52 protein-coding genes, 1 tRNA gene, 2 pseudogenes and 1 riboswitch (1 of these 56 running past the window's edge) are annotated in these 55,766 nt (G+C 62.7%); of the genes and pseudogenes, 29 read left to right on the top strand and 26 right to left on the bottom strand.

Features of this window, described 5'->3' with window-relative positions:
- On the bottom strand, window positions 1-177 hold the 5' portion of the coding sequence (locus KHO33_RS31125; RefSeq protein WP_234480493.1) for a hypothetical protein. It extends 126 nt beyond the left edge of the window; the window shows 177 of its 303 coding nt (coding positions 1-177); its start codon is at window positions 175-177; the stop codon falls past the left edge of the window.
- A pseudogene (locus tag KHO33_RS42285) lies at window positions 68-316 on the bottom strand (hypothetical protein); the annotation flags it as partial. The gene KHO33_RS31125 and the pseudogene KHO33_RS42285, both read right to left, overlap by 110 nt.
- 320 nt (window positions 317-636) lie before the next feature.
- On the opposite strand from KHO33_RS42285, the gene KHO33_RS31120 reads away from it, so the two are divergent.
- The 5 genes from KHO33_RS31120 to KHO33_RS31100 all read left to right on the top strand — a co-directional run bounded on the left by KHO33_RS31120 (window position 637) and on the right by KHO33_RS31100 (window position 8,111).
- Window positions 637-3,444 carry a type VI secretion system Vgr family protein gene (locus KHO33_RS31120; RefSeq protein WP_200563760.1) on the top strand — a complete coding sequence of 936 codons (2,808 nt, stop codon included), beginning with the start codon at window positions 637-639 and terminating at the stop codon, window positions 3,442-3,444.
- Between the two features lie 22 nt (window positions 3,445-3,466).
- Window positions 3,467-5,647 (top strand): T6SS effector phospholipase Tle3 domain-containing protein, encoded by a 2,181-nt coding sequence (locus tag KHO33_RS31115; RefSeq protein ID WP_200563758.1) that lies wholly within the window; start codon window positions 3,467-3,469, stop codon window positions 5,645-5,647.
- 127 nt (window positions 5,648-5,774) lie between these two features.
- A complete protein-coding gene (locus tag KHO33_RS31110) occupies window positions 5,775-7,283 on the top strand; it encodes a type VI lipase adapter Tla3 domain-containing protein (RefSeq protein ID WP_200563756.1) in 1,509 nt (502 codons plus the stop codon).
- A 6-nt stretch (window positions 7,284-7,289) separates the two neighbouring features.
- Window positions 7,290-7,805 (top strand): hypothetical protein, encoded by a 516-nt coding sequence (locus KHO33_RS31105; RefSeq protein ID WP_200563754.1) that lies wholly within the window; start codon window positions 7,290-7,292, stop codon window positions 7,803-7,805.
- Window positions 7,806-7,850: 45 nt separating this feature from the next.
- Complete coding sequence (locus tag KHO33_RS31100; protein ID WP_200563752.1) at window positions 7,851-8,111, top strand: PAAR domain-containing protein; 261 nt, start codon at window positions 7,851-7,853, stop codon at window positions 8,109-8,111.
- A 44-nt stretch (window positions 8,112-8,155) separates the two neighbouring features.
- Here the strand turns inward: KHO33_RS31100 and KHO33_RS31095 are convergent, their stop codons facing one another.
- Window positions 8,156-9,613 (bottom strand): fatty acid desaturase, encoded by a 1,458-nt coding sequence (locus KHO33_RS31095; RefSeq protein ID WP_200563750.1) that lies wholly within the window; start codon window positions 9,611-9,613, stop codon window positions 8,156-8,158.
- A gap of 64 nt (window positions 9,614-9,677) precedes the next feature.
- Between KHO33_RS31095 and KHO33_RS31090 the strand changes: the two genes are divergently transcribed.
- Window positions 9,678-10,406 (top strand): hypothetical protein, encoded by a 729-nt coding sequence (locus tag KHO33_RS31090; protein WP_200563748.1) that lies wholly within the window; start codon window positions 9,678-9,680, stop codon window positions 10,404-10,406.
- 13 nt (window positions 10,407-10,419) lie between these two features.
- A complete protein-coding gene (locus KHO33_RS31085) occupies window positions 10,420-11,541 on the top strand; it encodes a hypothetical protein (RefSeq protein WP_200563746.1) in 1,122 nt (373 codons plus the stop codon).
- Here the strand turns inward: KHO33_RS31085 and KHO33_RS31080 are convergent.
- A complete protein-coding gene (locus KHO33_RS31080) occupies window positions 11,529-12,452 on the bottom strand; it encodes a lipase family protein (protein WP_200563744.1) in 924 nt (307 codons plus the stop codon). The genes KHO33_RS31085 and KHO33_RS31080 overlap by 13 nt on opposite strands.
- Window positions 12,449-12,580, bottom strand: coding sequence for a hypothetical protein (locus KHO33_RS42670; RefSeq protein WP_267914819.1), 132 nt, complete (start codon window positions 12,578-12,580; stop codon window positions 12,449-12,451). Before KHO33_RS42670 ends, KHO33_RS31080 begins: the two co-directional genes overlap by 4 nt.
- Window positions 12,581-12,620: 40 nt before the next feature.
- Here KHO33_RS42670 and KHO33_RS31075 point away from each other — a divergent pair, with 40 nt between their 5' ends.
- The 3 genes from KHO33_RS31075 to KHO33_RS31065 are packed head-to-tail and all read left to right on the top strand — an operon-like array spanning window position 12,621 to window position 16,325.
- Complete coding sequence (locus tag KHO33_RS31075; protein WP_200563742.1) at window positions 12,621-13,559, top strand: fatty acid desaturase family protein; 939 nt, start codon at window positions 12,621-12,623, stop codon at window positions 13,557-13,559.
- Entirely contained in the window at window positions 13,559-15,163 is a 1,605-nt protein-coding gene (locus KHO33_RS31070; protein WP_200563741.1) for a GH3 family domain-containing protein, read from the top strand. Before KHO33_RS31075 ends, KHO33_RS31070 begins: the two co-directional genes overlap by 1 nt.
- Window positions 15,156-16,325, top strand: coding sequence for an aromatic ring-hydroxylating oxygenase subunit alpha (locus KHO33_RS31065; RefSeq protein ID WP_234480469.1), 1,170 nt, complete (start codon window positions 15,156-15,158; stop codon window positions 16,323-16,325). Before KHO33_RS31070 ends, KHO33_RS31065 begins: the two co-directional genes overlap by 8 nt.
- 21 nt (window positions 16,326-16,346) lie before the next feature.
- Here the strand turns inward: KHO33_RS31065 and KHO33_RS31060 are convergent, their stop codons facing one another.
- On the bottom strand, window positions 16,347-17,282 hold the full coding sequence (locus KHO33_RS31060; protein ID WP_200563739.1) for a fatty acid desaturase family protein: 936 nt from the start codon (window positions 17,280-17,282) through the stop codon (window positions 16,347-16,349).
- Between the two features lie 803 nt (window positions 17,283-18,085).
- Between KHO33_RS31060 and KHO33_RS31055 the strand changes: the two genes are divergently transcribed.
- Window positions 18,086-18,916 (top strand): hypothetical protein, encoded by an 831-nt coding sequence (locus KHO33_RS31055; RefSeq protein ID WP_234480468.1) that lies wholly within the window; start codon window positions 18,086-18,088, stop codon window positions 18,914-18,916.
- Here the strand turns inward: KHO33_RS31055 and KHO33_RS31050 are convergent.
- From KHO33_RS31050 to ydfG, 10 genes are all read right to left on the bottom strand, one after another.
- Entirely contained in the window at window positions 18,873-19,355 is a 483-nt protein-coding gene (locus KHO33_RS31050; RefSeq protein WP_200563736.1) for a DUF488 domain-containing protein, read from the bottom strand. The genes KHO33_RS31055 and KHO33_RS31050 overlap by 44 nt on opposite strands.
- Window positions 19,356-19,601: 246 nt before the next feature.
- A tRNA-Lys gene (locus KHO33_RS31045) sits at window positions 19,602-19,677 on the bottom strand.
- Window positions 19,678-19,872: 195 nt separating this feature from the next.
- Entirely contained in the window at window positions 19,873-20,622 is a 750-nt protein-coding gene (gene ybgF / locus KHO33_RS31040) for a tol-pal system protein YbgF (protein WP_054040946.1), read from the bottom strand.
- Window positions 20,623-20,641: 19 nt separating this feature from the next.
- Entirely contained in the window at window positions 20,642-21,151 is a 510-nt protein-coding gene (gene pal, locus KHO33_RS31035) for a peptidoglycan-associated lipoprotein Pal (RefSeq protein ID WP_035552920.1), read from the bottom strand.
- 32 nt (window positions 21,152-21,183) lie between these two features.
- Complete coding sequence (gene tolB / locus KHO33_RS31030) at window positions 21,184-22,476, bottom strand: Tol-Pal system beta propeller repeat protein TolB (RefSeq protein WP_200563734.1); 1,293 nt, start codon at window positions 22,474-22,476, stop codon at window positions 21,184-21,186.
- Between the two features lie 139 nt (window positions 22,477-22,615).
- Entirely contained in the window at window positions 22,616-23,614 is a 999-nt protein-coding gene (gene tolA, locus KHO33_RS31025) for a cell envelope integrity protein TolA (RefSeq protein WP_200563732.1), read from the bottom strand.
- Window positions 23,611-24,054, bottom strand: coding sequence for a protein TolR (gene tolR, locus KHO33_RS31020; RefSeq protein WP_054040944.1), 444 nt, complete (start codon window positions 24,052-24,054; stop codon window positions 23,611-23,613). The genes tolA and tolR overlap by 4 nt, the downstream gene beginning before the upstream one ends.
- 10 nt (window positions 24,055-24,064) lie before the next feature.
- The gene (gene tolQ / locus KHO33_RS31015) at window positions 24,065-24,742 is read right to left on the bottom strand and encodes a protein TolQ (RefSeq protein WP_012431821.1); all 678 of its coding nucleotides are present in this window, start codon (window positions 24,740-24,742) and stop codon (window positions 24,065-24,067) included.
- Between the two features lie 156 nt (window positions 24,743-24,898).
- Window positions 24,899-25,378: a tol-pal system-associated acyl-CoA thioesterase gene (gene ybgC / locus KHO33_RS31010; protein ID WP_054040942.1), complete on the bottom strand. Its 480-nt coding sequence runs from the start codon at window positions 25,376-25,378 to the stop codon at window positions 24,899-24,901.
- 70 nt (window positions 25,379-25,448) lie between these two features.
- The gene (ydfG, locus tag KHO33_RS31005) at window positions 25,449-26,195 is read right to left on the bottom strand and encodes a bifunctional NADP-dependent 3-hydroxy acid dehydrogenase/3-hydroxypropionate dehydrogenase YdfG (protein WP_200563730.1); all 747 of its coding nucleotides are present in this window, start codon (window positions 26,193-26,195) and stop codon (window positions 25,449-25,451) included.
- Window positions 26,196-26,433: 238 nt separating this feature from the next.
- Window positions 26,434-26,542, top strand: a riboswitch (ZMP/ZTP riboswitch).
- A gap of 166 nt (window positions 26,543-26,708) precedes the next feature.
- Here ydfG and glyA point away from each other — a divergent pair.
- From glyA to KHO33_RS30970, 7 genes are all read left to right on the top strand, one after another.
- Complete coding sequence (gene glyA / locus KHO33_RS31000) at window positions 26,709-27,956, top strand: serine hydroxymethyltransferase (protein WP_054040940.1); 1,248 nt, start codon at window positions 26,709-26,711, stop codon at window positions 27,954-27,956.
- 6 nt (window positions 27,957-27,962) lie between these two features.
- A complete protein-coding gene (nrdR, locus tag KHO33_RS30995; RefSeq protein WP_027799387.1) occupies window positions 27,963-28,445 on the top strand; it encodes a transcriptional regulator NrdR in 483 nt (160 codons plus the stop codon).
- Window positions 28,446-28,644: 199 nt separating this feature from the next.
- Entirely contained in the window at window positions 28,645-29,211 is a 567-nt protein-coding gene (locus KHO33_RS30990; protein ID WP_407946205.1) for a GspH/FimT family pseudopilin, read from the top strand.
- Window positions 29,208-29,666 carry a type IV pilus modification PilV family protein gene (locus tag KHO33_RS30985; protein ID WP_268963358.1) on the top strand — a complete coding sequence of 153 codons (459 nt, stop codon included), beginning with the start codon at window positions 29,208-29,210 and terminating at the stop codon, window positions 29,664-29,666. The genes KHO33_RS30990 and KHO33_RS30985 overlap by 4 nt, the downstream gene beginning before the upstream one ends.
- Entirely contained in the window at window positions 29,663-30,472 is an 810-nt protein-coding gene (locus KHO33_RS30980; protein WP_234480467.1) for a PilW family protein, read from the top strand. The genes KHO33_RS30985 and KHO33_RS30980 overlap by 4 nt, the downstream gene beginning before the upstream one ends.
- A gap of 47 nt (window positions 30,473-30,519) precedes the next feature.
- Window positions 30,520-31,050: a pilus assembly PilX family protein gene (locus KHO33_RS30975; protein ID WP_200563729.1), complete on the top strand. Its 531-nt coding sequence runs from the start codon at window positions 30,520-30,522 to the stop codon at window positions 31,048-31,050.
- A gap of 10 nt (window positions 31,051-31,060) precedes the next feature.
- Window positions 31,061-31,492 carry a type IV pilin protein gene (locus tag KHO33_RS30970; protein ID WP_200563727.1) on the top strand — a complete coding sequence of 144 codons (432 nt, stop codon included), beginning with the start codon at window positions 31,061-31,063 and terminating at the stop codon, window positions 31,490-31,492.
- Window positions 31,493-31,605: 113 nt separating this feature from the next.
- Here KHO33_RS30970 and KHO33_RS30965 read toward each other — a convergent pair whose 3' ends face one another.
- The 3 genes from KHO33_RS30965 to KHO33_RS30955 all read right to left on the bottom strand — a co-directional run bounded on the left by KHO33_RS30965 (window position 31,606) and on the right by KHO33_RS30955 (window position 33,059).
- On the bottom strand, window positions 31,606-32,085 hold the full coding sequence (locus KHO33_RS30965) for a DUF3318 domain-containing protein (protein ID WP_200563725.1): 480 nt from the start codon (window positions 32,083-32,085) through the stop codon (window positions 31,606-31,608).
- A gap of 144 nt (window positions 32,086-32,229) precedes the next feature.
- A complete protein-coding gene (locus KHO33_RS30960) occupies window positions 32,230-32,616 on the bottom strand; it encodes a phage holin family protein (protein ID WP_093644691.1) in 387 nt (128 codons plus the stop codon).
- A 140-nt stretch (window positions 32,617-32,756) separates the two neighbouring features.
- Window positions 32,757-33,059 (bottom strand): DUF883 family protein, encoded by a 303-nt coding sequence (locus KHO33_RS30955; RefSeq protein ID WP_028198798.1) that lies wholly within the window; start codon window positions 33,057-33,059, stop codon window positions 32,757-32,759.
- Window positions 33,060-33,401: 342 nt separating this feature from the next.
- Between KHO33_RS30955 and KHO33_RS30950 the strand changes: the two genes are divergently transcribed.
- Window positions 33,402-34,040 carry a peroxiredoxin gene (locus tag KHO33_RS30950; protein ID WP_054040929.1) on the top strand — a complete coding sequence of 213 codons (639 nt, stop codon included), beginning with the start codon at window positions 33,402-33,404 and terminating at the stop codon, window positions 34,038-34,040.
- Window positions 34,041-34,197: 157 nt separating this feature from the next.
- Here the strand turns inward: KHO33_RS30950 and KHO33_RS30945 are convergent, their stop codons facing one another.
- Window positions 34,198-35,388: an acyl-CoA dehydrogenase gene (locus tag KHO33_RS30945; protein WP_054040928.1), complete on the bottom strand. Its 1,191-nt coding sequence runs from the start codon at window positions 35,386-35,388 to the stop codon at window positions 34,198-34,200.
- A 104-nt stretch (window positions 35,389-35,492) separates the two neighbouring features.
- Here KHO33_RS30945 and KHO33_RS30940 point away from each other — a divergent pair, with 104 nt between their 5' ends.
- On the top strand, window positions 35,493-36,278 hold the full coding sequence (locus KHO33_RS30940; RefSeq protein ID WP_054040926.1) for an IclR family transcriptional regulator: 786 nt from the start codon (window positions 35,493-35,495) through the stop codon (window positions 36,276-36,278).
- Between the two features lie 45 nt (window positions 36,279-36,323).
- Here the strand turns inward: KHO33_RS30940 and KHO33_RS30935 are convergent, their stop codons facing one another.
- A complete protein-coding gene (locus KHO33_RS30935) occupies window positions 36,324-37,157 on the bottom strand; it encodes an EAL domain-containing protein (RefSeq protein ID WP_054040989.1) in 834 nt (277 codons plus the stop codon).
- Between the two features lie 354 nt (window positions 37,158-37,511).
- Between KHO33_RS30935 and KHO33_RS30930 the strand changes: the two genes are divergently transcribed.
- Genes KHO33_RS30930 through fahA form a run of 3 tightly spaced genes read left to right on the top strand, consistent with a single transcriptional unit; the run spans window position 37,512 to window position 41,595 of the window.
- On the top strand, window positions 37,512-38,876 hold the full coding sequence (locus tag KHO33_RS30930; RefSeq protein WP_200563723.1) for an MFS transporter: 1,365 nt from the start codon (window positions 37,512-37,514) through the stop codon (window positions 38,874-38,876).
- Window positions 38,877-38,923: 47 nt separating this feature from the next.
- Window positions 38,924-40,270: a homogentisate 1,2-dioxygenase gene (hmgA, locus tag KHO33_RS30925; RefSeq protein ID WP_200563721.1), complete on the top strand. Its 1,347-nt coding sequence runs from the start codon at window positions 38,924-38,926 to the stop codon at window positions 40,268-40,270.
- Window positions 40,267-41,595, top strand: a complete 1,329-nt coding sequence (gene fahA / locus KHO33_RS30920) for a fumarylacetoacetase (RefSeq protein WP_200563719.1) — start codon at window positions 40,267-40,269, stop codon at window positions 41,593-41,595. Before hmgA ends, fahA begins: the two co-directional genes overlap by 4 nt.
- Before the next feature lie 139 nt (window positions 41,596-41,734).
- Here fahA and KHO33_RS30915 read toward each other — a convergent pair whose 3' ends face one another.
- The 3 genes from KHO33_RS30915 to KHO33_RS30905 form a co-directional block, all read right to left on the bottom strand.
- Window positions 41,735-42,895, bottom strand: a complete 1,161-nt coding sequence (locus KHO33_RS30915) for an MFS transporter (RefSeq protein WP_200563717.1) — start codon at window positions 42,893-42,895, stop codon at window positions 41,735-41,737.
- Between the two features lie 185 nt (window positions 42,896-43,080).
- Window positions 43,081-44,247 (bottom strand): MFS transporter, encoded by a 1,167-nt coding sequence (locus tag KHO33_RS30910; RefSeq protein WP_200564221.1) that lies wholly within the window; start codon window positions 44,245-44,247, stop codon window positions 43,081-43,083.
- Between the two features lie 234 nt (window positions 44,248-44,481).
- Complete coding sequence (locus tag KHO33_RS30905) at window positions 44,482-45,306, bottom strand: crotonase/enoyl-CoA hydratase family protein (RefSeq protein WP_200563716.1); 825 nt, start codon at window positions 45,304-45,306, stop codon at window positions 44,482-44,484.
- Between the two features lie 89 nt (window positions 45,307-45,395).
- On the opposite strand from KHO33_RS30905, the gene KHO33_RS30900 reads away from it, so the two are divergent.
- Entirely contained in the window at window positions 45,396-46,019 is a 624-nt protein-coding gene (locus KHO33_RS30900; RefSeq protein WP_054040986.1) for a plasmid fertility inhibition factor family protein, read from the top strand.
- On the opposite strand, the gene KHO33_RS30895 is transcribed toward KHO33_RS30900, so the two are convergent.
- Complete coding sequence (locus KHO33_RS30895; protein WP_200563714.1) at window positions 46,016-47,014, bottom strand: 2-hydroxyacid dehydrogenase; 999 nt, start codon at window positions 47,012-47,014, stop codon at window positions 46,016-46,018. The two genes, KHO33_RS30900 and KHO33_RS30895, sit on opposite strands and share 4 nt — an antisense overlap.
- 239 nt (window positions 47,015-47,253) lie before the next feature.
- Here KHO33_RS30895 and KHO33_RS30890 point away from each other — a divergent pair, with 239 nt between their 5' ends.
- From KHO33_RS30890 to KHO33_RS30870, 5 genes are all read left to right on the top strand, one after another.
- The gene (locus KHO33_RS30890; protein WP_054040913.1) at window positions 47,254-47,433 is read left to right on the top strand and encodes a hypothetical protein; all 180 of its coding nucleotides are present in this window, start codon (window positions 47,254-47,256) and stop codon (window positions 47,431-47,433) included.
- A gap of 135 nt (window positions 47,434-47,568) precedes the next feature.
- Complete coding sequence (gene aspT / locus KHO33_RS30885; RefSeq protein WP_200563712.1) at window positions 47,569-49,251, top strand: aspartate-alanine antiporter; 1,683 nt, start codon at window positions 47,569-47,571, stop codon at window positions 49,249-49,251.
- A gap of 119 nt (window positions 49,252-49,370) precedes the next feature.
- Window positions 49,371-51,053 carry an aspartate-alanine antiporter gene (gene aspT, locus KHO33_RS30880; RefSeq protein ID WP_200564219.1) on the top strand — a complete coding sequence of 561 codons (1,683 nt, stop codon included), beginning with the start codon at window positions 49,371-49,373 and terminating at the stop codon, window positions 51,051-51,053.
- A 102-nt stretch (window positions 51,054-51,155) separates the two neighbouring features.
- Window positions 51,156-52,820, top strand: a complete 1,665-nt coding sequence (locus tag KHO33_RS30875) for a bifunctional aspartate transaminase/aspartate 4-decarboxylase (protein ID WP_200563710.1) — start codon at window positions 51,156-51,158, stop codon at window positions 52,818-52,820.
- 113 nt (window positions 52,821-52,933) lie between these two features.
- Window positions 52,934-54,211 carry a pyridoxal-phosphate-dependent aminotransferase family protein gene (locus KHO33_RS30870; protein ID WP_200563708.1) on the top strand — a complete coding sequence of 426 codons (1,278 nt, stop codon included), beginning with the start codon at window positions 52,934-52,936 and terminating at the stop codon, window positions 54,209-54,211.
- Between the two features lie 123 nt (window positions 54,212-54,334).
- Here the strand turns inward: KHO33_RS30870 and KHO33_RS30865 are convergent.
- Window positions 54,335-55,479 (bottom strand): annotated as a pseudogene (locus KHO33_RS30865) (IS3 family transposase); the annotation flags it as partial.
- Between the last annotated feature and the right edge of the window lie 287 nt (window positions 55,480-55,766).

The following is a 55,766-nucleotide window of genomic DNA, read 5'->3' as shown; positions in this document are numbered from 1 at the left end:
CGTCGTCTGATACACCTGCGGTGTCCAGCCGGCCGGTGCGAGGAAGATCGACGTTGCACGCTTCTCGCTATAGGCGGAAGCGCCGTACGTCGAGATGTTCCAGAGCGTTTGCTGATACAGAAAACGCCATCGATAGTTGCGCGGCGACCCCGCAGAGGCGCATGCGCAGCAGGTCAAGGGGACGTCGGCGATAGTGTTTTTCGGCGATTGCCGACGGCTTATGCCCTTGGATTTGTGCGACGACGCCGACCGAGACCTCCACCCACTCCGACAGCGTGCCGAATGACCGGCGCAAGCCATGCAGCGAAATTCGCGGCCACCCTGTCGGTTCCAACGAGAGTTTTGAATTTAATCAATCGGCATAAATTGGCCGGTCTTTGACTGCAATCTGGATTTCGTGATGGTCGGTTGACGAAGTGGATTCCTTAAATTTGTTTAAATGCTGAAAATCAAGCGATCGTTTGGAGGGGGCTGTTAAATTTTGTATCGGAAAGGCCGCGCAATAAGGATTTTGCTAAAATCAGACGAATTACGTTTCTCCGATCGGTTAACTGACGAACCTGGGCGGCGTGGACGATCAATCAAAGGCTGGACGGCGATTAGGGTCGATCAGCAAAAGACTTCAAGAGACCAACTGTGAATTCTGCCGATCTGTTGCGGGCATTCGCTTCCGGTGTGCTCGACCAGAACAATCGACCTGTTCGCCTGCAGTGGGGACATGCTCAGAAAGCGCTTGAACAGGTGCTGGTAATCCAGCGCATCGACATCAAGGAAGGCTTGTGCGCTGGTATCGAAGGGCACCTGACATGTGTGTCAACACGTGCCGACCTGCCGCTCAAAGCCTTCATCGGATTACCAGTTTCTGTCCAGCTTGTAACCGATCGCGGAGAGATACACCAGATTTGTGGATTAGTAACGGACGCACGCGCAGGACAATCCGACGGATCGCTGGCGACGTATCAGCTCACTATTCGCGATGCCCTGTCTGTTCTGGAGAGGCGCGTCAATACCCGTATATTCCGCACAAAGAATGTGCCCGACGTCATTGAGATATTGCTTCGGGAATGGCAAAAGAAAAGCCCCGCATTGGCGAGCGCATTTGATTTCGATCTGTCTGGCATAAATCGCGGCCAGTATCCGGTGCGAGAGCTGATTTTCCAGTTTCACGAATCTGACGCCGACTTTATCCGGCGACTCTGTCGTCGTGACGGCATAGCGTGGTTCAGTGCAGCGGGCAAACGCGGACAGGCGCCGTCCGACAACAGCGGCGATATACCGGTGCACACGCTGGTGCTGTTCGACGATCCCATGAAACTGCCGGAATCAGCAGCCGGCACGATTCGCTACCACCGCGATGCCGCGACCGAAGAGCGCGATTCTGTCACGTTGTGGTCCGCTTCGCAGCAACTGGTGCCAGGCAGTGTGCAGCGCACGAGCTGGGACTACAAGGCGGGGACCATGGCGCAGGCGTCCGAGTCCAATATCGTCGATCAGGGCCCGGCGGGTAACGATCTGTCGCAACTTCTGTCGGATAGCGTTATCGACGTGCCGCATGCAGGAGACTCCTGGAGCGACTACGACAGGCTTGGCAAGGCGCGAATGCTCGCGCACGAATTGCGGGCCGTTAGCGTAGACGCAGCAAGCGGCGTGCGGGATCTCGCGGTTGGTCGCTGGTTCGAGCTGACAGGACATCCAGAAGTCGATACGCGTCCCGAAAGTGAGCGACAGTTTATCGTCACCGGCTTGCATCATCGGGCCGAGAATAACCTTCCGAAAGATCTGAACGAGCGGGCGCAAGCGCTATTCGACGCCAACCGCTGGCACTTTGACTCGTTGCCGACTGTCACGCAGTCGACGCAGGCGCTCTCGTCCGACGCGGTTGGGACGCGCTATGACAACACGTTCACCTGCGTGCGACGTGGCATAGCACTTACGCCAGCGTACGATCCGCGCGTGGATCTTCCGCATGTCTATCCGATCACCGCCCTGGTGGTTGGTCCTGAAGGCGAAGAAGTGCATTGCGACGAATTGGGGCGGATCAAGGTGCAGATTCAGGGCCTTGATCCAGACGACCATACACATGCCCAAGGTGTTGGGGCCAGCGGTACGGATCGGGATAGCGCCTATGTGCGAGTCAGCACGAGCCTGGCGGGCCAGAGCTTTGGCCACACTTCATTACCGCGGGTCGGAATGGAGGTTTCGCTGGATTTTCTGAACGGCGACCCGGACAAGATGTTTGTAACGGGCGTACTGCATAACGGACCCAACAAGCCTGCAGCGTTCAGCCACACGGGTTCACTGCCTGGCAATCGATATGTCACGGGGATCAAGACGAAGGAAATCAAAGCGGCGCGCTACAACCAGCTCAGGTTTGACGATACCCCCGGGCAGGTCAGCGGCCAGCTGGCGAGCGAACATGCTTATAGTCAATTGAACTTGGGGTATCTGACGCAGCCTCGTGACAACGGGCAAGGGCAGGATCGTGGCGAGGGAGCGGAACTGCGCACGGATGCGGCCGCCGCGCTGCGTGCCGCCAAGGGGATCCTGCTCACCACCTATGCGCGCACGCAGGCAAGCGGCGGTCAGCTCGATCGCGACGAGCTGATCACGCTGCTCGGCGAATGCTCAGAGTTGTTCAAGTCGCTCGGCGACTACGCGGGCCAGCACGGCAGCAGCCAGGCGCTCGACCCGACGGGCCAGGACGCGGTGGCCTCGGCGTTCCGTAACTGGTCGCCGGGCACTGGGGCCGCTGCCGGAGGCGCGGCCGGCAGCACCGGTGGCGGTGCTTCGCAGGCGTTGATGGCGATAGGCGCGCAAGCCGGGTCGCTGAACCTCACGCCCAAAACGCACCTTACCTACGCGGGAGAGAACATCGACCAGGTCGCGCAGCAGCACCTGCAACTGGCCAGCGGGCAGCGGCTCGCCGCGCATGCGGGCAAGGGACTGGAACTGTTCGCGGTGGCAGACGGCATCACTGCGATCGCAAACCAGGGCGATGTGACGTTGCAGGCGCAGGCGGGCGACGCGTTGGTGCAGGCCGAGAAGGACCTGCATCTGCAAGCGACGAAGGAGGTCTACATCTATGGCGACAAGATCCACCTGGTCGCCTCCGACGGCAGCTACCACACGATCGGCGGCGGCCACGAACTCGGCTCGAACGGCGCGCTGAACGTCAAAACCTCGGGCCATTCGTTCAACGGGCCGTCGACCGAATCGTCGTCGCCGGCGAGCTTCGGCAAGAGCGGCACGCAGCAGCGCTATCAACTGCATTTCCCCGACCACACCGACGACACACCGATGCATGCGGCCAACCAGGCATACAAGATCACGATGAGCGACGGACGCGTGGTGCAGGGGACGTCGGACGCTACCGGCATGACCGACCTGCTGCAGGACGACGTGATGCGTATTGCGAAGATCGACATTCTGAAACCCGAGCTCTGAGCCCCCGACAGGACGCATTGGCATGACGACCGCCCAACATGTGATCGCGCGCGGCAGCGCGGTCACCAATCCGAAATACAAGAACAAACCGCGTCATGTGAAAGTGCCCGCGGATCGCCCCGGCATCGTGATCTTCCTGCACGGCGTGAACGATCCGGGCGCGACCTACGAGAAGGTCGAGAGCGGTATTTGCCAGGGCCTGAACTGGCGCCTGAACCGCAAGGACCTGAAAGCGGGCGGCTACGGCGCGGCATGGAAAGATGCGCAGAAGACGCAGGCCGACGCCGCGAAAAGCGGCGCGAAGCTGCCGGATTCGGCCAAGACGGTGCTCAATGATCCCGATACGTATCTGTACAAGCGGCTCGAGGACACGATGACCAACAGCGTGTTCATCCCGTTCTACTGGGGTTACCGCGCGGCCGACGGCGAACTGGCGAAGAACAAGCAGGGGCAGCCGGTCAAGCTGCGTACCCAGCACCAGGACACGAAAGGCAACCGGCTTGACGCGCACTTCGCGAAGGAAGGCGGCTACTTCGACAACGCAACCAACAACATCCCCGACATGTACGGCGAGGGGTTCAAGGTCGGTGCGAAGGAGTGGGCCGCGGGCAAGCTAGCCGACAACTACACCTACATCGGCACCAGTCCGGAGCGGCTTTATTTCGTGCTGGCCGCGCACCGGCTCGCCACGCTGATCCGCGAGATTCGTTCGGCGAACCAGGGGCAGGGCACGGGCGACGACACGGTCACGGTGATCGGCCACAGCCAAGGCACCATCATCACGATGCTCGCGCAGGCGATTCTTGCCAAGGAAGGCTGTCGTCCCGCCGACGCAATTGTGATGGTCGACAGCCCGTACGCAGTGTGGGAGGCCGACAGCGAATCCCAGACCTCGCAGGCCAAGCTCAAGACGCTCGCCAACATCGTCGAGGCCGTGACGCGCGCGAAGCACACGACGCCGCCCCTCGCTGATCTCGTCTGCAGCCAGTCGAACCCGAAACACCACGGACGCACCGGCCCGAAGTGGTCACCGACGAAGGGCGTGCGGCCGCTGGGACCCGGCGGCGCCGACGCCGATTTTGCCGAACGCGACAATCGCGGCCGGGTTCACATGTACTTCTGCACCGACGACCAGGTGGTCGCGCTCGACAATATCAGGGGGATCGGCACCTACGGGCTGCCCGATTCGGTGACCACCACAGCGCTAGGTTCCGGCTCCTGGAGCAAATCGGTCGAGGTCCCGGCGATGGACGCGTTCCGGCGCGATCAGGCGCGCTTCGCGTTCTACCAGCGCTGGTGGACCAAACTCACGCGCGACGGCAAAATCGTGCCGGTCGGTCTGCCGCCGCAGACCATCACGATCCGCACCAAGGAAGAACCGCGTTATCCGGGCAGCGGCATAGCGGCTGCGGCGAGCCAGCACCCGTACCGCAAGCTGACCTCGAGCGCGCCACGCGACGGCAGCAACGAACGCTGGGTCAACGGCGAGGAAATCACGCCGCATTACGCGCCGAACCTGTTCGGCACCGAAACGCGCGGCAGTGACGGCAACCCGAGCGGCAAAGTGCCGGTGGACGCGGTGGGCGTCAACGTCGCGCTCGGCAACCCGAGGGCGGGTTTCGAACAGCAGGTGGTCACGGGCATTCCGGCTTCCGTTCAGGCCCAGATTGACAGCACCCCCGGCGGGGATGCGAAGGGAAACGTGGTCAAGCAGTGGTTCAACAACCAGAACCCGGACGAGAACGACCAGACCGCCAACGTGTTCACTCCTGACGGTGGGGTCAATTTTCTGCGCGACGAAACACCGAACGAGATTCGCAAGCGCCTGACCGGTATCGACGCGACCGACAACAACTATCACTCCGGCATCCTCAACGATTCGGCGAACATCCGCGCGGTGGCCGCGATGGACGTGGCGATCGGCCAGGCTCGGACGCTCGACGATCCGGCTTGGCGTGCGGCGCTCGCAGCGCTCGCCGACTGGCGTACCGACTGGTCGACAGTGCCCGCCAACGTCAATGCGATCTACACGAGCAAGTTTAGCGATCATGCGCGGCAGGTGGTCAATGCGACTTTCAAATACTATTCGGGCGGCGAGTTTCCTAGCGAAGCGGTGGTACCACGCCACTGGCCACCGCTCGTGGTGAGCCAGACCACGGACGAACGCTCGGATGGCAAGAACGACCCGGGGATCATCGGATGAGCGTGACTACACTGCCGCGCTGGCGTGGCGAGCTTGTGGGCCAAGGTGACGATGCGTCCGTCACGGCGCCGCGAATCGGAAGCGACCGGTGCGATGCCGGTCGGGAATGGAAATCGAGGTCATACGCATGAGCGGAACACTGTTATTGGGAATCGTGGTGGTCGCTTGCGTCGCGGTGCTGTCGTTCCTTGCGCTGAGATGGCGCTCGGCGAACGCGGCGACGCCGGTCTCCGGCGTCGCCGCCAGTGCAGATGTCGCCACTGCGGGCGGTTCGGCCAAGGCGGCTCGTGCAGAGGGGGCCGCCGCCGCAAGCGCCGATCCGCGCCCCGCCCGGCTCGAACTGCGCGGCGTCGGCCTGCGCATTGACATCTGGGCGCAGACTGACGTCTGGCAGTTGCTGAAGGAGCAGAAGGACGCCTATCGCAGCGTGCTGTCCACCAATCCCGCCGACTACCCGCGCGACGCGTCCCGGATCCAGGAGCAGGCGACGGGAGCACTTGGGTCTTCGTTCAGGTATTGCGCAGGCGAGGGCGTCGAGCGTTGGCCAATTCCGGTCGTGGTCTTCGGGCCGCCTAAGGCCGCTGATATAAACAACCCGATTGCCAACCTGATCACCACGAACCGGCAGCGTGCGAGCCTCCCGCTGCACATGTTCCTGACCGCTCAAGCCGCCAACGTCGCGAATCCGCAGGCGCAGATCGACTATCTGTTCGATTTTTTCGCCGCGAACCCGCGCGTGCCGGAATTACTCGTCTACGGAGTCGACGGCGAAGCGGTGCGCAGCTGGTTCGAACATGTGAGCGTGCCTGACGGACCACGCGTGCCGTCGCAGTTTGATGCGATGGCAGGGCTGCTGGTCGCGCGCTCGGATCGTGTGGACGCGTACGTCCGCCCGTTCGTCAACGGGGATCCGCACGGCGCCGGCCCCGACGACCGTCAGTACGACACCATCAAGGCAGCGAACTTCTACTGGAACGTCAACGCTGAGCCGAAGGAGGGCCTCGACGTCTCGCCGCCGACCGTCGCGCAATGGCAAGCAAAGGCGCCGCTACTAACGCCCGAGCTCAACAACTCGGGCCCCGGCTCGTTCGTGCCTGATGCGTCGCTGCCGTCGCGCTGGGCTCGCTGGCAGCTCGAGGAATTCGATGCCGCGCCGCTGCTCGGTTATCTGCATCGGCCGGTCGCTATCCGCCTGACGGACGGGAGCGGCCAGCCGCTCAAAGGCACCGCGCGTACCGTTGCAGTGCGTGATGGCTGGCAGGCCGTGCGCGCGCAGCTACCGGCTGGAGAAACGCTGGCCAGAGTGTTCTTCGACAGCTTGGCGCAGCCGGCCGTGCTACCGCTGCTGCATCTCCCCGGTATCGACGACGTGCCTGACCCGACCAGTCTCGGCGAGGGTTTTGATGTCGGTCGCCGCATCGGCGCGCTCGGAATCATGGGCCCGATGGTCGGCCTTGGTTTGTCTGCAATGGCGGGGTATGAGCTTGGTCACGGCAGCGTGACTGCGAACCTCGCGCCCGATGGCCAGTTGCACCTGATCCTCGTCACGCCGCCCGACGCGGCTGGCAAGGCGGCCAATGTGCAGGATCGCAAGCTGCCGGCCGATCCGTTCGTTCATCTTGTTCCAGGAGGTTGATTCATCATGTCGAGCCCATTGCGCGCGCTCGTGTTCGTTGCCCTCACGGCCGCCGCGTTCGCGGCGCCCGTCGCGCATGCCGCGGGGCTGGCGGGTACGTATGAAATCTGTCGCACCTCGGCCGACGAGCAGGGTTGGGATGCCGAGAAACGCGACCTGCGGATCCGCTTCACCGACCAAGGCGGCAAATACGCGGTCGAATTCCGCATCAAGGCGAATGGCCCCTGGAAACTCGATTCCGACGGCCCGTACGAGGCGCAGCCACCGTCGCGTTTCCGCGAGCTTTCCGGTGCACCCAACATGTCGCCCGAGTCGGGGGCGGTGCCGGACGGCGTGCGTCCGTCGAAGGACGTGCCGCTCGAAACCGTAGTCGTGCCGGGCACGGCCGTCTTCATGCTGATGGCCGCGGACTGGTTCCGCCGAAATCGCGAGGCCAACGTGCCCTACGACACCAACGTGATCGGAGTGTTCGTACCGAAGGAAGGGCGCGACGCGCGCCGGGTCCTGCTGTGCCGCGTCTGATGCGGAGCGTTTCGGGCCGCGTGGCCCACTATCACGAAGGTCGCTATGACACGTCCGTTCATCTGTATCGGCGATACGCATAGTCACGGTGGCGCTGTGACGACCGGCGCCACCGATTCCGACATCGGCGGTAAGCCGATCGCGCGTGTCGGCGACACCGCGATCTGCAGCGTGCATGGCTCCGTGGTGATCGTGTCGGGCGATTCGAACGTCACGATCGGCGGTCGGCCGGTCGCGCGCGATGGCGACAAGCTCAGTTGCGGCGCGGTGCTGATCGCCTCCCAGCGGCAGACCGACAGCGCCTGATTGCGATGCGCGGCACGCCCGCGTCCGTGCCTGAACCGTGCGCATCAACCGCGCTTGCGTCCCTCCCACAGCAGCGGCACCAACGCGCCAGCATCGAGCCGTACCTCGTCTCGTCCGATCTCGCTTGGCAGCGCATGCCAGGGAATCGCGGGGCTGCGATGGTGTTGCAGATGCAGGTTGATGTGATACGGCCACAGCAGAACGCGTCCGAGCCAGCCTACGCGCCATGAATAGGTCCAGTCGGCCCAACCCGGCGTCGCATGCGGGCCGCCGCTGTGCTCGGCCATGCTGCGGATCTTCTGGATCATCACCGACAGGGTGAGTAGAGGCCCGAACCAGAGCAACGCGACGATCGCGAGCGTATGCGCTGAACAGGCGGCGACCAGTGTCGCGACGATTGCGATCCAGACCGCCGCAGCGGCAAGAAACGGTCTTCTGAGGCGAATCGGTTGCGGATTCGAGCGGCGATAGGCGGCCATGTTGCGGACCATGTTCAGCACGAGCAGGTCACCGAGCAGTTGCCGCGCGAGTGCAAGTGCGCCGAGCGGCCGGAACCGCCATGGCTGGCCGTAATAGAGGAATTGGCGCTCGGGGTCGCGCGGCGTGCCGACTTCGCGATGATGGGCCAGATGCAGCGGACGATAGAACTCGACCGGCACAAGGCCGGGTACTCCGATCGCGGTATTGATCAGGAAGTCGTTGGCGCGGCGGCGGCGCGTCAGGTGGTAGTGCGTCGCGTCGTGATAGAGGATGAACAGCGCGTGCTGCCGCGTCGCGATCACGAGTGCGGCCAGCGCATAGAGGTAACCATCGCCGCATACGACGGCGAGCCGCAGCGTGATGACGATGCCGCTCCATTCGGCGAGCAGCGCGCTCATGGTCCGCAGGTCGATGTCGAGCCGCATCAGCACGAGCGTGGCCGCCGCCGCGCTCAGGCCCACCGCAATACCGTAGCCGACGTCAGCCACCATGTGCTGCCCGGTCGTCAATACCGTTACGGCGAGCAGCGCGCTCCAGGCGATGAACACCGCGCCGATGCGTTCACGCAGGCGGGCCAGCACCACTGCGATCGCGACGGGAAGCGCGACGTGCCCGCTTGGCGATGCTGCCAGCGGAGAATCGATCCGGTACAACCAGGCGAGCCATCCGTCGGCTGCGTCGGGCCGCACGACCTCGGTCGGATGAAACAGATGGCAGAACAGGCAGGCGATTGCCGCCAGCGCACCGGCTAAAAACGCGGGCAGCAGCCACGTGCGATCGCGCCCTACAGCGACGAGCGCCGGCATCACGAGCAGGTAGCTGAGGTAGAGCGGCACCGTGAGCGGCCAGTGCGGGATCGTGCGGTCGAGCGGGCCAGGCCCGATCGGCGCGACTGGGCCGAGAGGAAAGTGTGTGACGAAACCGTAGAACAGGCCCGTGACGACCAGGTAGATCGCGAGCACGAGCCAGGGCCGGGAAAGCGGTACGACGTTAGCGTTGGGGTGGAGTGAGGCAGGAACCATGTTCGGGGCCGGGCGCGAGCGAGCGGCTATCATAACAAGCTGTTCAAACTAGGAGAGATACGCGATGGATCTGCGCGCCACCGTCGTCGCGCGTGCGGCTTTGTGTTCCGACGAAGTCGAACGGATGTTCTCGCTCTACGCAGCCTCGTATCGCGACACGGTTCGCGCGCGCTTTCTCGACGATCTCGGCGACAAGACGCATTGCATCGTCCTGCGCGACGGTGACGGGACGATCCAGGGGTTCTCGACGCTCAAGCTGTACGAGACGCGCTGGCGCGAGATGGCGATCCGCGTGATGTTCTCGGGCGACACCATCATCGACCCCGCGCACTGGGGCACGCAACAACTAGCCTTCGCGTGGATCCGTCATGCGGGCGAAGTTCAGCGCGCCGCGCCCGCAGTGCCGCTCTACTGGTTCCTGATCTGTAAGGGACATCGCACCTACCGTTATCTCGGCGCGTTCGCTCGCCACTACCTGCCGCGAGCCGGCGCGCTGGCCGATGGGAACGATTCGGCCGATGCTGCTGCGCAGGATCTGCTCGACCATCTCGCGACCGAGCGTTATGGCCGTGCCTACGATCGCGTCGCGGGTATTCTGTCGTTCGACGTGCCGCAAGGGCGGCTTGCGCCCGAGCTTGCGAGCGTCCCCGACGCGCACCGGCGTATCGGCGACGTCGCGTATTTCCTGCAGCGCAACCCCGGTTATGCGTGCGGCGACGAGCTCGTCTGCATCTGCGAGTTGTCGGCGGCGAACCTGCGGCCGCTCGCGCGGCGACTGTTCGATGGTGCTTGAGCCGCAACCGCTCATGAGAATCCGCCAGGCGCTGCCGGACGACAATCCGCGCATCCTCGATTTCCAGGCGCGGCATGCGATGCGGGGCAGCCTGCCGATGCGCTTTGATCGCGCGCCCGACTATTTCGCACTGCACCGTTGTCATGGCCCGTTCCATGAAGTCTGGTGCGCTGAGGACGAACATGGCGCCTTGAAGGGGATCGCGAGCCTCGTCGTGCGCGACGGGTATCTCGAAGGCGCCGCGCGGCCGGTAGCCTACCTCGGTGATTTGCGCCTGATGCCTGACCGGCGCCTGTCGCGCGAATGGATGGGAGTGGTGCGCGATCGCCTGGCCACGCTTCGAAGCGAAGCTGGCGTCGAACATGCGTACTGCTGCATGATTCGCGACAACCGGCTGGCCGTGCAGTCGCTCGTGCAATCGCGACGCGCGAGTCGGCTGCGTTTCGCGCACTGGCGCGGCTACGAGAATATCTCCGTCTACGCGCGGCGTGGCCTGTGGGATGCGAACCGGGTACCCGCTGGCGTGCGCATCGTCGAGGCGCAGCCGCATCATGCCGACGTGCTGCGAGCGTTCCTCGACGCGCAGTCGCGCCGGCAGCCGTTCGGCTGCGTGTTCTCGGAGCAGGAGTTCGCACGCCGCCTCGACACATGGCCCGCGTTCGGCATCGGTTCGTTCCTGCTGGCGTTCGATGTGCGCGGCAGGCTCGTTGGCTGCGTCGCGCCCTGGGATGCTTCCGCGATCAAGCGCATCGTGCTCGAACGTCTGCCGCTGTCGCTGCGTGCCGTGCGCGCCGTGTTCAACGGCCTCGCACCGCTGTTGCGCAGGCCGCGCATCGCGGCGCCCGGCGAGCCGCTGGGTGACGTGTACCTAACGCATCTGCAGGTGCGCGAGCGCGACCCGGCGATCTTCGCGGCGTTGATCGACGCGGCTTGGGCTCGCCTGCGCCACCAGCATGCGCTGATACAGCTGTGCCTTTACGACGACGATCCGCTTTGGGCCGCGATGGGGCGTTACCGCCATGCGAGCACCCCCATGGATCTGTACACCTTGCCGACCGGGGATGCGGACGCCGAGGTGCCGGCCGATATTTCGCCGGCGGGCCCGATTCCCGGCTTCGAGATCTATCTGGTTTGAGGTCCGCGGGTGCTGCCGCGCGTGACGTACAGCAGGTCGGCAAGCGCAAGCCAGAAACGGCCCGCGTCGAAACCGAGGCCTCCGATCACGGGCTGACCATGATCGAGGCGCGGCAGGCAGATTTGCGGATGGCCCGGCAGCACCTGGTGCTCGAGGTAGAACTGGCCATCGTGAGCGCAGCCGGGGCGAAAGCCGTTCAGCCGCGCATGATGCGAATCGAAGCGTGTGGCCGCCGTGATCGACCAGCTGACCGCATGCACGAGATGGAGGTCGTCGGGAATTGCGGCCAGCATCGCACCGACACGCGGGTCGCGCCGGCTGCTGATGTCGCGCGTGCCGCCGGCCGCCCAGCGTGAGTTCAGCAGCCGGCGCGCGATACGTTCCGTCACCGGCGCGGTCATCACTGGCCCGGATTTGCCGACGGACTCACCAAAGATCGCATCGACGATCGCCGACGGACCCACGGGCGGCTGCACCAGCGCGATACCCGTGCAACGCGCGCGTAACGCCGGATCACCGGTCAGGGCGGCCAGCGTATCGATGCCCCCCTTACTGTGCGTGAGCGCGACGAAGTCTCCCGATACCGGCAGGCGCGCACGCAGGAACGCGGCGATATGCGCGCCCTGGTCGAACACGTCGCGCGCCGAGCGTACCGGCACCGTTAGCACGGGATAACCGGCTGCGCACAAGGTCCGGCGCGCGGCACGATGGCAGCCAGGCAACCATTCGGAATAGAGTCCCGCGATCAACACGATGGTGGTGGTGGCGGGCAGGCGCGCCGTGTTGTGTATCCAGCCTTCGATGAAGTGCGGCGTCAGGTCGAGGCCGGCTCCCGGGGGGCGGAAAGGCGTTGTCGGGTAGAACGTCCGCCAGTCGTCGAAACCGTCGGGCGCCCACGCGGCCGGCTTCAACGCGTCGGTTCCGCGACGGCCTGACCGGCCGCGCCGATCACTCGGGCGGCGATGCGGCGGCGCGTGGCGCGTAGCGTGAGGAACGGGATCGGGCATCGCGCGGGATACGTTTCCGGTTGTTCAGGCATCTGATGTATTCTCCGGGGCAATTCAACGCAATTTCGAATCATGAGCCTACCGACCGCCACTGCCGATGCGGCGCAGACCCGGCGCTACGATCGGGGGAACCTGCTGATCTGCGCGCTGCAGACCTGCGTCTGGGCCGGCACGCTGACGTGGCTTTCGCACACTGACGCGGGGCCGATCAAGTGGCTCGTGCTGGTGCCGTTCTGTCTCGTGATGCAGGGCGTGTTCTCGATGATGCACGAGTGCTTCCACGGCTCCGCGCATCGTCTGCCGGGCGTGAATTATACGATGATGATCTGGGCTTCGACGATGTTCGGCGCCGCCGCGACGCTGATCCACGTGAACCATCTCGGCCACCATGCCCGCAATCGCACCCGTGCCGAACGCGCCGACTTCGCGCTGCCTGAGGAGTCCCTGGCCCGCAAGTGCATCGAGTACTACCTCGCGATTCTCGGTGGCATCTGGCTGGGCGCGTGCGTCGGCAGCATCGTGCTTGCGTTGCTTCCCGCGTCGGTCACGGAGCGCTGGTTGATGCGCGGCGGCGACAACACCTATGCCACCGCATTCAGCGAATTCAGTGCAGCCGATTTCCGGTGCATCCGCTATGAGACGCTGGGCGGCATCGTCGTCTGGCTCGCGTTGGGCTGGCTGCTCGGGTGGTCGCCGATGGTCTTGCTGATCAGCTACGTGGCGTTTGCGTTCTCGTGGTCGTCGTTGCAATGGATCTATCACATGCGTACGCCGCTCGACGTGGTCGAAGGCACCTACAACCTGCGTGCACCGCGGCTCGTGCGGTGGCTGTTGCTCAACTTCAACTACAACCTCACGCACCACCGGCACCCTGCGTTGCGCTGGCAGCAGATGCATGCGGCGTCGGAGCCGCGCGAGACTCGGCCGCTCTGGTACGGCTGGCTCGGCATCTTCCTGCCGCCTCGCCGACTGCCCGACGACCTCTCGCAACTCGACAAGACCTACTTCTGATGAACGCCGTGATCTTCGAGCCGTCCGATGCTTGGGCCATGTTCGTCCGCGCGGCACAGCCCGACGTCGAACGCTGGCAGGCCGCACTCGACGCGCCGGACACGGCACAGGCGCGCAGGCTCGCACAATTGCTCGAAGCCGGCCGCGATACCGCGTTCGGGCGGCAGCACGGGTTCTCGGAGATTCGGTCCGCCGACCAGTTTCGTGACCGCGTGCCGATCCGCGATACTGCCGCGTTCCTGCCTTGGCTCGAACGCGCGGCGCAGGAACCGGAGCCGGTACTGACGCGCGAGTGGCCGGCGTTCTTCGAGCGCACGAGCGGAAGCACCGCGCGCAGTAAGCTGATTCCCTACACGCCCGCGTTCCTGCGCGAACTGCAGGCGGCGATGATCGTCTGGCTCGCCGACATGGCGCGTGAGCATCCGGACATTACGGCAGGCCGTGCGTACTGGTCGATGTCGCCAGCTTTGCAGGGTCCGGGCATGACGTCGAACGGCATTGCAATCGGTTCCGCTAGCGATCTCGATTATCTCGGCGGCGGCAGCAGCGCGGCGGCGCTCGCAGCCACGCTGCTGGTGCCGCCGCTCGACGGCGATCCCACTGTATGGCGGCGGCAGACGCTGCGCGCGCTGGTGGCCGATGAGACGCTGGCGTTGCTCAGCGTCTGGAGCCCGACGTTCCTGACGAGCCTGCTGCGCCCATTGTTTTCGCCTGGAGAACCCGATAGCACGCGTGATCTCGAATGGATCGAGGCAAACCTGCCGGCTGCGCGCGCGGCGGCGTTGCGGAAGGCGATCACGCGCGGCCGGTGCGATGCGTTGTGGCCGCAGCTGGCGGCAGTCAGCAGCTGGATGGACGGCCCAAGCCGTGTCTATGCCGAATCGCTGCGCACGCGGTTCCCGGCGGCCGTGCAGTGGCTGCCGAAAGGGCTGCTCGCCACCGAGGGCGTCGTCAGTATTCCGTTCGGTGACGGCGACGGCTGTCCACTCGCGATCGGCAGCCACTATCTCGAGTTCGTGTTCGACGATGGCCGTGTCTGCGATGTCTCGGGCCTCGCGCCTGGCGATGAGGCGGTTGTGCTACTGACGACGGGCGGCGGCCTTTATCGTTACGCGCTTGGCGATCGTGTACGCGTGACGCGGTTCACAGGGCGAACGCCGTGCATTGCGTTCATGGGCCGCGCGGGCGCGAGTTGTGACCTGGTCGGCGAGAAGCTCGACGAGCGCATGGTGGGCGATGCGCTCGCTCCCGTGTTCGCGAGCGGGGCGAGTGCCTGCCTCGTTCCCGATGCGCAGGCCGATGTCCCGCATTACGTGATGCTGCTAGCGGGTGTGCCGCGAGAAAGCGCGGAAATGCTGCGCGACGCCATCGAAACACGGCTCGACCGGATTTTTCACTATTCTCATGCGCGCCGCATCGGTCAGTTGGACCCGCTGCGTGTGCGCTGGCTGTCGGATGCTCCGGCGCGGCTCGGCGACTTGCTGCAGCATGCGGCGGAGCGCTCCGGCATCCGCGCTGGCGACGTCAAGCCGAGCCCGCTTGTCAATCGGTTACCGATGGCCGAACTTGTGCTAGGCACGAGCGAATGGTGGCAGCATGAATAAGCGGACGATCGCTGTGATGGCCGATGCGAAACAGGCGGAAGGCGCGGAGCCAGTCTGCGGGGCAGCCCACGCCTGCGCTCACGATCCCGACATGAGCGCGCAGATGCAAGCCGACGGCCTGCACGAACAATGGTTCGTCGCTTGCGCTGAGTCTGAACTGCGTCGCGACAAGCCGGTGCGCGCGAAGGTGCTCGGCATTGGCATCGTCGTGTTCCGTGAGCGCGACGGCAACGTGGCCGCGCTGATCGACCAGTGCGTACATCGTGGCACGCGGCTGTCGGCCGGTAAGGTCGACGGCGGCCAGCTCGTCTGCCCGTATCACGGCTGGCGCTACGATGGCAGCGGGCAGGTCTTGCGGGTACCGAGCATCGACGGCACGCGGCCGCTCGCGGCACCGCGCGACTATCCGTTCCGGCAACGCGCGTTGCCGGTGCAGGTGCTCGACGGTCTCGTCTGGGTTTATCCCGGCAACGGCGATGCGGCGGCGCGAGCGATCTTCCGGATGCCGCTGCGCGATACCGCGCCTTGGCAGTCGTATTACATGATCAACACGTTCGACGGCGACATCGGCATGCTCGCGCAGAATTTCATGGACGTGCCGCATACCGTGTTCGTGCACGATGGCATCTTCCGCAGCAGTCGCGGCAAGCCGATGGACACTACCGTGACGACACGGCCCGACAGCGTGCTCGTCACCTATCACGACGGCGACGATCGCATCGGCTTCTGTCTCGACTGGCTGACCAATCCCGACCGCGTGCCGCTGGTGCATACCGACCGGTTCATCGCGCCGAACGTGACGCGCTGCGAGTATCGCTGGGGCGAACGTTCCGGCTTCCTGATCGTCAGCCAGATCACGCCGATCGATGCACACAGTTCGCGCGTCTATACCTACATCGCCTATCGCTTCCGGCTGCCGCGCTGGCTGCTGCGGGCGCTGCGGCCTCTATTGCACATCTACACGCATCTGGTGATCCAGCAAGACGTGCGGATCATGCGTGCGCACCGCGAGGGGCTCGACAACGCGCCCGATTTCCGGCCGCACAACGTGCGTGCGGATACCGTGCACATGTCGATTGACCGGCTGCTCGATGCGGTGAAACGTGGCGAAACCTTACCCGACGAGCATTGCGGCGAGAAGCCGATGCGCTTCGAGTTGTAACGGGGAGGGTGCCGACGTGCGTCAGCGGGGCGGCGCTGACACCTCGGCCGGCGCCTGCGCCAGCAGATGGCGATGCACGGCCGGCAGATGCTCGAGCGCGAGCGCCGGATATGCGTGATGGACCTGATGGAAGCCGATATTGCGCGGATACAGCACGAGCTTGCCGATCCAGCCCAGCGTGAACGTGCGCGTCATGCGCCAGACCGTTTCCGGCGAGCGATCGGCGATCGTCTCATGATCATGTTCGAGTAGCACGCGGTTTGCGTTCATGATGCCGCCCAGGATCCACGGCAGTCCGTAATAGCCGAAGAACGGCAGGTCCCAATGGACGACCGCCGCGATCGCAAGCAGATACGCTGCGCAATGCGGTAGGTCGCGTTTCGCGCAGGCGATCACTTCCGGATGGTGACGCAGGTCGTCACGCGAACGGTCCTGCATGAAGCCGCGTGCGTAGAAAGGCCGATAAGTCGGAAACAGCAGCGCGAACGGAGAAGTGAGCGCGCGCAACGGCCACCAGACCGGCAGCAGCGCGCCGCGCAACATCATCGCGCGGCGAATCCAGCCGCCGCGCGCGGCGAGCCGGTGCAGATAGGGGTCTTGCGCCGTGCCGACCGCGCGGTGATGGCGCAGGTGGTGATAGCGCATCGCCGCGATCGACGAGCCGATCGGCCAGCCGGCCAGCGCATCGACAAGCGCGAGCGGCGGCATTATGCGGCGCATTGGCAGATGGCAGGCGTCGTGCAGGATCACGCCCAGCGCCTGCAGCCGCCCAGCAATCAGCACGATGCCGGCTGCATGGACCAGCGGGCTCGGCGTCGACGCCATCACGAGCCAGCAGGCGAGGATGCCGAGCCAGTCGACGCAGGCATAACGCACCAGCCGCCACGGCCGCGCGCTACCAACGAACGGCAGCGTTCGTGCGAGTTCGGCGGGTGTCGGCAGGGCGGTGACGGGCATTGAAGAGAGTTCGTTGATCGGCGACGGGAAGATGCGGCGCCAGGCTTATGCGAGCACGCCGCGCGGTTCCGGCGGAGGCGCCCGTTGCTTGACGAGAGGGGAATAAACGGAAGGTCCGCTGGTGTGTGTATTCGATAGCGATGAGATATTGTCTCAGTGCCGAGGCAGCTTTGCATCAGCAATTTCAGCATACGTTGGAAAACGAAGCAATGTGAACCTTTCAGAGTATAAAACCGGCGCTTATAGCGCTCTAAGAAACTATACAGCGGTAATCTCTTAACTCTCGCGGAAGACCGATAACGATAGCCTAGTTGGCTGTACACCGATTTCGCAGGGCGAGATGGCACATGCATGTAGCCGGACCGAGGTCACCCAAAATGCCGACACCGTGCGTACACGGAATCGAGACAGCAAAAAGCCCAGCCGTGTAGGCTGGGCTACGTGCGCGAATTTCTTTGGTAGGCGTGACGGATTCTAACTGTCGACCTTGGCGCTCGGGTGGGTTTAAAGGATGCCGACCGTGTCCAACTTCGCCCGCATTCGGTCATGCCGAAGATTCCCGTATTGCTTGTCGATTGTCTCGGTTGACTTGCCGGCCATACGCGCGACTTCGAAACTGTCGATGCCGTTCGGGATCTCGCGAATTGCCGTGTCTCGCAGAGGATACATTACGATCGTGAGTGGGAACTCGCTGCGGCCAGCGGCATGGAATATCGGCTTTTCGAGTCAACAAACGCGGATAACATCATTACCGAATCTTGATGTAGGCGCGTCTAGAGCGAACACGAACAAAGGAGAGGGCCATGGCACTGGGACGAATGGAACGCATCCTGATTTTGGCGAAGACGTACCCCTCACCCAGCGCGCAATACGTCGAGACCTCGTGCGTCGCGGGCGTTAACCAAGACGGTTTGATGCGCCGTCTCTACCCTGTGCCGTTCCGGATGATCGAGGAAGGCCAGCAATTCAAGAAGTGGCAGTGGATCGACGTCCGGGTTGAGAAAGCCAGCAAGGATCATCGGGCTGAAAGTCACAAGCTTTACGTCGACACGATTACCTGTGGGGAGGTGATCGACACGAAGAGAGATTGGGCGGCGCGCTGGGAATGGCTAGATAAAATTCCTACGTTTGACGGCTTCGATGCGATCGAAGCTGGACGCGTCAGCGATGGGCTGTCGATTGCGCTGCTACGCCCAAAAAGACTACTCAGCCTCGAAATCAGCAAGGCTCGAAATCAGGACTGGACCGAGGAAGAAAGGGAAAAGCTGATGCGCGAGCAAATGCAAGGCGATCTCTTCTCCGAAGCAGAGGCTACCCGGCAAGTGAAGGAGCTTCGCAAGGTGCCGTTCGACTTCTACTACCGGTACGTGTGCGAAACGCCTGAAGGCGAAAAGGAACACAAACACAAGATCGTGGATTGGGAGGCAGGCGCGCTGTTCTGGAATTGCCGCCGCGACCACGGCGCCGAGTGGGAAGCGCCGTTCCGCGCCAAGCTAGAAGCGCAACTCGGCGGCAAGGCCTTGATGTTCTTGATGGGCAACCAGCACCGATTTCAAGACCAGTGGTTGATTATCAGTCTGATCTATCCGCCTAAGCGAGAGCCAGTCGACACGAGGCAGAGCTCACTGTTCTAGCGCTTGCCGACTTGATGTGCTCGATGTTCGCGCCGCAGTAGTCGTGCACTGCATTCGCCACCATCGAGCGGTGACAAAAATTAAAGTCGGCTTCGTAGCAGAGGAGCGCACAGTTCGTAGAACTCGCCAGGTCGGAGAGTTCTGCGATGGCCGTCTCTTGCGTCCCCAGGTGCTTCAGGAATCCCTCTGTGTATCGCTTCCAGTTGCCGTCTTCGCGGTAGCGGTTGCGCACCGGCTTCGGGCAGCCCAGATCGGCCATGTGAACATACTCGAGGCCCGCGTGATTCAGCATGCCAGCTAGAGCTGTCTTTGAAAAGCCGCGCTTGCGTGAGAGTGGCAGTTCACGAATGTCCACGACGGTCTCGATTTTGTACTCTGCGAGCATCGACACGAAGGTGTCAATGTCCAGCCCTTCGTAGCCTATGGTAAAAACAGTCATCCGTGAGCCCCCAAAGGCGGTTGTGAATGCAGGAAGCGGGTGGTTGGCGAGGTCGGGCAACGTGGGCGAATCTGATGCAAGTCCGTTTTTCGGCGGCTCCTTGCACTTTTGCTGCCATGCATGTGACAGCATTTTGCCGGAAGGGCACAAGGATCGAAATGGATTTGTGTTGACCCGAAATGCCTACACGGTTCAGGAAAAGAAAAAGGGCTTGCGACGCTGACGCGTGCAAGCCCTTGAATCTTTTGGTAGGCCGTACGGGATTCGAACCTGTGACCAACGGATTAAAAGTCCGCTGCTCTACCAGCTGAGCTAACGACCCAAAAGAGAAGCGAGATTATAGCGATAGCGCCTGTGGGCTGTCAACCCATGGTGGTAAGTCGAGCTATCCGCACTTCAGAAGGTGAAAAGCCCGAGGTATCGCTACCCCGGGCTTTCCGGCGAGAGGCGCGCGTGGCCGTTAATTTGGAGACTGCGCAGCCACTGCGCGTTACATCAACTGCCAAACCTTGTACGACTACTTGATCTGCGACAGCTTGCTCTGAGCCGACTGCGCGACATCCGAGCCGCTATATTGCGCGACGATCTGCTCCAGCGTCTTCTTGGCCGCAGCCTTCTGACCTTGCTCGAGCTGATTGTTCGCAATCGCCAGCAACGCCTCCGGCGCACGCGGATGCTGCGGATACTTGGCCACCACACCTTGCCAGGTCGCCGTCGAGCCCTTGTAGTCACGCAGCGCATACAGCGCATTGCCGAGCCAGTACTGCGCGGTCGGCTGGTAAGGGCTGTTCGGAAACTTGGCGATGAAGCTGCGGAACGACGCCGCCGCATTCTTGAAGTCGCCGTTGCGGAACTGCTGTGAAGCCGCGTTGAACGAATCGGTTTCACCCGGCTGCACCTCACCCTGGACGCCGTCCACCGTCTGTTGCTGCGGCTCGAATTTCTTCAGCCGCGTGTCCAGATCGCTGTAGTAGTCCTTCTGCTGCTTTTGCAGCGTGGTGAGTTGGTTGCCCATATCTTCGTTCTGCCCACGCAGCGTCGCGACCTGCTGATTCAGCTGATCGAGGCGGTTGGACTGATCGAGGATCGTGCGTTGTGCGGCCGACAACTGGCTCGACAGGCTATCGGTCTTCGAGCGCAGATCGAGAATGGCCTGACGGGCCTGATCGTCGTCGAATATGCCCGCATGTGCGGGCACAGCCGCGAAGGCCGTGCCCACGACGCAGGCCGCTGCGGCAAACCGCAGCCAGGAGAAACGATGCGTCATTCGGCTCATCACCTGTTACTTACTGTTGGTACACGAGGTCGGCGCGGCGGTTTTGTGCCCACGACGATTCGTCATGACCGGTAGCTTGCGGCTTTTCCTTGCCGAGGCTCACGGCTTCCATTTGCGAGTCCGTCACGCCCATCAGCGACAGCGAACGGCGAACCGCTTCTGCACGCTTCTGGCCGAGTGCCAGGTTGTATTCGCTGGTGCCGCGTTCGTCGGTGTTGCCCTGGATCAGGACGTGACGTTGCGGATGGCTCTTCAGGTATTGCGCGTGTTGTTGCAGCAGCGATTGATAGTCGTCCTTGACCGAGTAGCTGTCGAAGTCGAAGTAGATGCTGCGCTTGGCGAGCGGGCTGTTCGGATCGTTCAGCGGATCGACGTTGACCTGAGCGACATCGGTCGGATTCGGTTGCGTCGAAACTGCACCACCCTTGTTAGCGTTTTCGTCGAGCTTGACGCCCGAGTGACATGCGGCCAGCGCACCGACCATCAATACGGCAAATGCGAAACGAAGTTTTGACATCATTTTGTGACTCTCCTTGTGTTGTTGCATGAACGTTACTGCATAAACGGGCCCCAGGATGGCTCGCGTACGCTGCCACCCTGAACGGACAGGACCTGCCGAGTGCGACCGTCGGTCGATACTGCGGCCAACACGCCACGGCCGTTCACCTCTGTGGCGTAAAGAATGTACTGACCGTTCGCCGCGAAGCTCGGCGATTCGTCATGTGTGGTGTCCGTCAGACCCGTTGCCGTGTTGCCTTGCAGGTCCTGGATATACAGCTTGAAGCCGCCGCCGACGCGCGAGATATAGGCGAGCTGCTTGCCGTCCGGGCTGACGCGCGGGCTGGTGTTGTAGCTGCCCGTGAAGGTCACGCGTTGCGCGGCGCCGGTGTTCTCGCCCTGGGCCGACATCTTGTAGATCTGCGGTTGACCACCACGGTCACTGGTGAAATAGATCGACTGGCCGTCAGGAGAGAAGCACGGTTCGGTGTCGATCGAACTGCCTTGCGTCAGGCGCCGCAGGCCGCTGCCGTCTGCATTGACGGCGAAAATCTGCGTGTTGCCGGTGCGTGAGAGCGCGACGGCCAGCGTGCGTCCATCCGGCGACCACGCCGGCGCACTGTTGTTACCCTTCTGGTCCGATACGACCACGCGACGGCCCGTAGGCAGGTCGTGGATATAGACGATCGGCTTCTTCTTTTCGAACGAAACGTAAGCGACCTTGGTGCCGTCAGGCGACCATGCCGGCGAGATGATCGGCTCGGGGCTCGACAGCGCGATGTGCGCGTCCTGGCCGTCCGAATCGGAGATCTGCAACTGATAACGGCCACCGGTCTTGATGACGTACGAGAGGCGCGTGGCGAACACGCCGCGGCCGCCCATCAGCTTCGCGTAGATGTAGTCCGCGACTTTGTGCGCGCTCATGCGCAAGCCGCTTTCCGGACTCACCAGCACGAGGCCACCCAGGCTTTCGCCCTTGACGGTGTCGTACAGCTTGAAGCGCACTTCGTACTGGCCGTTCGGCAAACGGTTCACGCTGCCCGAGACGAACGCATTGGCGCCCTTGGCCTTCCAGCTGCCGAGGTCGACGGAATCGGTTTCCGCGATCGGCGTGCTGCCCGCGTCGATATTCGTGAATTTGCCGCTGCGTTGCAGATCCTGACGCACGATCGTACTGACCTGCTGCGGCGAGTTCGCTTCATTGGCGAAATTCGCCGTTGCGATCGGAAACTGGGTGGACCCGACGCCTGTCACGAGGACGTTGAGTTGTGCGTGGGCGGCGCCGCCGACGGCGATCAAACACGATGCTACGAGTGTCCGCAGGCCTAGCTTGGTCATCAAACTCATGCTGAATGGTTTCCCCAAAAACGGTTTTACTAACACTTCATGACAGCAGAGAGACCCGAAAACAACTAATTCGTTCCCAGGCACGCCGCGCTGGGCGGGGCGCGGCGTCTGCTGTCAACGGACTGTCAAACTGTTGCAATCAACCTGCCGGGCGCAACGTAATCTTGAAGCTGGTCGGCGTTTTCCCGTCGATGTCCTGAGGCATCGGATTCGAACGCTGGACGGCCCGCAGTGCCGCATCGTCCCAGGCCGAATTGCCGCTGCTATGGGAGATCTGCGCGTCCAGCAGCGTGCCTGTCGGCGAGCAGCGCACGGAGATGACGGTCTCGAGACCTTCCGTTTCGCCACCCCACGAGATGTTCGGGCGCACCACACGACGCACCTTGTCCGCGTAACCCGGCGATGTCGCCGTGCCACCCGAGCCGCTACCCGTGCCGCTCTTCGCGAGACCATTGCCGGTCGAACCTGGCGCGCCTGCCGAACCTTGCATCTGGGCAAGCCGCGCACGACGTTCCGCATCCAGCTTCTTGGCTTGTGCCGCAGCATCGGCCTGCGCCTTGGCCTTCGCCGCTTTCTGCGCATCGGCCTTCTTCTGCGCTTCAGCGTCGGCCTGTTTCTGCTGTTCCTGCTGCTGCTGCTGCTTTTGCTGATCGGCCAATTGCTGTTGTTTCAGCTTGTCGGCTTGCTGCTGTTGCTGTTGTTGCAATTGTTTCTGCTTGGCAGCCGCGGCTTTTTGCGCAGCCTGATCGGCCGCCAGTTGCTGCTGGCGCTTCGCTTCGGCTTCCTGCTGGGCTTGCAGTTTCTGCTGACGCAGCTGCTCGGCCAGTTGCGCCTGACGGGCCGCTTCCTGCTGCTGGCGTTTCTTTTCCTGTAGCGCGATATCGGCCTGCTCATCCGGCAGCGGCGGGGCAGGGGCGACAGGCACGGGCGGCGGCGGGGGCAGGCGCGGAATCGCCGAGTCCGGCACCTCGGTCCACAGTTCTGCTTCCGCGCCTTCGGGCGTGCTGTTCTGCCATTGAATGCCGTGATACAGGAAGAACCCCAGCAGCGCGTGCATCACCAGGGCGAACACAAAGGCTCGCCAGGTGCCGCGTTCACGCGGCGGCTGAAGCGGGTATTCGGAATTCTTGCGGATCATTGTGATTTGACGAGCAATCCAACGCGCTTGACACCCTGAGCCTTCAACTCGGACATCACGTTCATTACGACTTCGTACTTCACGGTCTTGTCGGCGGCGATCACGACAGGCTGGTCAGGGTGCGACTGCGCGCGGTCCGAGATAAAGCCATGCAGATCGGCCTTGGTCATGTCTTCCTGCTGCTGCGCGCCCGCGTCGTCCTTGTATTTGACGCTCATATTGCCGTCTGCGCGAATATTGACGATCACCGGCGGGGTTTGCTGCTGAGGCGCGGCGCCGCCGACGGTCGGCAGATTGACGATCGACGGGGCGACGAGCGGCGCGGTCACCATGAAGATCACGAGTAGCACGAGCATCACGTCGATGTACGGCACGACGTTGATATCGGCCATCGCGCGGCGCTGACGGGAGCCGCGCATGCTGGAGGAAGAACCTGCCATCGTGGACTCCTTACTGTGCCTGACGCTGCAAAATGTTCGAGAACTCTTCGATGAAGGTCTCGAAGCGGATCGCCAGACGGTCGATGTCGTGTGCGTAGCGGTTGTAGGCGACCACGGCCGGAATCGCAGCGAACAGGCCGATTGCGGTGGCGGTCAGCGCTTCGGCAATGCCTGGCGCTACGTTCGCAAGCGTAGCCTGCTGCACGTTGGCGAGGCCGCGGAACGCGTTCATGATCCCCCAAACCGTGCCGAACAGACCGATATACGGGCTGACCGAGCCAACCGACGCGAGAAACGCCAGATTTGCCTCGAGCACGTCCATTTCACGCTGGAACGCGGCGCGCATGGCGCGGCGTGCGCCGTCGAGAATCGCGCCTGAATCGTTCAGGCGCTTTTCCTTGCCCTTCAGAAATTCGCGCATACCGGACTCGAAAATCCGTTCCAGTGCGCCGATCGTGTGGCGGTTGTTCGCGGCGCTCTGATAGAGCGCCTGCAGGTCGCCGCCCGACCAGAAGTCGCGTTCGAAGCGTTCAGTTTGCGCGCGCGCCCGGCGGATCGCAAACCACTTGCGGAAGATGAAAGTCCACGACAATAGCGACAGCAGAAGCAGCAGCGCCATGACGGCCTGCGCCAGCAGGCTCGCATTGAGTACGAGAGAAACGATCGACAGATCTTGTGTAGTGTTCATAAAGGTTCGTTTTAACGTCCCGGAAGGGGGCGTCCGGCTTGCAAGGCCACTCGAAGCTTGCCGTGAGCAAAACGGAAGCATCGGCGATATTGCAAGCCGAACCATGCTTTGTGTTGCTTGATCGATACGAGTTCACTGGCCCCGTAACAACGGGGTTCAGTCGTTGTCCGTTGACATGCCACCGTCGTTCACGCCCGGCCCGCGCCGCAATGCCGCGAGAACCGGTGGAGGAATCGCAGCCGGCCGCAGCGCAATGCGGTCGACGCAGCCGACCCGGATGGAACCGGTAGCAAGCAGCGTGCCGTCCCGCCACGCTTCCTGCGCAAAATCGACAGACGCGCGGCCAAGGCGTTCGATTCGGCTCACCACTTTAACGACATCGTCGAGCCGGGCCGGTGCCCGATAGTCGACTGCGGTGCTGCGCACGATGAAGATTGCACCCGCTTCTTCGGCGAGACGGTTCTGGTCGACGCCGCACGCGCGTAGCCATTCGGTGCGCGCACGTTCGAAAAACTTCAGATAATTCGCGTAAAACACGATGCCGCCGGCGTCGGTATCTTCGTAGTACACGCGGATTGGCCACGTGAAGCCGATTTCCGTGCCGGGCTGGCTGGTCGACATATTCATGCCGCGCATTTTACCGGAACGCACACCCTGAGGTCTGTTTCAAGATGTGCGCCCCGTCTGGCGGGCCTCAGCGGCAATTTCAGCCGCGATGAATCGTCAAACCGGCGAAAGATTGGGCTACCGGCATCAGTTCGATCGTGTTGATATTGACGTGCGCCGGACGCGTGGCGATCCAGTAGATCGAGTCGGCGATATCTTCCGCCGTCAGCGGTTGCACGTTCTGGTACACGTTGGCCGCTTTTTCGTCGTCCCCGCGGAAACGCACGTTCGAGAACTCCGTGCCGCCGCACAGGCCCGGCTCGATGTCGGTCACGCGCAGTGCGGTGCCGGCCAGATCGGCGCGCAGATTCAGGCTGAACTGACGCACGAACGCCTTGGTGGCGCCGTAGACGTTGCCACCCGCGTACGGCCAGCGGCCGGCCACCGAGCCCAGATTGAAAATGTGGCCGCGGTTGCGCTCCACCATGCCGGGCAGGAGTGCATGCGTGACCTGCACGAGGCCCGTGCAGTTGGTCTCGATCATGGTGTTCCATTCGTCCAGGCTTGCCTTTTGCGCCGGCTCGACGCCGAGCGCGAGGCCGGCGTTATTGACGAGCACGTCGAGTGCGGCGAAATCGGCGGGCAGCGAAGCCGGCACGGCCTCGACGGCGGCGCGGTCGCGCACGTCGAGCTCATACGGCAGAAGGGCGTCGCCGAGCTCGTCGGCGAGCGCCTGCAGGCGGTCCTTGCGGCGCGCGGTGGCGACGACACGATGGCCGCCCTTGACGAAAGCACGGGCGATAGCGGCGCCGAATCCTGCGGACGCTCCGGTGACGAACACGATCATTGCAGTTCCCTGGTCGGTAAGAGAGAAAGGCCCCAAGCCTACTTCCAATGCGGCGCTGCGGCAAGGATGAACCAGCCGGACCAGCGGCTGCCGCAGCGCCGCGGCGCGGGTTCCGCGCACGTTTTCATCAGACGTTTGTGCGCCGCTCGCAGCGGCGCCAGGACCGGCTTCGCGAGCGAACGCCGGCCCCACAGGAAGCCGGTTGCCTATTCGATCCTCTTCCAATAAACTAACGCGCTCATCCCTGCGTGACTGGCGATAGAACCGATTCGAGCAATCGGGTTCAAGGTGGAGCAACCCACCGTGAAGCGCAGGGAGCCGTTTTGCCGTTCGCCTGGGCAGCCGTGATCCGCGCGCATTGATCTGCGCTGACGGTGGCTGTCCTGCCTCGCGTGTGCGGCGACTCTCCATCCGCCACGTCAGGGCTGGCCCAGCCGCCAGCAGCGCTGCGTACCCTCTACGCAAGATTCGGCGCACGATCCGGTCAACCTGCACACACTCAACGGAATCCGTATGTTTGATAGAGCCCAAAGCACCATCGCCAACGTCGATCCTGAACTCTGGAAGGTCATCGAGCAGGAAAACCGCCGTCAGGAAGAGCACATCGAACTGATCGCGTCGGAAAACTACACGAGCCCGGCCGTGATGGCTGCGCAAGGCTCGCAACTCACCAACAAGTACGCCGAAGGGTATCCGGGCAAGCGTTACTACGGCGGTTGCGAATATGTCGACGTCGCCGAGCAACTGGCGATCGACCGCGTGAAGCAACTGTTCGGCGCCGAAGCCGCCAACGTGCAGCCGAACTCCGGTTCGCAGGCGAACCAGGGTGTGTTCTTCGCCATGCTCAAGCCGGGCGACACGATCATGGGCATGAGCCTCGCGCACGGCGGTCACCTCACGCACGGTTCGCCGGTCAACATGTCGGGCAAGTGGTTCAACGTGGTGAGCTATGGCCTCAACGAAGCCGAAGACATCGACTACGACGCTGCTGAGAAGCTGGCTCAGGAACACAAGCCGAAGCTGATCGTGGCCGGCGCGTCGGCGTTTTCGCTGCGCATCGATTTCGAACGGATGTCGAAGATCGCCAAGTCGGTCGGCGCGTATTTCATGGTCGACATGGCGCACTATGCCGGCCTCGTCGCCGCTGGCGTCTATCCGAACCCGGTGCCGCACGCCGATTTCGTCACCACCACCACGCACAAGAGCCTGCGCGGCCCGCGCGGCGGCGTGATCCTGATGAAGGCCGAGTTCGAAAAGCAGATCAATTCGGCAATTTTCCCGGGCATTCAAGGTGGTCCGCTGATGCACGTGATCGCCGGCAAGGCCGTCGCGTTCAAGGAAGCACTGTCGCCGGAGTTCAAGGTGTATCAGCAGCAGGTCGTCGAGAACGCGCGCGTGTTGGCTGAAACGCTGGTCAAGCGTGGCCTGCGTATCGTTTCGGGCCGCACTGAAAGCCACGTGATGCTGGTCGACCTGCGCGCGAAGAAGATCACCGGCAAGGCAGCGGAAGCGGCGCTCGGCGCGGCGCACATCACGGTCAACAAGAACGCGATTCCGAACGACCCGGAAAAGCCGTTCGTCACGAGCGGTGTGCGTCTCGGCTCGCCGGCCATGACCACGCGCGGCTTTGGCGTGAAGGAAGCGGAACAGGTAGGTAACCTGATTGCCGATGTGCTGGACAACCCGGAAGACGCTGCCACGATCGAACGTGTGCGCGCGCAAGTCGCCGAGCTGACCCAGCGCTTCCCGGTCTACCGCTAAGCCGCCATGCACTGCCCCTTCTGCCGTCACGCCGATACGCAAGTTGTGGATTCCCGCGTATCCGAAGACGGTGCGACGATCCGCCGGCGCCGCCGCTGCCCGGCCTGCGACAAACGTTTCACGACGTATGAGCGGGTCGAGCTGGCGTTGCCGTCGGTCGTCAAGAAGGATGGCAGCCGCACGGAATTCGATCGCCGCAAGATCGTCGCAAGCATGCAACTGGCGCTGCGCAAGCGCCCGGTGGCTGCGGACGCGATCGACGCCGCCGTCGCCCGCATCGAGTATCAACTGCTCGGCAGTGGCGAGCGCGAGGTGCGCAGCGAGCGCCTCGGCGAACTCGTGATGAACGAGTTGCGTGCGCTCGATACGATTGCCTATGTTCGTTTCGCCTCTGTCTACCGGCGCTTCGAAGACGTCTCCGAATTCGAGGACGTGATCGAAGAATTTCGCCGCGCCTCTTCTCCTCCCAAGCCGTCCCGCAAGCGCTGATTGCTGTCGCGCCTGAAGTTGCGCGCCAGGCTCTGTTTTCCGCTGCGTAGGTTCGCGCATCTGTATCTCCGCTCCCGTTATGGTTCGTCACGCGTGCATTTTTGCGCGGGATAGCGTCCGAGCGCCACCTGGCCATTCGGCCGATTGTTGACCCGCTTGTGAATCGCTAGATTGGCTGCATGCTTTGAAACGATCAGGGATGCAGATGAAATGGGATGCAGTCTGTTTGCGGCCGCGCCACGGCTTTACGCTTGTTGAAACACTGGCTGTTGTCGCGTTGCTGGCGATAATCACGGTCATGGCGACACCGTCATTCGTTGCGTGGCATCTGCGGGACCAGGTTGACGCACGTGCGAAAGCGCTTGTTTCCACGCTCGCCTATGCGCGCAGCGAGGCATTGCGCCGCGGTGCTCGCGTCACCGTGTGCCGGATCGACGCGGCACGGCATTGTCTTGCCGCAGGGCAAGCTTGTGGCAACGGCGTCACGGACTGGTCGTGTGGCTGGGCTGTATTGGCCGAACGGGGTGGCACGCTCTCACTACTGCGCGCACATCCTTTGCTCGCAGCAGTCAGCATCACCGGGACGCAGACAAATCTTACGTTTACGCCGCCGGCGGGGCAGCTGATCGGCACCTTTCGCAGCTTTGAGATCGCGCCACGCGTGCCGTCGAAAGCGACGCAAGGCGACAAGTGGCGGCGCTGCATCCGCATCGCGGCGGGCGGGCGCGCGCGGATTGTCGAGGGCGCGTGTGGAGCGGCATCGTGAGCCGGTATCCGTCGAATTCATGGGCACGCAACTGCGCAGCAACGCACCCAACGAGGCATAGGGGTAGTTCGCTGATCGAAGTGATGCTGGCCGTTGCCTTGATGGCAGTGACGGCGCTCGGGCTGATCGCCGGTCAATTGTGGACTGCGCGCGAAGCCCGCGCGATGGCAATGCGCGAGCACGCAGTATGGATAGCCGATTCCGTTGCCGAAGTAATGCGCGAGCCTTCGGCAGGCGATTCTGCGATCAGGCAATTGAGCGCGCGTGCAACGGTCTTGTTGCCGCATGGTGAGGCGTCGGTAGGGGAGCGCGGCGGTGTATCCGCCGCACGTGTCACGTGGACGGCCCTGCGTGATTCACCCCGTGCCGACGATGTCATCGACAAGCCCGAATCGTGCGGTAATGCGGATGTCCCCAAGGGCTCCTCATGCATTGTGCTGGCGTTCGCGAAATGAAGCAGCGTATGGTTATCGCGCGTGGGCAAACGCTCGTCGAGTTCGTGATCGCAATTGCGTTGGGGCTGGTGGTGACCGCCGGTACGGTCGCGCTTTATTCAACGCAGCGTAACGTGTTCGAGCGCGCGGGCGATGCGATGCGGATCCGCGAAGCCGGCCTCAGCGCGCTTACGCTGATGGGCCAGCAAATTCAAATGGCCGGCTTCGTGCCTGCGGACGTCGTGAGGTTCAATAGCCCGCCGCCGTTGTTCGGTTGTTCGGGTGGCCGCCCGACCGGCGCGGACGACAGCGTTGCTTGCGAGGCATTACAGGCTCGCTCGGACGGCATCGTCGTTCGTTATGTTGGGGACAACGTTTCGACGTGGCCGTCAGCGACCGGCCAAACGACCGACTGTCTCGGCCAGGCTGTAACGAACAGCAACGCGGCACTCGGCGGGCAGGGCGTGGTGGTGGTCAATCGATACTTCGCGAGAGTCAGCGGGTCGACGGGTGAGCCGGAGCTCTATTGCGAAGGCAACGGCAAGGTGGGGGCCGCGCAACCGTTGGTCGAAGGCGTCGAGCGCGTGCGATTCAGGTACTGGCTGGCCGGTGGGCTGGCCGCATTGGATGCATCGGCGGTGACGGACGGCCAATGGGCAAAGATCGTTGCGGTCGATCTCTGTGTGCTCGTCCGGGGAGCGCCGCAAGGACGGCGTGTGCGCTACGTCGATTGCGATGGCGCGAGCGCTCTAGGTGCCGACATGCGGCCGCGGCAGGCTTTCTGGCGGCGCGTGGCGATACGCAATCGCGCGGAGGATCTCCTATGACCATAGGACTTTGCAATCCAACGCACCGCCGCGCGTCGTCGAAACATATGACACGTCTTATCCGCACTGGGCGTCACTCACGCGTTCGCAATAGCGGCACCGTCCTGCCGATCGTCCTACTGATTTCCGCGATGATGTTGGCCACCTCCGCGGCCTGGTTCGAGACATCGCTTGCAGCGGCGCGCGGCGCGAACAACGTGCGCGACTATCTGCAGGCATTTCATGCCGCGGATTCGGCGCTGACCTTATGCGCCCGGAGCGTCGTCGCCGCGGCAGCTCTCGAGCCGCTGCCAGTGGCGTCGCTCTCACCCGGTGAGCCGACGCAATGGAAGCATGAAGCCGCCTTTGAAGCCGGGGCCGTCACACCCGTCGCGCAATGGCCCGGATCGCTGCGTGCGCCGCAATGTTTGATCGAAGGGTGGCGTCTGGATACACGCGGCGATGCCCGAGCTTATTTACTGACTGCGCGTGGCTTCGGCCGGACCAGAGAGTCGCAGGTGTGGTTGCAGATGGAGCTCGTGATCGCAGGCGAGCAGATCGAGCGCCATTGGCGTCGCGTTGCCGCACACCCATTTTGACGGGAGGTTTATGGCGAGACCGCGCACATCCGCATTCACGCTACTGGAACTGATGATCGTGCTGGCAATAGCCGCCACGCTGCTCGTGTTTGCCGTGCCATCGTATCGGAGCCATGTCGCGCGAACACATCGGGTCGACGCTGCGTCCGCGCTTTATCGCGCGGCGCAATTCGTCGAGGGATCGGCAAGCGACGGCCCAGCGACATTGCCGCCAGGTCTGGATCGGGCTCCGCAGTTCGGCACAACGATCTACCGGTTGCAAGTGCTACCGGCAGACGATGCAAACGGTGGTTATTCGGTAGAGGCCGTGCCGAGCGAAACCGGCCCTATGCGGGATGACGCCTGCGGCACCTTCACTCTGGATGCGACAGGGTTGCGAGGCAACAGAAGCGGCGCAAACGGTACAGCGCCGGCAAGTGGCGAGTGTTGGAATACGAGCTAGGGACCGCTACTGCAGAACGCGAGTTGGCGAGTTGAGGCGCGCTAGTGCCTTTGAGGCAGGCGACAAGCTACTGCTGCAAGGCGCACGCAGGGAGATCGATCGACGGTCCCCGCTCAGTACCCGCTGTCAACAGTCTCTTCCTTGTTGCCGGCAGACGCGGCGGAATCATTCTTTATCTGCTTCCAGATTCGATACGCTTCCCAGCCGGCAAGCGCAAGGCTGCCCCATTTGAGTGCGGGTTTTGCACCTGCTGCAATGGTCGCGCGCAGCGGCTTCGCCAACAGCAGCGAGGCGATCGAACTGACGAGCGGATACTGTTTGAGGAGCGCGCCGATGCTTCCTGCATTGAGGAAGCTCGCCTTCGATCCGCGGCCCACGCGCATGCCGCCGAAGCCCGGCAGAATGAATTTGAGCCAGCTGAAATGCGTGACGGCCTGCCGCAATTCGATGGTCGCCTGAGCGAGTTCCATGCGCTCGACATCCGCGCGTACCAGCAGCAGTTCCTTGCGTAGCGCTCGCAGGTGCGGCGCACTCAGATCTCTGACCTGGTGGCGTTTGTTGCGGAATGCGGTATCGGAATGGGTTTGGCTCATGGCGTGTCGGCGGCAGTGGAGGTGGGGCAGTAAAACTGTGCAGCAAATCGCTCGAGGTAGCTCGAGGTATTGGCGAAGTCACTTCGAAGGCGCCGGGCATTTGAGGTCCGCCCGTGAGCCCGTTATGCCTGTTGCGTCACGGCGTCACGGTTTGCGGAACACGTCGCGGTCTTTTTCGAACTCAGCAAGGGTGGCTTCGAACACCATGGGAGCATTGCGCAAACCGCTGCGCGCTTTCAGTGCACAGGCGATTCCCGCAACGGCATAAACCACCGTGATGCCGGCGAGCGCTTGCCACCGGTAGGTGTCCCAGAACGCGATGGCGACCAGTGCCGTCAATGCGATCAAGGCCATCGTGGCGAGCATCATGGCCGCGAGGCCGAGGAACAGTACGCCGAGCAGACGGTCTTTTTCTTCGGCGAGCTCAATGCCGACCAGTTCAAGCCGTGTTTGCAAAATGGCAAACACGGATCCAATGATACGGCGCAACGGACTATGTTCGCCGTGCTGCGATTGTGTTTCGATCGTCATGGCTTTGGGCGTTGCGCGTGAATACCTAACCGGCGCGTGAAAACGAGCGCGCCAAAAGAAGCGGACCGGCCAGACGTGCGCCGGTCAACTCGATTCGCTGATGTGCCGGATGCGGATTCGCCCCGGCAGCCTCACCAGTGTTACTTGCGGTTGATCAACAGCCCGAGCAGTACGCCGGCGCCCGCGGCGATGCCGATGGATGCCCACGGATGCTCATGCACGTAGTCGTCGGTGGCGCGTGCGGCCTTCTTGCCTTTTTCGACCACCACGACCTGCACGTCAGCCGCCTTTTCCTTAGCCTGCTTCAGGCGCGTAAGCGCCGTTTCACGCAGTTCCGAAGCGCGCTCGCCAGTAGCGCTCGCGGCCTGTTTCAGCAAATCTTCAGCGTCCGCGAGGACGGTTTTGATATCCGACATCAATCTCTCCTTGTTGACTTCCGACATTGACAGCTCCCTTCGTCTCACGCCACGCGTGAATCGTAACCAAAGAAACGGCCGCTGGCGAGCGCAGCGCTCGATTCATGAAAACAACCGCACGAACCGTTCCTGGTTGAAGCAAAGTCTTAAAAACTCCACCCTTGCGGCACAGTGCTGCAAAGTTTGCTTAAGATGGAGTTGATCTGTCCCGCAAAGTTTCCACTAAATCGGTGAAAATTACAAAAACGCATAAAGTAGTGACGCGATGTTGGTTAGTTGTTCACTGTCACTCCCGTATGCTGTATTTTTGCTGCGCGTCGCGGGCGAATGCTCGCGCGGAACGTCCGAATACAATCAAGGAGCTGCAATATGAGTCTACGTCTTGGCGATATCGCACCGGATTTCGAACAGGAGTCGAGTGTCGGCCGCATCAAGTTCCACGACTGGCTGGGCGATAGTTGGGGCGTGCTGTTCTCGCACCCCGCTGACTTCACGCCGGTCTGCACGACCGAGCTGGGTCTGACGGCGAACCTGGCCGGTGAATTCGAGAAGCGCAATGTGAAGACGATTGCCTTGTCGGTCGACAGCGCCGAGTCGCACAAGGAATGGATCAAGGACATCAACGAGACGCAAGCCGCCAACGTCGGCTTCCCGATTCTCGCCGACGGCGATCGCAAGGTCGCTGAGCTTTACGACATGATCCACCCGAACGCCAGTGAAACCTTCACGGTCCGGTCGCTGTTCGTGATCGATCCGAAAAAGAAAGTGCGTTTGACCATTACCTACCCGGCCAGCACCGGGCGCAACTTCGATGAAGTGCTGCGCGTGATCGACTCGCTGCAACTCACCGACAGCCACTCGGTCGCTACGCCCGGCAACTGGAAGCAGGGCGACGACGTGGTGATCGTGCCGTCGTTGAAAGACGAAGAAGTCATCAAGCAGAAATTCCCGAAGGGCTACAAGGCCCTGCGCCCGTACCTGCGTCTGACGCCGCAGCCGAACAAGTAAGCGGCTGATGCGTCACGAAGCGCCCCGCTAGCTGCGACGCGGCGGTGCAACGAAAAAAGGCCGGTTCAAAAAGAACCGGCCTTTCCTTTTCTACTTTTCGATTTTCCACTCAGCGGCCAGCACGAAACGCCGCCATCGAAGCACTCATCTCAGTGCATCAGAAAAACGCCTGAATCCCTGTCTGCGCGCGCCCGAGAATCAGCGCGTGAATGTCGTGCGTGCCTTCATACGTGTTCACGACTTCCAGATTGACCAGATGGCGCGCGATGCCGAACTCGTCCGAGATACCGTTGCCGCCGAGCATGTCGCGCGCGAGCCGTGCGATGTCCAGCGCCTTGCCGCACGAGTTGCGTTTCATGATCGACGTAATTTCGACGGCGGCCGTGCCTTCATCTTTCATACGGCCGAGACGCAGCACGCCTTGCAGGCCGAGCGTGATTTCGGTTTGCATGTCGGCGAGCTTTTTCTGGATCAACTGGTTCGCGGCGAGCGGCCGGCCGAACTGTTTGCGATCCAGCACGTACTGACGCGCCGTGTGCCAGCACGCTTCCGCCGCGCCGAGCGCACCCCAGGCAATACCGTAGCGCGCCGAGTTCAGGCAGGTGAACGGACCGCGCAAGCCACTGACTTCGGGGAAGCGGTTTTCTTCCGGCACGAACACTTCGTCGAGCACGATCTCGCCGGTGATCGACGCACGCAGGCCCACCTTGCTATGGATGGTCGGTGCGGACAGCCCTTTCCAGCCCTTCTCGAGAATGAAGCCGCGGATCGAATCCTTGCCGTCCTCTTCGAGCTTGGCCCACACGACGAACACGTCGGCGATCGGCGAATTGGTGATCCACATCTTCGCGCCGGACAGCAAATAGCCGCCGTCCACCTTCTTCGCACGCGTGATCATGCTGCCCGGATCGGAGCCGTGGTTCGGTTCGGTCAGGCCGAAGCAGCCGATCCATTCGCCGGTGGCGAGCTTCGGCAGGTACTTCTGCTTTTGCGCTTCCGAGCCGAATTCGTAGATCGGGACCATGACGAGCGACGACTGCACCGACATCATCGACCGGTAGCCGGAATCGACGCGCTCCACTTCACGCGCGATCAGACCGTACGCCACGTAGTTCAGACCGGGGCCGCCGTATTGCTCAGGAATCGTCGGGCCGAGCAGGCCGAGCTCGCCCATCTCGCGAAAGATCTCGATGTCGGTCTTCTCGTGACGGAACGCTTCGAGCACGCGCGGCTGCAGCTTGTCCTGCGAGTACGCGGCGGCGGCGTCGCGCACCATGCGTTCGTCTTCGGTGAGCTGCTGATCCAGCAGCAGCGGGTCTTCCCAGTGAAACTGCGCGGCCTCTGCCATGACGTATCTCCTGATTTCCTGCTTGACTTGAACGTGTTCGAGCTTGACTTAAGTTCCGCTATGCGAAACAATGTTTTGCAAACCACGCCCGAGTGTATCACCACATGACGCCCGTATCCACTCTCTCCGAACCGCTCGACGAGCGCAAATTTGTCGTCGCCCTCGCACGCGGGCTGGATTTGCTGCGCGCGTTCAAGCCGGGCGAAACGATGCTCGGCAATCGTGATTTCGTCGAACGCACGGGCTTGCCGAAGGCAACCGTCAACCGTCTGGCCTACACGCTGACCGTGCTCGGCTATCTGCGGCTCGACGAAACGCTGGGTAAATATGCGCTGGACGCCGGTGTGCTGTCGCTTGGTTTCGCGCTGCTCTCGGGCACCGACACGCTCGAACTCGCGCGTCCGCACATGCGCACTTTCGCGCGCGAAGTGGGCGCGGCGGTGTCGCTTGGATGCCGTGACGGCCTCGACATGATTTATCTCGAGACGATCCGCAGTGAAACCGCGCTGACGCTCGGACTCGCCTCGGGCTCGAAACTGTCGATGCTGACCAGTTCGATGGGGCGCGCGTATCTGGCGGTGCAGCCATTGGACGTGCGCGCCGCCTTGCTGGTCGAGCTTAAGAAGTTGGCGGGCAAAGAGGGCGCCGCGTTGCTGGCCGATGCCGAAAAGGAAATCGAAGCCTTCACCGAGGAGCGCTGCTGCTATTCGTTCCGCGCATGGCATGACGACGTGAACGCGGTTGCGGTGCCGTTTCGCGAGCCGCGCGAAGGCCGCTGGCTCGTGCTCAGTTGCAGCGGGCCGGCGTCGTCGATGGGAGAGGAGGTGTTCCGGGAGAGCGTCGCGCCGCGGCTGAAGGCGTTGGCGCGGCGATTAGGCGATACCGGCTGAAGTACCGGCCCGCGCTGCGCTGCGCAGCGTCAGCGCGATAAATACTCACACGGCCCGATCGTGATAATGCGCGGTGAATAACGGCCCTTGCACGAAGCGCACGTCGTACTGCTGCAGCGCGAGGAACTGCGGCTCATCCATCACCCGATTGAAGATCAGCGGAACCCGCAACCGGCTTGCGTAGCCGACTAGCGGCTTCACCATTGCGTCGCGCAACGCGACCGCCGCATCCATCTTGATGAAGTCGAGCCGCGCCGTTTCCGACACCGACAGAATCTGCCCCGCGTTCGAAAGATTCCCCGCCACCTTGAAGCCGTAGCGCTGATAGCTCGTGGTCAGATAGCCGAGGAATGTCTTATGCGCGACCGCGGCCGCCGGCAACTCGATCACCACCCGCGACGGGTTCAGCCCGAATGACAGCAGCACGCTCGAGAAATGCAGTCCATGGTCGTACTTGACGCTCTTGAGCAGACGCTCGTGCACGCGCAGAAAGAGCAGCCCGTGCCGTTGCGCGCCGAAGAAATTGATGGCGTGCAGCGCGCGTGACATACGGTCGAGCGCGACCAGTTCCTGATCGTCGGCGATATGGTCGAAGGGATCGAAGGCATCGAAGGGCGCACCGTCGAGACGCTGCGTGACCGCCTGGAACCCGAGCTCATCGCCGAAACGATCCACGCCCTCGGCGCCCGACGACAACGACTGCGCCAACGCATGCACGCTGATATCGAAGATCGGCTCATAGGCACTGGCGAGTTCGACGCCGCCGAATTGCGCCAGCGCGACATCGCTGTGCACGCCGGTTCCCATCACCAGATGTTCGCCGAGAAATGGGTGATCGGCGGCGCGTGCAATCAGGTTGGGGATGGTCGGCGGAATCATGTAGGCGAATGGATGGCGATAGGTGCGCACTCGGCGCTCGGCAACGCGACTCGGTTGCCGCATGCACTGATGGTAGCAGTCCGCGCCGCGCGCACTTGAACAAAATGCTCATAACGTTATCCGCCGAACGCTTGTCAGTACAGGCTGCTGCGGCTTTCGCGACAAGTTTCCAGGGTATACGTTAATTTCACTATACGTAATTCGTTTTACTATACGTAAATTGCAGCGCGGCTGCGATGGCGAGCGTGTTTGTGTCTCCTTTGCCGGAAAGGGCGTGGTTCCTGACCGCAGGCCGACCGAGCGCGCGCCGCGACCAAACCCAAACAAATCCAGTCAGGACGAGGGGACGACCCAATGAGCGCCAAACCGGCCGTGGCCGCCGCCAATGTGATCGAAGTCGAGCGCGTGCTCGGCGAAACGCATCACCCGGCATTCCAGTTGATGCTGCTCGCGCTATGCGGGCTGTGCCTCGTGATCGACGGCTTCGACGCGCAAGCGATGGGCTACGTCGCGCCGAGCGTGATCGGTGAATGGCATGTCTCGAAGGCGGCGCTCGGGCCCGTGTTCAGCGCCAGTCTGTTCGGCATGTTGCTGGGTGCGTTGGGCTTGTCGGTGCTGGCCGACCGCATTGGCCGGCGTCCGGTATTGATTGGCGCGACGTTTTTCTTCGCGCTATCGATGCTGGCCACGCCCTTCGTTGAGACGATCCCCGCATTGATCACGCTGCGCTTCATCACGGGTCTCGGGCTCGGCTGCATCATGCCGAATGCCATGGCGCTGGTCGGCGAATTCTCGACCCCCGCGCATCGCGTCAAGCGCATGATGCTGGTGTCGTGCGGCTTCACGCTGGGCGCGGCATTAGGTGGTTTCGTCAGCGCGGCGCTGATCCCCGCGTACGGCTGGCGTGCGGTGTTCTGGGTGGGCGGCGCTGTGCCCTTGCTGCTCGCGTTCGCGATGCTGGCGGCATTGCCGGAGTCGCTGCAGTTTCTGGTCCTCAAAGGGCGCAGCGATCGCGCGTTGCGCTGGCTCGCGAAGTTCAATCCGGCGCTGCCGATCGACGTAAATACACGTATCGTTGTGCGTGAGAAGGGCAACGGCGGCGCGCCGGTTGCCGAACTGTTCCGCTCGGGCCGTGGCCCGGTCACGCTGATTCTGTGGGCGATCAGCTTCATGAACCTGATCGATCTTTACTTCCTGTCGAACTGGCTGCCCACCGTCATGCGCGATGCCGGTTACTCGCCAGGCACGGCGGTGATCGTCGGCACCGTATTGCAGACGGGCGGCGTGGTGGGCACGTTGCTGCTCGGCTGGTTCATCGAGCGCTTTGGTTTTGTACGCGTGCTGTTCGTGTGTTTCGCGGGCGCGGCGCTGGCGGTCGGCACCATCGGAACGGTCGCGCATGCGCTACCGTGGCTGTTGCTTGTCGTATTCGCGGGCGGCTTCTGCGTGGTCGGCGGACAGCCGGCGGTCAACGCGCTGGCCGGCCATTTTTATCCGACCACGCTGCGTTCCACAGGGATCGGCTGGAGCCTCGGCATCGGGCGTATCGGTTCGGTGATCGGGCCGCTGGTCGGCGGACAACTGATCGCGCTGAACTGGTCGAATGAATCGCTGTTTCATGCAGCTGCTGTACCGGTGCTGTGCTCCGCGTTGCTGGTGATCGCGCTGGCCGCTGCCACGCGGCAACGCGGCAGCCCATCCGAGCCGCGGACGGCCTGAGACAGACAGCGCACGTCGACAGATCAAGTATCAACGGAGAACCTTGCATGGATACCCCAACACGCACGCCGAATACCGCCAGCTCGCGACTCGAAATCGAGCCGGGCTATCAGTCGGGATTCGCGAACGAATTCGCCACGGAGGCTTTGCCGGGAGCGCTGCCCGAAGGCCGCAACTCGCCGCAACGCGCGGCCTATGGCCTGTACGCCGAGCAACTGTCGGGCACCGCGTTCACCGCGCCGCGCGGCCATAACCGCCGTTCGTGGCTGTACCGGATTCGTCCGGCGGCCGTTCACAAGCCGTTCACGCTGCTGCCCTCGGAGCGGCTCGTCGCCAACTTCGCCGAGGTACCGCCTACGCCGCCTAACCAGTTGCGTTGGGACGCACTGCCGATGCCCACCGAGCCGACCGATTTCGTCGACGGCTGGATAACGATGGCGGGCAACGGCTCAGCCGAAGCGATGAACGGTTGCGCGATCCATCTGTACGCGGCGAACCGCTCGATGAAGGATCGCTTCTTCTACAACGCCGACGGCGAATTGCTGATCGTGCCGCAGGAAGGCCGCCTGCATATCGCCACCGAAATGGGCCGGCTCGATGTCGAGCCATTCGAGATCGCGGTGATCCCGCGCGGCGTGCGCTTCGCGGTGAACCTGCCGGACGGCGCCGCGCGCGGCTATATCTGCGAGAACTTCGGTGCGCTGCTGCGTCTGCCGGACCTCGGCCCGATCGGCTCGAACGGCCTCGCCAACCCGCGCGATTTCCTCACGCCGCATGCCGCGTATGAAGACCGCGAAGGCGACTTCGAACTCGTCGCCAAGATGAACGGCAACCTGTGGCGCGCGGACATCGGCCATTCACCGCTCGATGTGGTCGCGTGGCATGGCAATTACGCGCCGTACAAATACGATCTGCGCCGCTTCAACACGATTGGCTCGATCAGCTTCGACCATCCGGACCCGTCGATCTTTCTGGTGCTGCAATCGCAAAGCGATACGCCGGGCGTCGACACGATCGACTTCGTGATCTTCCCGCCGCGCTGGCTCGCGGCCGAAGATACGTTCCGCCCGCCCTGGTTCCATCGCAACGTCGCGAGCGAATTCATGGGCCTCGTGCATGGTGTGTACGACGCGAAGGCGGAGGGTTTCGTGCCGGGCGGCGCGAGTCTGCATAACTGCATGTCGGGTCATGGGCCGGACGCGGACACCTTCGAGAAAGCGTCGCATGGCGATACGTCCACACCGAAGAAAGTCGGCGACACGATGGCCTTCATGTTCGAAACGCGCACGCTGATCAAGCCGACCCGTTTCGCGCTCGAAACCGCGCAACTGCAGGCGAATTACTACGAGTGCTGGCAAGGTCTCAAGAAACACTTCAACCCGGAGCAACGATGAGCGCATTGAGCGATCTTCAGGCGACGCTCGATCCGTCGCGCAAGAGCTGGGTCGAGTCGGCTAACGATTCGACCAACGATTTTTCGATCCAGAATCTGCCGTTCGGTATTTTCAGCGATAAGAACAACGACGCGCGCCGCGTGGGTGTTGCGATTGGCGATGAGATTGTCGATCTGAGGGTTCTCCAGTCTGCCGGCTTGCTCAAGCTCCCGACTGCCTCGGCGGATCAATCGATTGCAACGAAGGACCGGGCGTTCGAGCAGGACACCCTCAACGATTTCATCTCGCTTGGCCGCGACGCATGGCGCAGTGTGCGCATCCAGTTGAGCAATCTGCTGGCGCGGGACAACTCGACCTTGCGCGACGACTCCGCCTTGCGTGCGAAAGCCCTGGTGCGTCAGTCCGATGCGGAACTGCATCTGCCGGTGCAGATCCCGGGGTACACGGATTTCTATTCGTCGAAAGAGCACGCGACGAATGTCGGTTCGATGTTCCGCGACCCGAAGAATGCGCTGTTGCCGAACTGGTCCGAAATGCCGATCGGCTACAACGGACGCGCATCGTCGGTAGTGGTGAGCGGCACGCCGGTGCGGCGTCCTAACGGCCAGTTGAAACTGCCGGATCAGGAACGTCCGGTGTTCGGCGCATGCCGCAAGCTGGATATCGAACTGGAGACGGGTTTCGTGATCGGTAGCGGCAATACACTGGGTGAGCCGATTGCCTGTGCCGATGCCGAAGCGCACATCTTCGGCATGGTGTTGCTGAACGACTGGAGCGCGCGCGATATCCAGCAATGGGAATACGTGCCGCTCGGTCCGTTCAACGCGAAGTCATTCGCGACCACGATCTCGCCGTGGATCGTGACGCTCGACGCGCTCGAACCGTTCCGTGTCGAGCAGCCGGTGCAGGAGCCGCAGCCGTTGACCTACTTGCGCCACGAGGGCAGGCACGCGTTCGACATCTCGCTGGAAGTGACGCTGCGGCCGCAGACGGCAAAGCAGGCCACCACGATCTCGCGGACCAACTTCAAGCACATGTACTGGACGATGGCGCAACAGCTCGCGCATCACACGGTATCGGGCTGCAACACGCGGGTTGGCGATCTGATGGGTTCGGGCACGATCAGCGGCCCGACCGCCGACTCATGCGGCAGCCTGCTCGAGTCCACCTGGAACGGCAAGAATCCGTTCGAGTTGAAGGAAGGTGGCACACGCGGGTTTATCGAAGACGGCGACGAACTGACGCTCGCCGGATGGTGCCAGGGTGATGGGTATCGTGTGGGCTTCGGCACGTGTGTTGGGGAGATTCTGCCGGCGCGGAAGTAGAGCAGAGGTAGCGTGGAAATCACGCGGAAGGAAGCGCCATGCAAAACGGGGAAGCCATTGAGGCTTCCCCGTTTTGCGTATCCGGAGGCGAGCATGGTTCGGCGGCCCAACGGCTCAACGGTTCACCGCAACCTCACCCTCACCCGATCGCCCGCGCTGGCGCACGCCGCTTTTCCCACCAAACCGCAGCAAGAAACGCAAGCGCAGCAACCAGCAGCACACCGACCATCGCATCGTTGCCAACCCCCTTCATCAACGCGCCAGCCACCAATGGCCCGCCGAAACTGGCCGCGCTCCACGACGCCCCCACCACCGAACTTGCCGACACCAGCGCGACACCGCGAAACCGCTCGCCGCACGCGACCAGCGACAGCGTATAGATCGCCCCAGCCGTCGCGCCGAGCACATAGAGCAACGGCCAGCACAGCCACGGCGAATGGATCGCCCAAGGCAGCAAGGGCAGCAACACCACGACAATCACGCCGCAGCCAATATGCACGCGTTCGCGGCCGAGCCGGTCGGCGAGCCAGCCGATCGGAAACTGCATTGTCGTGTCGCCGAGCAGCAGGGCCGACGCGAATAACACGGCCACCTCGCTCGTAATGCCGTGCGACATCGCGAAGAGCGGCAGCAGCGACAGCGCGATCGTATCGAACAACGCGAAAAACCCCGTACCGATCACGAGCGCCGGCATCTGCGGCAACACATGGCGCCAGCTGCCGTGCGTGGCGTGTTCATCCTTCGACGCTTGCGGCGTCTTGCGGATGCTGGCAAGCGCGGGCAAGGCCAGCAGGAAGATCGCGCCGCACATCAGGAAGCGCCAGTGCGTGAGGTCGGCGATCTGGCTCACCAGCACCGGCCCCGACATCTGGAATAGCGTGAAGTTGGTCGCATAGATCGCGATGACGCGGCCGCGGGTGGCGTCGTCAGCGAGCTGGTTGACCCATGCTTCGCTGATCGTGAAGAGCAGCATCAGCGCCGCGCCGCAGAGTACGCGCAACGCGGCCCAAAGCCAGAGGTTCGAGGTGAGTTGCATCAACGCGGTGGCGGCCCCAACCGTCAACACCGCGCCGACGATCACCTGGCGGCCGCCGCAGCGCGCCGCGATCCAGGCTGCGACCGGCACGACGATCAGGCCGCCGCCCGCTTGCGCGGCGGTGAGGAGACCGACCACGTCGGTGCCATAGCCGGCTTGCGTCAGCGCGAGGGCAGTGAGGGGAAGTGTGGCGCCGCTGCCGAGTCCGACGACGGCAACACTAAGGATCAGCGCGAGGAAATCGCGAGTGAAGATGACTTTCATCGGGCCAGATGCTACTACGGCCGGGAGTCATTCGCACCTGTGTGCGGATTGCATGAACGCGGTCGAGGGCCGCGTTCGCTTGCTATCGAGGGCTATCGAGGTGATGTCCGCCGCTCGCCGGCGGCGCCGATACGAAACCTGTCCTGGCTGAAGCCGTCCGCGCAGTCTGCGCGCGCGCGCCTCGGTTATCCGGCCACCGCCATCCGTTGCGCGCGCCGGTCGATCGACACCGACCACAGCGTCAGCGCCAGCGCGCCGATCGAGGTCGCCACGCCGACCCATGGCAACGTAGTAAGCGGCGCACCCGCGCCGATCGCCATGCCGCCGAGCCACGCGCCCGTTGCATTGCCGAGGTTGAACGCACCTTGGTTCAGCGTCGACGCCAGATTCGGCGCATGGCTCGCTCGGTCGACGATCAGCATTTGCAGCGGCGGCACGATCGCGAAGGCCAGAATGCCCCACACGAAGATCGTGATCATGGCCGGAATCTCGGCGTGCATCGTGCCGGCGAAGATCGTCAGAATGACGACGATCGCCAGCAGAAACGCGACCAACGAGGGCATCAGCCGCCAGTCCGCGAGCTTGCCGCCGAGCGTGCTGCCTACCGTCAAGCCGAGGCCGAACAGCAGCAGCACGAAGGTGACCGCATGCGGCGTGAAACCGCTCACGTCTTCGAGAATCGGCGTGATGTAGGTGAAGGTGGAAAACAGGCTGGCCGACGCGAGCACGCTGATGCCGAGCACCATCAGTACTTGCGGATTCTTCAACACGCTGAATTCGCGCACGAGGCTCGCCTTCTGCATTTCGATCCTGGCCGGCAGGCACACGGCGAGCGCGCCCGCGGCGAGAATGCCGATGCCGGTCACGGCCCAGAAGGTCGCGCGCCAGCCCACGGCCTGGCCGAGCGCGGTGCCGAGCGGCACGCCAAGCACGTTGGCGAGCGTCAAGCCGGTGAACATCAGTGCGATGGCCTGCGCGCGACGATTTGGTGCAACCAGACCGGCCGCGACCACTGAACCGATGCCGAAGAACGCGCCATGGCAAAACGCCGTGACGATGCGCGCGGCCATCAGCACCGCGTAGCCCGGCGCGATCGCGCACAGCAGATTACCGACGATGAAGACGCCGATCAGGCTCATCAACGCCTTCTTGCGTGGCATGTTGGCCACGGCGATCGCGACGATCGGCGCGCCGATGGTGACGCCGAGCGCATAAGCCGAAACCAGCATGCCGGCTGCGGGGATCGACACGGACAGATCGCGTGCGACATCGGGCAGCAGCCCCATGATCACGAATTCAGTGGTACCGATTCCAAAAGCGGCAATGGCAAGGGCGAGGAGAGGCAAAGGCAAAGGCATGGTGACGGAGCGTGAATCAGCGCGACGGGAAGCGTCGTGCGGCAGGCGCGCATTTTTCGGGGCGAGAACGCATGCGCCATGCGAGGGGAAAACAGTAGGGGATTCTACCTAAGTCAAAACACCCTTGCTGAGCGTCAAGCAGGCTGTTGTTTTTTGCTGAAAGCGCGCTTTGGAGGGGGCATTGGGAATGCACTCGACATGCTCGTTGCCTCGTGGAATGGGGCTGTTTTATGGCGTGTTTTCGTCTGACCTGAAAGTATTGCCGTGACGGCCTGCGCCTTCGGCAAAACGCGCGGCACCTGTAACGCCCTCGTCGAATACTGCCTGATAGCCGCCGGCGCCTTCGCGTTGCAGGGCGAGAGCGAGATCCTCGAGCGTGCTGTTTTCCAATGCGGAGCGGCGGTCCGCCAGCAGCGCCGCTTGCGGAAAGGCCGCGAGTTCAGCGGCCAACTGCTCTGCCGCGGCGCGTGCCTCGCCCTTGCGCACGACGCGGTTGGCGAGACCGATGCTGAGCGCTTCCTGCGCATTCACCGCGCGGCCGGTCAGGATCAGATCGAGTGCTCGCGACAGTCCGATGAGACGCGGCAAGCGGATTGTGCCGCCATCGATTAGCGGAATTCCGACACGCCGGCAGAACACACCGAGCACGGCATCTTCTTCGACCACGCGCAGATCGCACATCGCGGCCAGTTCGAGGCCACCCGCGACTGCATAGCCGGCAATCGCGGCAATCACCGGTTTGCTGAAGCTCATGCGCGTCGGCCCCATTGGACCGGGACCGCTGCCGTCGGCGTGCAGTTCATTGCGACGGGCTTCGTCGGCGAGCGCGGTGAGATCCGCGCCGGCGCAGAAGGTGCCGCCCGCGCCGAACAGCACGGCCGCGCGCCATGCCGGCTCCGCTTCGAAGCGGAGGAAGGCGGCACTGAGCGCTTCGGCAGTAGGACGGTCGACGGCATTGCGCCGCGCCGGCCGTGCGAGCACGATCGTGGCGACGCCGGTGTCCTCATTGGCTTCGATGCACACATGTTCATTTAGATTTTGCGTGGTTATCATCGTTGTGTCCGTAAAGGTTCGCGTCCGGCCACTCATGCCGGATCTTCATGCGCTGCGCTCATGCAGTGCGACTAATACCGTTGGTTGTCATGCATCTTTCACAATCGGCTCGTAGCGTTAGCGCTCTTTTAACGCGCTGGCGTTTTTTTGCCAGCTTATCGAGCCTGCCTTTGCCCTTGTCCAATTCATCCTCCGAAACCGCGCCGGCTTCTGCCGAGACGGTCTGGAACGTGCCTCTGCATGAACATGAACATCCATGGTACGACCATGTGCGCCTGAAACGCGTCTTCGTGACGGATGGCACGCGCCATCAGGTGGTCATGGTCGATGCGCGTAAGTTGCTGGAATGCGCGGATCGCGACAACACCGATTACGTGTTGAAGCCGGTCGCCGAATGGCATTCGGGCAAGGTGCGTGGCATTCGCGAGTTTCTCGATCCGGAGAATCCGCGCATTCCGCAGATGCCGTACGTGACGATCTCGACGCGTCGCGCGCCGGGTCTGCTGGGCTGGTTCGGTCTCGAGCGCGAAGGCGTGGTGGCGTTTCGCAACGGGCAGCATCGCGCGCGCTATCTGGCCGATGCGGGCGCGCGCTGGTTTCCGGTGGAAGTGCACGAACGCGAGGCGGCCTTGCTGCGTGAGATGTGTGGCGCAGCGGACGACGCCCGCACGGTAATCCGCCCAACTACCGTGGATGGCAGCGGCACGACCTAACTTCGCGCCTGCACGACGTTGCGCGGCGTGCCGGCCTGCCATGCCGCGACGTTCTCGAGCGTGGTCTGCGCGATCTCGTTCATCGCCTCGCGCGTGAAGAATGCCTGGTGTGCGGTGACGATCACGTTCGGAAACATCAACAGACGCGCCAGCACGTCGTCCTGCAACGGCAGGTTCGAGTGGTCCTCGAAAAAGAGGCCGCCTTCTTCTTCGTACACGTCGAGCCCGAGATGGCCAAGTTGGCCATCTTTCAACGCACCGATCAGCGCATTGCTTTCGACCAGGCCACCGCGCCCGGTATTGATCAGCATCGCCCCACGCTTCATCTTCGCGAGCGCAGGCCCGTCGATCAGGTGGTATGTGCCCGGCACTAGCGGACAATGCAGGCTCACAACGTCGCTTTCAGCGAGCAGCGTGTCGAGCGGCACGTAGCGCGCGCCGAGCGCGAGCAGATCCTCGGCCGGCGTGCCGGGGTCATGAGCAAGCACCTGCATCCCGAAGCCCGCCATGATGCGCCCGAACACGCGGCCGATCATGCCGGTGCCGATCACGCCCACAGTCTTGCCATGCAGGTCGAAGCCGAGCAGCCCATGCAGCGAGAAATCGCCTTCACGGGTGCGTGCGACCGCGCGCGGCAAGCGCCGGTTCAGCGCCAGAATCAGCCCGACCGCATGTTCGGCGACCGCGTGCGGCGAGTAGGCCGGCACCCGTGCAACCGTCATGCCAAGACGTTCGGCCGCGGCCAGGTCGACGTGATTGAAGCCCGCTGAGCGCAGCGCGATCATGCGCGTGCCGCCGGCATGGAGACGTTCCAGTACGGCGGCGTCGACGTTGTCGTTGACGAACGGGCAGACCACTTCATAGCCCTCGGCGAGGATCGCGGTCTCGACATCGAGGTGCGATTCCTGGAAGTGCAGTTCGTAGCGATGCGTACCGTTGGCCTCGCCGAACGTGTCGCTGTCGTATTGGCGGCTGCTGAACAGGATCATGCGCATGAGTGGCTCCGAAGGATAAGTGCCGGTGCGGCGAATGCCGATTCACGACGCGGCATGCAGGCAAGTCAGTATATCGGCACTTAATGGCAATGACTGCCGCTTACGATGCGCGGTGCGAAAACCATTCCGACCTTTACTAAAGATCATCTTTTGCGAAGCGAAAACGGTCGCAATTGAAAATCATATTGACAGCGATGCCGAACTACAATATTTATTAAAAAAAGCAGTCCCAAAAAAGCATGTTCAATCATGCAAGAGAGAACCGGCCGCCGGCAGAGCATGCCATTTTCAAGGCGTCGGACAAACTTCGCGAGGAAAGTGTGACTGTCGAACTTGCTGAAAACTATTTCACTATCGCTATCGTCGCTGCATTGCGGCATATCTTCTTTGGCGCCGAGAGCGTCATCTCATTGCCATAAACTTTCCATTCAATGGAATGCGGTCATGCCGGATGAGTAATTCCTGCGTTGGGGATGACTCGGATCGAATTCATTTCAAATTCCAGAGAGATTTTTTCATCTTTCTGCTAATAAACCGTAAATCGGCGAGCCAACATGATCGGTGAATTGCTGAGGTCTCAACCGGAGATCGCGCTGTTCGCAAGCCTTGCAATCGGATATTTCATTGGTTCGTTTCGCGTGGGGCCAATTCAACTGGGCGGCGTCTGCGGCACGTTGATCGTGGCCTTGGTGCTGGGGCAGACGGGCGCGCGGCTTGCCCCCGATCTGAAGAACATCGCCTTTGCGCTGTTCATCTTCGCGCTGGGTTTCACCGGTGGACCGCAATTCTTTGCCAACATTGGCCGAGGCTGGCGCTATGGCTTGCTGTCGCTAGTCGAGATCGTTTCGGTGCTGGTGCTGATCATGATCGCAGTTCTCGTGATGCGGCTCGATGCTGGTACGGCTGCTGGTTTGCTGGCGGGTGCGGCAACGGAGTCGGCCGTGATCGGCACGGCTTCGGAGGCGATTGCCAAGCTCGGCTTCAGCGACGCTGAGACGCTGCGCCTGCAGGCCAACATCGTGACCGCGTACAGCGTGAGCTACCTGTTCGGCCTGGTCACCATCGTCCTGTTCACGAGCCAGTTCGCGCCCCTCCTGCTGCGCGCCAATCTGCGCGAAGAAGCCGAGCGCGTGTGGCACAAGCTCGGCGGCGACGGCGCCTTCGGCGGGGGGCAACGGGCCGCGGCCCCGGCGCTCGTGGGCCGCGCGTTCCGGGTCGGTGCGGCGGCCGGCGCGACGATCCAGGCGCTCGAACAGAAGCACGGCTTCAACCTGACCATCGAGCAGGTTCGGCGCAACGGAGCCGACGTGCCGGTCGAGCCGCAACTGACCTTGGCCTCCGGGGACCTGATTCTCGTGGGCGGGCGGCGCGAAGCGGTGGTGGCCGCGGCGGCCAGCCTCGGCGAAGAAGTGGCGGACGCCGGCTTCGGCCAGATCATTGCGGAGAAACTCGACGTCGTGCTGACGCGCAGCGACGCGCATGGTCTGACGGTCGCGCAACTGCGCGAACGGGCCAAGCCGGAGGAAGGGCGCGGCATCTACATCGCGGCAGTCACGCGGCTTGAAACCACGGTGCCCGCGCTGCCCGGCACCGAGCTCAATCGTGGCGACGTGCTGACGCTGGTGGGCGCGAAAGCCGACGTCGAGCGTGGTGCGCGGAATCTGGGCTACGTGCTCACCGCGACCCAGAAAACCGACTTCGTCTATCTCGGCCTGGGCGTGCTGCTCGGCATGGCGATCGGGCATATCGGCGGACGCATCGGCGGTGTGTCGATCGCGCTCGGTACGGGCGGCGGCTGCCTGCTCTCGGGCTTGCTGTTCGGCTGGATCCGTTCGCGCCATCCGTTAGTCGGCTCGCTGCCTTCAGCCGCCGCGCAAATTCTCAAGGACTTCGGCCTTGCCACGTTCATTGCCGCCGTCGGACTGTCGGCGGGGCCCGATGCCATCAAGCTGGTGCGCGAATACGGCCTGGCGCTGCCTGTCGCCGGCATCCTGATGGTGCTCGTGCCCGGTCTGTTGTCGCTCTGGATCGGCCGCGCGTTTCTCAAGCTCGAAGCGCCCATGCTGCTCGGCGCCATTGCCGGTCAGCAATGCAGCACGCCGGCGATCAGCGCGCTGGTCGGCGTAACCGGCAATTCGACGCCCGTGATCGGCTACACGATCACCTATGCACTCTCGAACATTCTGCTGCCGTTGATGGGGCCGGTCGTGGTCGGCCTCGCCGGGAAGTTCGGCTAGGCGGAGCAGATGGACTGCGCGCGGCGTGGCGCGCAGTCGACCGCATACGGATGCCGTGAGGTTCGTATGCACATGCAGCACCCAGTACTCAGTATCGCAAACTATCCAGCGAGGGCATGATGGACTGGCTACATCACATTTTTCAGAAATCACCCGAGATTGCGCTGTTTCTGTCACTTGCAGCCGGCTATTTCATCGGGCAGATCAACTTCGGCAAATTCCAGTTAGGCGGCGTGGGCGGTTCATTGCTCGCCGCAGTTTTGATCAGTCAGGCGGGCGTGACGATCGACAACGGCGTGAAATCGGTGATGTTCGCCGTATTCATTTACGCGGTCGGCTACGACTCCGGGCCGGGCTTCTTCAACTCGCTGAACCGCAAGACGCTGCGTGAGATCGCGATGGCGATATTTCTCGCCGTCACCGCACTGATCACCGTGGTGATCTGCGCGAAGCTGTTCCATCTGAACAAGGGTCTCGCAGCCGGACTCGCGGGCGGCGCGCTGACGCAGTCGGCAATCATCGGCACGGCCGGTGACGCCATCGCGCGTCTCGGTCTGCCCGCCGATCAGGTGAAGTCGCTGCAGTCCGACGTGGCGATTGCCTATGCGGTGACCTACGTGTTCGGCTCGCTCGGCGCGATCATTGTCTGCGTGAACATCCTGCCGAAGTTCATGGGGCAGAGTCTGCGCGACGCCTCGATCGAAGCGGAGCGTGAACTGTCCGCAGGTTCGTCCTCACTCGGCGCGGGGCAGATTCGTGCATTGCCCGAACTTGTGGGGCGTGCGTACAAGATCGATGTCAGCGCCGGGAAAACGGTCAAGGCAGTCGAGACCCTGCATCAGGACATGTTGACGATCGAGAAGATCCGGCGTGATGGCCAGCCACTCGACCCGGCGCCCGATCTTGTGTTGAAACCCGATGACGTGGTGCTGGTGGTCGGTCGCCGCGAGGCTGTGGTCGAATTTGGCGCGAGTGGAGGCGAGGTTGCTACCGCCGAGGACGTCGGCGTCGTCATGCAATCGCGGGAAGGCGTGTTCACGCGCAAAGGCATGAACCACACCACGATCGCCGCTGCGCGCGAAGTCGTGGATCGCGACATGCGCCACGGCGTCTATCTCCAGAGCGTTTCGCGTGCCGGTCAGCCAGTGCCGGTTCTACCCGAAACCAAACTCGAACACGGCGACGTGATCACCTTCTACGGTTCGCCGAAAGACACCAAGCGTGCTGTCGATGCAGCCGGCTACGAGCTGCCGTACAGCAACAAGACCGACTTCATCTATATGGGTGTCGGCATCGTGCTGGGTCTGCTGATCGGTCTGATCGTCATCGACGTGGGCGGCGTTCCGCTCACGCTCGGTTCCGGCGGCGGCTGTCTGCTGGCCGGCCTGCTGTTCGGCTGGATGCGCGGCAAGCATCCGATGTACGGCGCAATGCCGTCCGCGGCCTCGCAGTTGCTGAAGGACTTCGGCCTCGCGGCGTTCGTCGCGGTGGTCGGTTTGAATTCGGGCTTGCAGGCCGTGGTGACCGTCAAGCAGAGCGGTATGACGATCTTCCTGCTCGGTGTGGTTGTCACCGTGCTGCCGCTGATACTGACGATGCTGTTCGGCCGCTACGTGCTGCGCTACAACAACGCGGCAATCCTGGCCGGCGCGCTGACAGGTTCACGCAGTGCCAATCCGGCATTCGGCGGTGTGCTCGACAAGGCGGAAAGCGCGGTACCCACCGTGCCGTTCGCGATCACCTACGCGATTGCGAACGTCGCATTGACCTTGCTCGGACCGCTCGTGGTCGGGCTGGTTTAGCCCGGTTTAGCGTACGCATCTATCGATCTCTCTTACGCCGGCGGCAACTGAACGATTACTCGCGACGCCGGCGTCATTCACTTGCACATTGGAGAACGCATCATGGCAAAAGAGAAAAGCGGCAAGAAACAAGGCGACATGGCTCAAGCCGGCTTTGCGGCGCTCAGCCCGTTCGAACTTAAGGACGAACTGATCAAGGCCGCCGGCGGCGGCGCGGTAGAGCGTGCTGCCAACGCATCGATGCTCAACGCCGGCCGCGGCAATCCGAACTTCCTCGCGACGATTCCGCGCCACGGCTTCTGGCAGCTTGGCCTGTTTGCGATGCGCGAGTCGGAGCGTTCGTTTGCGTTCATGCCGGAAGGCGTTGGCGGCTTCCCGCGCCGCGAAGGGCTCACGGAGCGCTTCGATCTGTTCCTGCGCGAAAACAAGGGCGTGCCCGGCATCGACTTTCTGCGCGGCGCGGTGTCGTATGTGCGCGATCAGCTCGGATACTCCGCGGGCGACTTTCTCTATGAAATGTGCGAAGGCATTCTCGCGTCCAACTATCCGGTGCCGGATCGGATGCTCAAGTTGTCCGAACTGATTGTCGGCCAGTATCTGCGTAAGGAGATGATCGGCAATCATCCGTTCGTCGGCGAGTTCGACGTGTTCGCGGTGGAAGGCGGCACGGCGGCAATGACGTACATCTTCAACACGATGCGCGAGAATCACCTGATCAAGGCGGGTGACACGATTGCGCTTGGCTTGCCGATCTTCACGCCGTACATCGAAATTCCGCGCCTGAACGACTATCAGCTGAACGTCGTCAATGTCGAAGCCACGGTGGAAAGCGGCTGGCAGTATTCCAAGAAGGAACTCGACAAGCTGCGCGATCCGAAGGTGAAGGCGTTCTTCCTCGTGAACCCGAGCAACCCGCCTTCGGTGAAGATGGACGACGAGAGCCTTCAATACATCGCGGACATCGTCAAGGAACGCCCTGATCTGATCCTGTTGACCGACGACGTGTACGGCACCTTCGCCGACGACTTCGTCTCGCTGTTCGCGCTCGCGCCGAAGAACACCATCCTCGTGTACTCGTACTCGAAGTATTTCGGCGCGACCGGCTGGCGTCTCGGCGCGATTGCGACGCATCGCGACAACGTGCTCGACAAGCTGATCGCCGAGTTGCCGAAGGACACGAAGAAGCAGTTGCACGAGCGTTATGAATCGATCACGACCGAACCGGACAAGCTAAAGTTCATCGATCGGCTGGTCGCCGACAGCCGCACCGTCGCGCTGAATCACACAGCGGGTTTGTCGACGCCGCAGCAGGTGCAGATGGTGTTGTTCTCGTTGTTCGCGCTGATGGACACGCCCGACGCGTACAAGAATGCGTTGAAACGCCTGATCCGCAAGCGCAAGCAGGCGCTGTACGAAGAGGTCGGCATTTCGTTCGACGACGACGATCCGAACCAGGTCGATTACTACACGATTCTCGACATCGAGTTCCTCGGCGAGAAGATGTTCGGGCGTGAATTCGTCGAATGGTTGCTGAAGAACACCGAGCCGTCCGAATTGCTGTTCCGCCTCGCGCGTGAAGCACGCGTGGTGCTGTTGCCGGGACGCGGCTTCGGTACGCAGCATCCGTCGGGACGGGTGTCGCTGGCTAATCTGAACGAGTCGGACTATCGGCAGATCGGCCGCGCGATGCGCAAGCTGATCGAGGAGTACGTGGAGCGGTATAACGCGGCAACCGGCAAGAAGCTGGATAAGACCACGGTGAAGTGACAAACCCCTTGCGCATTTGCGCGGATCAGTGAATGATCGGTTAAGCGGCCCCGCCAGTGTCATTGCTGGCGGGGCCGCTTGTCCCTTTGCACTCTGACATTCACGTACCGATCATGCCGACTTCATCCACCTCTGCCGCACCGGTTTCCTACGCTGTGCCTTGCCCGGTTGTCGAATCGCTCGACGCCATTCTTCCTGAAGAGCCGTTGCTGATGATGGGCGCCGGCCCTGTGCCGATTCCCGCGGCGGTGGCCAAGGCCAATACGGTGGTGATCAATCACCTGGGCAGCACGATGGTGAAGGTGATCGGCCAGGTGAAGACCATGGCGCGCTACGTGTTCCAGACGAATTCGAAGTGGGTGCTGGGCGTAGCCGGTCCGGGTTCCGCCGCGATGGAAATGGCGATCTCCAACCTTGCGTGGGAAGGCACGAAAGTGCTCAGCATCAAGAACGGCTTTTTCAGCGAACGGATGGCGGAGATGGGCCGGCGCGTCGGCGCGGAAGTTGCGATACTCGACGTCGAGGACGGTACCGTGGCGAGTCTCGAAACGGTGGCTGAGGCGATCCGCCGCGAGCGTCCCGAGATTGTGACGATCGTGCAGGGCGAAACGTCCAACACTGTATGGAACCATCAATTGAAGGAGATTGCGGCGCTCGCGAAAGCGGCCGGTGCGTTGGTCATCGTCGACGCGGTGTGTACGTTGAGCACGATGCCCCTGGAGATGGACGCGTGGGGTATCGATGCGGTCATTACAGGCGGGCAGAAGGGCTTGTCGTCGATCCCGGGGGTTTCGCTAATCGCGTTTTCGGATGAGGCATGGGCGCGGGTGAAGGGGCGCACGGCGCCGAACGCGCATTGGTGTCTTGACGCTTCGCTTGCGGAGAACTTCTGGCACAACGCGGGGTATCACTATACGGCGCCTGTGTCGGGCGTGCTGGCTTTACACGAGGCGTTGCGGCTCGTGTGTGCGGAGACGCTTGAGAAGCGGTTTGCGCGGCATTTGAAGTGCTCGGTGGCGCTGCAGGCGGGGATTACTGCGTTGGGTTTGCAGTTGTATGCGCCGGCGCCTTGTCGTTTGAATTCGGTTGTTGGCATTGTTGTGCCGGAGCGCTTGAGTCCTGCTGATATCTGCGGTCATATCTCGCGGCATCATCAGGTGGAAATCTCGGGGTCGTTTGGTTTGCCGATTGTGCGTATTGGGCAGATGGGTGAGCAGTGTCGGGAACATAACCTGTTCAGGACTTTGCATGCGCTTGGGAGGACTATGGTGGATCTTGGGGTTAAGGTTGAGTTGCCGGCTGGGGTGGCGGCGCTTGAGCGTGGGTTATCCGAAGGGAAGTGTGAGATTGACCCGGTTCAACGGACAGATTTGCAGTTGGGTTTAGTGTGATGTTGAACCTCCGGGGAGTGTTGAGTCGCGGGTTGTCCACGGCCGGGCGGCGGGTCGCCTGTCACGACCATGGCGCTGCCCGGCGGTGGGCAACCCGCGCGGCGATGACATTTGATCCTGCGAATGCAGCTTTTCGAATTCGAGCGGCGAGCAATAGCCGATACTGCTATGCAGGCGGCGTATGTTGTACCAGCCCTCCAGAAACCAGAAGATGCGTGCGCGGGCCTGCTCGTGGGTCGCGAAGTGTTCTCGCATCAACAGCTCCGTCTCGAGCGTGCCGAAGAATGATTCGCACATGGCGTTGTCATAGGCGTCGCCGGCCGTCCCCATTGACGGCTGCACGCCAGCCTCGCGGCAACGCCTCCCGAAGGCAATGGACGTGTATTGACAGCCCTGGTCCGAATGATGGATCACCCCCTTGGGACGCCGCTGCAGCAACGCCATGTCCAGTGCACGCAGCATCAGTTCGGTGTACAGATGGGTTGACATTGCCCAGCCGACGACGCGGCGGCTGAATACATCGAGCACCACCGCCAGATACAGGAACCCTTCAGCGGTCGGCACGTATGTGGCGTCTGCTACCCACAGCACATCGCGGGCGTCGGCGCTGAAGTGCCGGCGCACCAGGTCGGGGGCACGGCGTGCCCCTGCGCGTTGCCGCGTGGTGTGCGGCCAGCGCCGCCGGCTCGCGCCACGCAGGCCAGCTATGCGCATCAGGCGCGCCACCCGCTTACGTCCCACGTGCATGCCTTCGCGTGCCAGCTGCGCATGAATACGTGGTGCACCGTATGTGCCCCGCGAGCTCGCATGCAGCGTACGGATGCGCGCGAGCAACTGTGCGTCACCGCATGCGTGTGCCGAAGGCTCCCGTACCAGCCACGCGTAATAGCCGCTCGTGGAGACCCTGAGCAGCCGCGCCATCGTGGCGATGGGCCAGCGGGCCCGGTTCGCTCTCATGAATCCGTATCCTTCGGCGATACGGCTCCCGTCTCCCGGGCAAACCAGGCCGCTGCGTGAGAGAGTATGTCGCGCTCCATCTTCAACTGCCGGTTCTCGCGGCGCAGCTTCGTGAGTTCCTGCCGCTCGGCCGTGGTCAGCCCGTCATGGCGCACGCCCGCATCGCGACCAGCCTGTGCCACCCAGTTGTAGATCGTCTGCGCGGTCGGCTCGAACTCCTTTTCCAGTTCCTCCGGCCTGCGCCCGGCCTTCACCAGCTCAACCATTTGCGCCCGGAATTCCGCCGGGTACGGGGTACGATGCTTGCCCATTTCGGCACCTCCTCTTCAAAAGGATAGGCGTCCGTTTTCGCGGGTCAACTTCAGTGAAGGTTTTTTTGCCTTTTGCGGCGGCATTGTCAGTGTTCTTATGGCTTTGGCCTTTCCTTGATCTGGATTTGGTGCCTTGCCTTGTTTTGTTAGTGGTCTATTAGCGTTCCCCCTGTGCGGGGGGGCACCTACTTTTCTTTGCCGCCGCAAAGAAAAGCAACCGTATTGGAAGTCAAGCGGCGAACAACGGCTCAAGGTGGAAACTGCTAGCGTCCGGGAGCATTTTGCGC

It is taken from the genome of Paraburkholderia nemoris (assembly GCF_905221015.1).
Classification (GTDB): domain Bacteria; phylum Pseudomonadota; class Gammaproteobacteria; order Burkholderiales; family Burkholderiaceae; genus Paraburkholderia; species Paraburkholderia nemoris.
This window is presented reverse-complemented; position numbering and strand designations above follow the sequence as displayed.

Bases quoted from the DNA above. Each gene is read 5' to 3' on its own strand.
- KHO33_RS30955 (WP_028198798.1), bottom strand. From the start codon at position 33,059: ATGTCGGAAGTCAACAAGGAGAGATTGATGTCGGATATCAAAACCGTC.
- tolQ (WP_012431821.1), bottom strand. From the start codon at position 24,742: ATGAACACTACACAAGATCTGTCGATCGTTTCTCTCGTACTCAATGCG.
- aspT (WP_200563712.1), top strand. From the start codon at position 47,569: ATGATCGGTGAATTGCTGAGGTCTCAACCGGAGATCGCGCTGTTCGCA.
- tolA (WP_200563732.1), bottom strand. From the start codon at position 23,614: ATGATCCGCAAGAATTCCGAATACCCGCTTCAGCCGCCGCGTGAACGC.
- KHO33_RS30935 (WP_054040989.1), bottom strand. From the start codon at position 37,157: ATGATTCCGCCGACCATCCCCAACCTGATTGCACGCGCCGCCGATCAC.
- KHO33_RS31070 (WP_200563741.1), top strand. From the start codon at position 13,559: ATGAACGCCGTGATCTTCGAGCCGTCCGATGCTTGGGCCATGTTCGTC.
- ybgF (WP_054040946.1), bottom strand. From the start codon at position 20,622: ATGACGCATCGTTTCTCCTGGCTGCGGTTTGCCGCAGCGGCCTGCGTC.
- KHO33_RS31060 (WP_200563739.1), bottom strand. From the start codon at position 17,282: ATGCCCGTCACCGCCCTGCCGACACCCGCCGAACTCGCACGAACGCTG.
- KHO33_RS31050 (WP_200563736.1), bottom strand. From the start codon at position 19,355: ATGACTGTTTTTACCATAGGCTACGAAGGGCTGGACATTGACACCTTC.
- KHO33_RS31090 (WP_200563748.1), top strand. From the start codon at position 9,678: ATGGATCTGCGCGCCACCGTCGTCGCGCGTGCGGCTTTGTGTTCCGAC.
- KHO33_RS30895 (WP_200563714.1), bottom strand. From the start codon at position 47,014: ATGCGCATGATCCTGTTCAGCAGCCGCCAATACGACAGCGACACGTTC.
- KHO33_RS30980 (WP_234480467.1), top strand. From the start codon at position 29,663: ATGAAGCAGCGTATGGTTATCGCGCGTGGGCAAACGCTCGTCGAGTTC.
- KHO33_RS30875 (WP_200563710.1), top strand. From the start codon at position 51,156: ATGGCAAAAGAGAAAAGCGGCAAGAAACAAGGCGACATGGCTCAAGCC.
- KHO33_RS30905 (WP_200563716.1), bottom strand. From the start codon at position 45,306: ATGATAACCACGCAAAATCTAAATGAACATGTGTGCATCGAAGCCAAT.
- tolR (WP_054040944.1), bottom strand. From the start codon at position 24,054: ATGGCAGGTTCTTCCTCCAGCATGCGCGGCTCCCGTCAGCGCCGCGCG.
- KHO33_RS30900 (WP_054040986.1), top strand. From the start codon at position 45,396: ATGCATCTTTCACAATCGGCTCGTAGCGTTAGCGCTCTTTTAACGCGC.
- KHO33_RS31110 (WP_200563756.1), top strand. From the start codon at position 5,775: ATGAGCGGAACACTGTTATTGGGAATCGTGGTGGTCGCTTGCGTCGCG.
- KHO33_RS31085 (WP_200563746.1), top strand. From the start codon at position 10,420: ATGAGAATCCGCCAGGCGCTGCCGGACGACAATCCGCGCATCCTCGAT.
- KHO33_RS30870 (WP_200563708.1), top strand. From the start codon at position 52,934: ATGCCGACTTCATCCACCTCTGCCGCACCGGTTTCCTACGCTGTGCCT.
- KHO33_RS31100 (WP_200563752.1), top strand. From the start codon at position 7,851: ATGACACGTCCGTTCATCTGTATCGGCGATACGCATAGTCACGGTGGC.
- KHO33_RS31055 (WP_234480468.1), top strand. From the start codon at position 18,086: ATGGCACTGGGACGAATGGAACGCATCCTGATTTTGGCGAAGACGTAC.
- KHO33_RS30915 (WP_200563717.1), bottom strand. From the start codon at position 42,895: ATGAAAGTCATCTTCACTCGCGATTTCCTCGCGCTGATCCTTAGTGTT.
- KHO33_RS30950 (WP_054040929.1), top strand. From the start codon at position 33,402: ATGAGTCTACGTCTTGGCGATATCGCACCGGATTTCGAACAGGAGTCG.
- KHO33_RS31115 (WP_200563758.1), top strand. From the start codon at position 3,467: ATGACGACCGCCCAACATGTGATCGCGCGCGGCAGCGCGGTCACCAAT.
- KHO33_RS42670 (WP_267914819.1), bottom strand. From the start codon at position 12,580: ATGCCTGAACAACCGGAAACGTATCCCGCGCGATGCCCGATCCCGTTC.
- ybgC (WP_054040942.1), bottom strand. From the start codon at position 25,378: ATGCGCGGCATGAATATGTCGACCAGCCAGCCCGGCACGGAAATCGGC.
- ydfG (WP_200563730.1), bottom strand. From the start codon at position 26,195: ATGATCGTGTTCGTCACCGGAGCGTCCGCAGGATTCGGCGCCGCTATC.
- KHO33_RS30975 (WP_200563729.1), top strand. From the start codon at position 30,520: ATGACACGTCTTATCCGCACTGGGCGTCACTCACGCGTTCGCAATAGC.
- KHO33_RS30940 (WP_054040926.1), top strand. From the start codon at position 35,493: ATGACGCCCGTATCCACTCTCTCCGAACCGCTCGACGAGCGCAAATTT.
- KHO33_RS31065 (WP_234480469.1), top strand. From the start codon at position 15,156: ATGAATAAGCGGACGATCGCTGTGATGGCCGATGCGAAACAGGCGGAA.
- KHO33_RS31105 (WP_200563754.1), top strand. From the start codon at position 7,290: ATGTCGAGCCCATTGCGCGCGCTCGTGTTCGTTGCCCTCACGGCCGCC.
- fahA (WP_200563719.1), top strand. From the start codon at position 40,267: ATGAGCGCATTGAGCGATCTTCAGGCGACGCTCGATCCGTCGCGCAAG.
- KHO33_RS30890 (WP_054040913.1), top strand. From the start codon at position 47,254: ATGTTCAATCATGCAAGAGAGAACCGGCCGCCGGCAGAGCATGCCATT.
- KHO33_RS31075 (WP_200563742.1), top strand. From the start codon at position 12,621: ATGAGCCTACCGACCGCCACTGCCGATGCGGCGCAGACCCGGCGCTAC.
- KHO33_RS30970 (WP_200563727.1), top strand. From the start codon at position 31,061: ATGGCGAGACCGCGCACATCCGCATTCACGCTACTGGAACTGATGATC.
- KHO33_RS30990 (WP_407946205.1), top strand. From the start codon at position 28,645: ATGCAGATGAAATGGGATGCAGTCTGTTTGCGGCCGCGCCACGGCTTT.
- hmgA (WP_200563721.1), top strand. From the start codon at position 38,924: ATGGATACCCCAACACGCACGCCGAATACCGCCAGCTCGCGACTCGAA.
- tolB (WP_200563734.1), bottom strand. From the start codon at position 22,476: ATGAGTTTGATGACCAAGCTAGGCCTGCGGACACTCGTAGCATCGTGT.
- pal (WP_035552920.1), bottom strand. From the start codon at position 21,151: ATGATGTCAAAACTTCGTTTCGCATTTGCCGTATTGATGGTCGGTGCG.
- nrdR (WP_027799387.1), top strand. From the start codon at position 27,963: ATGCACTGCCCCTTCTGCCGTCACGCCGATACGCAAGTTGTGGATTCC.
- glyA (WP_054040940.1), top strand. From the start codon at position 26,709: ATGTTTGATAGAGCCCAAAGCACCATCGCCAACGTCGATCCTGAACTC.
- KHO33_RS30945 (WP_054040928.1), bottom strand. From the start codon at position 35,388: ATGGCAGAGGCCGCGCAGTTTCACTGGGAAGACCCGCTGCTGCTGGAT.
- KHO33_RS30930 (WP_200563723.1), top strand. From the start codon at position 37,512: ATGAGCGCCAAACCGGCCGTGGCCGCCGCCAATGTGATCGAAGTCGAG.
- KHO33_RS30965 (WP_200563725.1), bottom strand. From the start codon at position 32,085: ATGAGCCAAACCCATTCCGATACCGCATTCCGCAACAAACGCCACCAG.
- KHO33_RS30960 (WP_093644691.1), bottom strand. From the start codon at position 32,616: ATGACGATCGAAACACAATCGCAGCACGGCGAACATAGTCCGTTGCGC.
- KHO33_RS31095 (WP_200563750.1), bottom strand. From the start codon at position 9,613: ATGGTTCCTGCCTCACTCCACCCCAACGCTAACGTCGTACCGCTTTCC.
- aspT (WP_200564219.1), top strand. From the start codon at position 49,371: ATGGACTGGCTACATCACATTTTTCAGAAATCACCCGAGATTGCGCTG.